This window comes from Niabella sp. CPT15-335-S11, assembly GCF_058792415.1.
Genome location: NZ_JBYTEI010000002.1, coordinates 812,379 through 870,049 on the forward strand (window position 1 = coordinate 812,379; position 57,671 = coordinate 870,049).

General features: G+C 45.7%; 47 protein-coding genes (2 of these 47 cut by a window edge). 25 read left to right on the top strand and 22 right to left on the bottom strand.

From position 1 onward, the window contains the following. From AC3WS5_RS09850 to AC3WS5_RS09875, 6 genes are all read right to left on the bottom strand, one after another. A protein-coding gene (locus tag AC3WS5_RS09850) for a peptidase domain-containing ABC transporter (RefSeq protein ID WP_492467148.1) crosses the window boundary here: on the bottom strand, positions 1-314 show its beginning. Its footprint begins 1,849 nt before the window's first position; the window shows 314 of its 2,163 coding nt (coding positions 1-314); its start codon is at positions 312-314; its stop codon lies off the left edge, out of view. 86 nt (positions 315-400) lie between these two features. Further along, positions 401-1,543 carry an HlyD family secretion protein gene (locus AC3WS5_RS09855; protein ID WP_492467149.1) on the bottom strand — a complete coding sequence of 381 codons (1,143 nt, stop codon included), beginning with the start codon at positions 1,541-1,543 and terminating at the stop codon, positions 401-403. A gap of 11 nt (positions 1,544-1,554) precedes the next feature. Next, the gene (locus AC3WS5_RS09860) at positions 1,555-2,007 is read right to left on the bottom strand and encodes a CPBP family glutamic-type intramembrane protease (protein WP_492467150.1); all 453 of its coding nucleotides are present in this window, start codon (positions 2,005-2,007) and stop codon (positions 1,555-1,557) included. 81 nt (positions 2,008-2,088) lie between these two features. Continuing rightward, on the bottom strand, positions 2,089-2,268 hold the full coding sequence (locus tag AC3WS5_RS09865) for a hypothetical protein (RefSeq protein ID WP_492467151.1): 180 nt from the start codon (positions 2,266-2,268) through the stop codon (positions 2,089-2,091). A gap of 172 nt (positions 2,269-2,440) precedes the next feature. Continuing rightward, positions 2,441-2,632, bottom strand: coding sequence for a hypothetical protein (locus AC3WS5_RS09870; protein ID WP_492467152.1), 192 nt, complete (start codon positions 2,630-2,632; stop codon positions 2,441-2,443). A 785-nt stretch (positions 2,633-3,417) separates the two neighbouring features. Further along, on the bottom strand, positions 3,418-4,410 hold the full coding sequence (locus tag AC3WS5_RS09875; RefSeq protein ID WP_492467153.1) for a LuxE/PaaK family acyltransferase: 993 nt from the start codon (positions 4,408-4,410) through the stop codon (positions 3,418-3,420). Between the two features lie 67 nt (positions 4,411-4,477). Between AC3WS5_RS09875 and AC3WS5_RS09880 the strand changes: the two genes are divergently transcribed. Both AC3WS5_RS09880 and AC3WS5_RS09885 read left to right on the top strand, forming a co-directional pair. Next, positions 4,478-5,362, top strand: a complete 885-nt coding sequence (locus AC3WS5_RS09880; protein WP_492467154.1) for a UbiA prenyltransferase family protein — start codon at positions 4,478-4,480, stop codon at positions 5,360-5,362. A 51-nt stretch (positions 5,363-5,413) separates the two neighbouring features. Beyond that, positions 5,414-5,686 (top strand): hypothetical protein, encoded by a 273-nt coding sequence (locus tag AC3WS5_RS09885; protein ID WP_492467155.1) that lies wholly within the window; start codon positions 5,414-5,416, stop codon positions 5,684-5,686. A gap of 117 nt (positions 5,687-5,803) precedes the next feature. Here AC3WS5_RS09885 and AC3WS5_RS09890 read toward each other — a convergent pair whose 3' ends face one another. From AC3WS5_RS09890 to AC3WS5_RS09920, 7 genes are all read right to left on the bottom strand, one after another. Continuing rightward, entirely contained in the window at positions 5,804-8,194 is a 2,391-nt protein-coding gene (locus tag AC3WS5_RS09890; RefSeq protein ID WP_492467156.1) for a hypothetical protein, read from the bottom strand. Between the two features lie 69 nt (positions 8,195-8,263). Beyond that, positions 8,264-9,274, bottom strand: coding sequence for a vWA domain-containing protein (locus AC3WS5_RS09895; RefSeq protein WP_492467157.1), 1,011 nt, complete (start codon positions 9,272-9,274; stop codon positions 8,264-8,266). Further along, entirely contained in the window at positions 9,271-10,230 is a 960-nt protein-coding gene (locus AC3WS5_RS09900; RefSeq protein ID WP_492467159.1) for a hypothetical protein, read from the bottom strand. The genes AC3WS5_RS09895 and AC3WS5_RS09900 overlap by 4 nt, the downstream gene beginning before the upstream one ends. A gap of 31 nt (positions 10,231-10,261) precedes the next feature. Then, entirely contained in the window at positions 10,262-11,134 is an 873-nt protein-coding gene (locus tag AC3WS5_RS09905; protein WP_492467160.1) for a DUF58 domain-containing protein, read from the bottom strand. A 95-nt stretch (positions 11,135-11,229) separates the two neighbouring features. Next, positions 11,230-12,231, bottom strand: coding sequence for an AAA family ATPase (locus AC3WS5_RS09910; RefSeq protein WP_492467161.1), 1,002 nt, complete (start codon positions 12,229-12,231; stop codon positions 11,230-11,232). A gap of 145 nt (positions 12,232-12,376) precedes the next feature. Continuing rightward, on the bottom strand, positions 12,377-14,086 hold the full coding sequence (locus AC3WS5_RS09915) for an NAD+ synthase (RefSeq protein ID WP_492467162.1): 1,710 nt from the start codon (positions 14,084-14,086) through the stop codon (positions 12,377-12,379). Positions 14,087-14,380: 294 nt separating this feature from the next. Then, positions 14,381-14,869 carry a ribonuclease H-like YkuK family protein gene (locus AC3WS5_RS09920; RefSeq protein WP_492467163.1) on the bottom strand — a complete coding sequence of 163 codons (489 nt, stop codon included), beginning with the start codon at positions 14,867-14,869 and terminating at the stop codon, positions 14,381-14,383. A 142-nt stretch (positions 14,870-15,011) separates the two neighbouring features. Here AC3WS5_RS09920 and recN point away from each other — a divergent pair, with 142 nt between their 5' ends. The 13 genes from recN to fmt all read left to right on the top strand — a co-directional run bounded on the left by recN (position 15,012) and on the right by fmt (position 32,141). Then, positions 15,012-16,667, top strand: a complete 1,656-nt coding sequence (recN, locus tag AC3WS5_RS09925; RefSeq protein ID WP_492467165.1) for a DNA repair protein RecN — start codon at positions 15,012-15,014, stop codon at positions 16,665-16,667. A gap of 103 nt (positions 16,668-16,770) precedes the next feature. Continuing rightward, positions 16,771-17,586 (top strand): enoyl-ACP reductase FabI, encoded by an 816-nt coding sequence (locus tag AC3WS5_RS09930; RefSeq protein ID WP_492467166.1) that lies wholly within the window; start codon positions 16,771-16,773, stop codon positions 17,584-17,586. Between the two features lie 188 nt (positions 17,587-17,774). Continuing rightward, a complete protein-coding gene (locus AC3WS5_RS09935) occupies positions 17,775-18,647 on the top strand; it encodes an electron transfer flavoprotein subunit beta/FixA family protein (RefSeq protein WP_492467167.1) in 873 nt (290 codons plus the stop codon). A gap of 69 nt (positions 18,648-18,716) precedes the next feature. Then, positions 18,717-19,736, top strand: a complete 1,020-nt coding sequence (locus AC3WS5_RS09940; protein ID WP_492467168.1) for an electron transfer flavoprotein subunit alpha/FixB family protein — start codon at positions 18,717-18,719, stop codon at positions 19,734-19,736. A gap of 81 nt (positions 19,737-19,817) precedes the next feature. Continuing rightward, a complete protein-coding gene (locus AC3WS5_RS09945; RefSeq protein WP_492467170.1) occupies positions 19,818-21,521 on the top strand; it encodes an acyl-CoA dehydrogenase family protein in 1,704 nt (567 codons plus the stop codon). A 494-nt stretch (positions 21,522-22,015) separates the two neighbouring features. Beyond that, entirely contained in the window at positions 22,016-23,809 is a 1,794-nt protein-coding gene (locus AC3WS5_RS09950) for a chloride channel protein (protein ID WP_492467171.1), read from the top strand. A gap of 341 nt (positions 23,810-24,150) precedes the next feature. Further along, positions 24,151-25,920, top strand: coding sequence for a S41 family peptidase (locus AC3WS5_RS09955; protein ID WP_492467172.1), 1,770 nt, complete (start codon positions 24,151-24,153; stop codon positions 25,918-25,920). Positions 25,921-26,228: 308 nt separating this feature from the next. Continuing rightward, entirely contained in the window at positions 26,229-26,900 is a 672-nt protein-coding gene (locus AC3WS5_RS09960) for a DUF3800 domain-containing protein (RefSeq protein WP_492467173.1), read from the top strand. Positions 26,901-26,903: 3 nt separating this feature from the next. Next, positions 26,904-27,410 (top strand): hypothetical protein, encoded by a 507-nt coding sequence (locus tag AC3WS5_RS09965; RefSeq protein ID WP_492467175.1) that lies wholly within the window; start codon positions 26,904-26,906, stop codon positions 27,408-27,410. Positions 27,411-27,898: 488 nt separating this feature from the next. Further along, a complete protein-coding gene (locus tag AC3WS5_RS09970; RefSeq protein ID WP_492467177.1) occupies positions 27,899-28,690 on the top strand; it encodes a methyltransferase family protein in 792 nt (263 codons plus the stop codon). 71 nt (positions 28,691-28,761) lie between these two features. Next, positions 28,762-29,430, top strand: coding sequence for a phosphatase PAP2 family protein (locus AC3WS5_RS09975; protein WP_492467178.1), 669 nt, complete (start codon positions 28,762-28,764; stop codon positions 29,428-29,430). 175 nt (positions 29,431-29,605) lie between these two features. Further along, on the top strand, positions 29,606-31,159 hold the full coding sequence (locus AC3WS5_RS09980; protein ID WP_492467180.1) for an ArnT family glycosyltransferase: 1,554 nt from the start codon (positions 29,606-29,608) through the stop codon (positions 31,157-31,159). Positions 31,160-31,196: 37 nt separating this feature from the next. Next, positions 31,197-32,141, top strand: a complete 945-nt coding sequence (fmt, locus tag AC3WS5_RS09985; RefSeq protein WP_492467182.1) for a methionyl-tRNA formyltransferase — start codon at positions 31,197-31,199, stop codon at positions 32,139-32,141. Between the two features lies 1 nt (position 32,142). Here the strand turns inward: fmt and AC3WS5_RS09990 are convergent, their stop codons facing one another. Next, positions 32,143-33,189: a LysM peptidoglycan-binding domain-containing protein gene (locus AC3WS5_RS09990; protein WP_492467184.1), complete on the bottom strand. Its 1,047-nt coding sequence runs from the start codon at positions 33,187-33,189 to the stop codon at positions 32,143-32,145. Positions 33,190-33,381: 192 nt separating this feature from the next. Here AC3WS5_RS09990 and panD point away from each other — a divergent pair, with 192 nt between their 5' ends. After that, the gene (gene panD, locus AC3WS5_RS09995) at positions 33,382-33,726 is read left to right on the top strand and encodes an aspartate 1-decarboxylase (RefSeq protein ID WP_492467186.1); all 345 of its coding nucleotides are present in this window, start codon (positions 33,382-33,384) and stop codon (positions 33,724-33,726) included. A gap of 12 nt (positions 33,727-33,738) precedes the next feature. Next, positions 33,739-34,767 carry a lysylphosphatidylglycerol synthase transmembrane domain-containing protein gene (locus AC3WS5_RS10000; protein ID WP_492467188.1) on the top strand — a complete coding sequence of 343 codons (1,029 nt, stop codon included), beginning with the start codon at positions 33,739-33,741 and terminating at the stop codon, positions 34,765-34,767. Here AC3WS5_RS10000 and AC3WS5_RS10005 read toward each other — a convergent pair. From AC3WS5_RS10005 to AC3WS5_RS10035, 7 genes are all read right to left on the bottom strand, one after another. Continuing rightward, a complete protein-coding gene (locus tag AC3WS5_RS10005; RefSeq protein WP_492467190.1) occupies positions 34,755-36,128 on the bottom strand; it encodes a protein kinase domain-containing protein in 1,374 nt (457 codons plus the stop codon). The genes AC3WS5_RS10000 and AC3WS5_RS10005 overlap by 13 nt on opposite strands. A gap of 53 nt (positions 36,129-36,181) precedes the next feature. After that, on the bottom strand, positions 36,182-37,063 hold the full coding sequence (locus tag AC3WS5_RS10010; RefSeq protein ID WP_492467192.1) for an FHA domain-containing protein: 882 nt from the start codon (positions 37,061-37,063) through the stop codon (positions 36,182-36,184). An 80-nt stretch (positions 37,064-37,143) separates the two neighbouring features. Then, on the bottom strand, positions 37,144-41,184 hold the full coding sequence (locus tag AC3WS5_RS10015) for an FtsW/RodA/SpoVE family cell cycle protein (protein WP_492467194.1): 4,041 nt from the start codon (positions 41,182-41,184) through the stop codon (positions 37,144-37,146). Positions 41,185-41,196: 12 nt separating this feature from the next. After that, positions 41,197-42,300, bottom strand: coding sequence for a PP2C family protein-serine/threonine phosphatase (locus tag AC3WS5_RS10020; protein ID WP_492467196.1), 1,104 nt, complete (start codon positions 42,298-42,300; stop codon positions 41,197-41,199). 68 nt (positions 42,301-42,368) lie between these two features. After that, positions 42,369-43,313 (bottom strand): hypothetical protein, encoded by a 945-nt coding sequence (locus AC3WS5_RS10025; protein WP_492467198.1) that lies wholly within the window; start codon positions 43,311-43,313, stop codon positions 42,369-42,371. Positions 43,314-43,380: 67 nt separating this feature from the next. Further along, entirely contained in the window at positions 43,381-44,886 is a 1,506-nt protein-coding gene (locus AC3WS5_RS10030) for a serine/threonine protein kinase (protein WP_492467200.1), read from the bottom strand. Positions 44,887-45,212: 326 nt separating this feature from the next. Continuing rightward, positions 45,213-48,143, bottom strand: a complete 2,931-nt coding sequence (locus AC3WS5_RS10035; protein ID WP_492467202.1) for a M16 family metallopeptidase — start codon at positions 48,141-48,143, stop codon at positions 45,213-45,215. Between the two features lie 58 nt (positions 48,144-48,201). Between AC3WS5_RS10035 and AC3WS5_RS10040 the strand changes: the two genes are divergently transcribed. The 8 genes from AC3WS5_RS10040 (at position 48,202) to AC3WS5_RS10075 (ending at position 56,324) form a co-directional block, all read left to right on the top strand. Then, positions 48,202-49,074, top strand: coding sequence for a fructosamine kinase family protein (locus AC3WS5_RS10040; protein WP_492467204.1), 873 nt, complete (start codon positions 48,202-48,204; stop codon positions 49,072-49,074). A 92-nt stretch (positions 49,075-49,166) separates the two neighbouring features. Next, positions 49,167-49,781: a TetR/AcrR family transcriptional regulator gene (locus AC3WS5_RS10045; protein WP_492467206.1), complete on the top strand. Its 615-nt coding sequence runs from the start codon at positions 49,167-49,169 to the stop codon at positions 49,779-49,781. Between the two features lie 45 nt (positions 49,782-49,826). Further along, positions 49,827-51,074 carry a TolC family protein gene (locus AC3WS5_RS10050; protein ID WP_492467208.1) on the top strand — a complete coding sequence of 416 codons (1,248 nt, stop codon included), beginning with the start codon at positions 49,827-49,829 and terminating at the stop codon, positions 51,072-51,074. A gap of 61 nt (positions 51,075-51,135) precedes the next feature. Further along, a complete protein-coding gene (locus AC3WS5_RS10055; protein ID WP_492467210.1) occupies positions 51,136-52,092 on the top strand; it encodes an HlyD family secretion protein in 957 nt (318 codons plus the stop codon). 18 nt (positions 52,093-52,110) lie between these two features. Further along, positions 52,111-53,076 carry an ABC transporter ATP-binding protein gene (locus AC3WS5_RS10060; protein WP_492467212.1) on the top strand — a complete coding sequence of 322 codons (966 nt, stop codon included), beginning with the start codon at positions 52,111-52,113 and terminating at the stop codon, positions 53,074-53,076. A gap of 9 nt (positions 53,077-53,085) precedes the next feature. Further along, the gene (locus AC3WS5_RS10065; protein WP_492467214.1) at positions 53,086-53,886 is read left to right on the top strand and encodes an ABC transporter ATP-binding protein; all 801 of its coding nucleotides are present in this window, start codon (positions 53,086-53,088) and stop codon (positions 53,884-53,886) included. 185 nt (positions 53,887-54,071) lie between these two features. Then, a complete protein-coding gene (locus AC3WS5_RS10070; RefSeq protein WP_492467216.1) occupies positions 54,072-55,178 on the top strand; it encodes an ABC transporter permease in 1,107 nt (368 codons plus the stop codon). A 33-nt stretch (positions 55,179-55,211) separates the two neighbouring features. Continuing rightward, the gene (locus AC3WS5_RS10075) at positions 55,212-56,324 is read left to right on the top strand and encodes an ABC transporter permease (protein ID WP_492467218.1); all 1,113 of its coding nucleotides are present in this window, start codon (positions 55,212-55,214) and stop codon (positions 56,322-56,324) included. 164 nt (positions 56,325-56,488) lie between these two features. On the opposite strand, the gene AC3WS5_RS10080 is transcribed toward AC3WS5_RS10075, so the two are convergent. After that, a protein-coding gene (locus tag AC3WS5_RS10080) for a methylmalonyl-CoA mutase family protein (protein ID WP_492467220.1) crosses the window boundary here: on the bottom strand, positions 56,489-57,671 show its end. 2,174 nt of this gene lie beyond the right edge of the window; the window shows 1,183 of its 3,357 coding nt (coding positions 2,175-3,357); its start codon lies off the right edge, out of view; it ends in the stop codon at positions 56,489-56,491.

Genomic DNA, 57,671 nt, shown 5'->3' on the forward strand with positions numbered 1-57,671 from the left:
ATTACATTCCGCGGCGTAAGCCTGTAAAGTACCACAAAATGATGAAGCTGGTTTTCCAGTACCAGGTGTGCTATTGCGGGCAGAGGAATTTTAGAGAGACTTTCAAATGGCCCTTTGGCGCCCCTGGCTTCAAACCCAAGCTTTTCGGCAGCTTCAACCAGCCCCAGTACATTGGTTCCCCGCTTGTCTGTTCCCGCATATTGCCTTACCCGACTAATGGCTATTCGCAGTTTATAAAAAGCTGCTACCGATGCCAGACAGGCCGCACCGCAATCAGTAATATCCCTTTGCCTGACTTTAATTCCTTTTCGCATATTAGTCGGATGAAATCGGAAAAAGATTCTTGATTAATATGATTGGGCATTTTGAAAAACCGGACCTGTAGTCCCGGGAAGATTTCTTACCTGTGCTTTGTACCTGGCACAACCCACCCGGGTGCCGCCGGGTTCAGCCAATCGTCCAATTTGTCAAATAATAGTTGCCACAGCGTCCGCTCGGCCACAATAAAACGAGCCTGCAGGGTCAGTCCCTTTTTTAGCTCTCCGGTAAATCCATTTCTGAGAATAAGCCGGGAACTATCAAAACTGCAACGGACCTTAAATACAGGCTGGTTGTCGACCAAGTTGTAATCGTCTTCGATACTCAGAATTGCTCCTTTCAGTGTCCCGAAATAATTGTAATCAAATGCATCGATCTGAAACCGGACCTCCTGGCCCCGTTTAAGCAGACCGACATCCCGCGGAGGCACAAAGCACTCAGCAATCATCGTACTTTCCGGGGAGATTACCCCGATTGTCTCACCTTGTTGCAATATACTACCCTGGTAAATATGATTCAAGCCCTGAATAACTCCGTCAACCGGAGCAATCACGCTATAATTCATCTTATCTGTATCAATCTGCATGCGTTGTAACAATAAACTACCAAGTTCAGTCCTGTACCTCGCGAGCTCCTGCAGCCATTGGCTGTACTGCTCGCTTTTGAATGCCTCATATGTCGCCTCTAACCTCAAATATTCTATTTCTATATCATTCATTTCTTTCCTGGCAATGACCCTTTCCTTTAGAAGCAACCGGCTGAGCTCCAGTTCACGTCCCACTTTTTTCAAAGCTGCTTCGTTCGCGACCTGATCGAACCGAAATCGGCTTAACTGTTGGCGATACACCGGGCTCAATAGAACAGCCTCGGAAACTGCGTTAAGATCCCCCAAGGTTATTCGTTCCAGATCATGAATGAAGTCGCGCGTCTTTTTGATTTCTAACGCGGTAGCATTCGCTTGCGGTCGGGTATTTTTGTCCCTGAGTTTTAACACAATAGCGCCTGCTGTTACCATATCCCCGTCACGAAAATTAATTTCCTGAACTATTCCAGCCACCGGGACTCTCAATTCCGATCGCTCGGTAAGGGGTCTGATAATACCTCGGGCCCTGGTCGAGATCGTTGTTCGCACAAACGCCATCGAGACGATCAGCGCAACTACCACCGCGAGCAGCAGCATATATATTGCTGAAACCTTCTTAAAAACCGGGTAATCATTCCGCATGAAGAACCATCCTAATTGACGACAAACAAAAGACCGTATAAATTATAACAACTATGGAGCGTCACCACCTGGGCAAATGCGAAGCGGGCTTTTGCATAAATCAGGCTTATGTAATATCCATTTAAGATCAGTCCGCCGCAGAATGCCATCAGAAAATAAACGGGATGGTACCAATGTGCTAGTCCAAACAAGACAGCGGGCAAAACAATCAGCAAGAATCGATTCGTTACGTTTAGTTTTCGCAACAGGTAAAAGGGAAAATAGTTAGCTAAGAATGATTCGGCCACCGGAGCAACAACTATCACCATAAGGACTTTTTCAGTTGGAGACCACCTAAACACCTCTTCCATATCAACTTCATACCCAAAGACCTCCGCGTTGATCATATTAAACAAGTATCCGTTTCCAACCGCCAACGTTAAAAAAATAACAAACCGGAACAGGTCTTTCTGCGTAAATGCCATTACAGTGTATTAAAAAAATTTCAAAGTTACTCCGGGTCATTGCTGACCCGGAGTAAAAGCTCAAAAAGGATGATACCAACTTTAACGGTACTCGCTCGGCCGTATCGGATTATTGTGTGCGTCTTGGAGCATCTCTTTCACAAAGTGGGACGTTGCACCCACCGCGTAAGAGATCCAATACCAAAGCGTCTCGCCACCGTTTACTGCTGACATTTCGTCGGCAGTCATCACTGTTAAGTTTGAGGCAAAATATTCTTTCATGTGTTAATTTTTTAGATACTCATTAAAAAAATTTAGCAAAGAAGCGAATAATATCCGGGAGGTTATCAAAGATCAGAGTCATCAGTAAAACAGCAACCCAGAAACGAATTGAGAAAAGAAACCTATAGGAGACTTTCTTCATAACATCAACATTAGTTATTCCAGGGAATTTTTAGTCATGTCTCGGCGCTCGTCCATTCCACCCGTCTGACAGGCCATTACGAATATCACCAAAATTGTTTATTGCCGAAATAATGATCGTAGCAATAATTGCCGGGGTCAACCACCCGCCATTGACAAGTTTCGCCTCTTCCTTTGATAAGGAAATGAGACCTGTAGTTTGCAATTTTTTTAAATTTTCCATCTTTAAATTGTTTTAAAAGTTAATTGAAATAATGATTCGCTATTACAGGTTAACTAAATTCTGCCCTCGTTTCAAGTTCAAAAGTATTGCAGCCAGGGGTTTACAAAGACCAACCATACACTGTAACTTGGTAAGTCGATGATATATCTATGCAGCCAAAACAGAAAAGGATACCAGAAACCAATAAGTCCTTTTGAAATCCTGGCTATTAATACTCGAAGTCAATTGGACCCACCAATTTAAAGTTTGCCCTACCCCTCGCATGCAGGGCAAACTAATGAGAACCTTGGTCTCATTTTGCCTTTGCTGTATCCCGAAAAAAATATAAAGTGCCTGTGTTACAATTTATTACTCTATTGTAGCACCCCCTCTTTCGTATCTGTCCTTTCAACCGGGGGCAAGACGGAATGATTCCTTTTTTTGTAAATCCATAACCTGTAACATAAAATAACAGTTTAGAAGATTAAGCAATACTCGTCTTTCGCGAATGGCGCCAATCGCAGGGCATACAGCGTTTACTCCCATGACAAGCCAAATCAATAAAGGTCTAAGTCTCGTTGGTCCAAGGCCTTAAAACGACAAACAGAATACCGGGTTATTCCAATACAATATTAAGACATATTTTTGAAACTTTTTATGCAAATACTGCATAACCTTTATGGCGGCACCAAGCTGTCCAACAAAAAGGAAAGCAGCCAAATGATGACAACAATCTTAAAACTTACAGACTTCCACAACCGCGGCGGAATGGTAACCAGGCAGTGACCTTTTTAGTTCCACTACCCCTAAGCCGTCAACATGCTGCAACCACGCCACTCACTGGCATCCAGCCGGCCCTGCACACGAAAGCTGCCATCGCCGTATACAATACCCAGGTCCTCGGTTGCCAAAAAACTACAGGACCAAATATTAGCTAAATCAATAATATTTAGCGCACCTCTTGCCGAGCTGCCGGGCGGAACCCTGATCAGTCCAAGAGGATCGCTTTCATCCCTGACCAAAACACGCATCCAGGGCGGCGTCCGGAAAATTCCCCCGCCGGGAGAGTAGGCCTGCGACAGCAACTCAGACATCCCGTATTCCGAATGCACTGCATCCAGCCCAAAGGCAACCTTGAGCCGCTCATGCACCTCCTCCCGGATGATCTCCTCCCGCCTGCCTTTCATGCCGCCGGTTTCCATCACCACCGTATGTCGGAGCGGCATCGGAAAAGCCTCCGCAAAATCCAGCAAAGCAAACGTCACACCAATCAATAGCGTTTTCTGTCCCTCCGCCTCCAAACGCTGCAGCGTGCCGGCCAGTTTCTCAAACTCATTCAGATAAAACCCGCTTTTTTCATGGCCACTCTCTTCAATCAAGTGATCCACCATCCAAACCAGCGATGAATGTTGCCGCTCAAGATAGGATGGCAGCAAGCCGATAATACAATAATCACGGGGCGACCCGTAAAAACGCTCAAACCCTTTCGTAAAACTCTTTTGGTACAGATCCAGGCTCCTGACCAGGTGCCTGCTTGGGATATTGCCAGTTGTGCCGCTGCTTTCAAAGATCATCTGCGGCTCAAAATCTGTAGTCACCACCCTATGCGTCTTAAAAAATCCGATGGGCAAAAAGGGAATATCGTAAACCGACTTCACGGTTTCGGGGTCAATTCCAATGGCGTCAACATAATCTCTGTAAATTTTGTTATGCTCGTATTGAAAGCGAAAAACGTTAAGGACCAGGACGCCAAAATCCGCTTTCGCATCAAAAATTTTGTTTTCCAGGTCATTAATCATTTTACTTTCTTAATTTTCGGGGCAAAATAAATGATAAGTTCCAAATTCTGTTAAAACGCGGCGAATTTTGATAACCGGATACCAAAGATCGAGAGTGGGCACGGTCGCCCGGGAAATATATTACTTTATAATTTTCAGCAACCTGTTTATCGCCACCTGCGCCGTGCTGATGGTGAGAAGCCCACTGCATCTTTTCCATATCACCAAACCTTTCGATAATTTCGGATGGTTCGTGTTTTTTTCCATTCTTGCCAGTTATAACTTTCACTGGTACCTGACAGATCCGGCAGAGGAAAGGACCCTACTCCGGTCACAATGGCTTGCCAGGTTCAAGCCCCTGCACTTATTGATCGCTATCCCTACCAGCATCGTTTCACTGGTCTTCCTGCTGCAATTCGCAGAACATTGGAAGATGATATTGCCGGTCATTTTTTTCACACTTTTGTACACGGCTCCCAAGCTGCCTTTGGCTATATTTGATCCGTTCAGAAAAATGATCATCGGAAAAACTATTCTGCTCACGGCCGTCTGGACCTATGTTACCTCAGTGCTGCCGCTATGGATGTACGCGGGAGAATGGAGACCGGGGTTCACTGCCTTCACCTGCTACCGTTTCACCCTGATCTTTGCCATTTGCATACTGTTTGACATTCGCGATAAGGACTTTGACAAAAGGACCGGAATAAAGAGCCTTGTCACTCTTCTTAGCAGTCACAAAATCAGGCTGGTATTCAACCTAACCCTCATACTGAACCTGGCTTCAGCAATCGCATTGATCCCAGTAGGCTTCCGGCCCTGGCAAATTATTATTTTACTGATTCCCAGCATAATAACCTATTTGCTCTATCCAAAGGCAATAAAATCCGCCGATGCTATCCTGTTTTATCTTACCTTAGACGGCTTAATGACCCTGGCACCGTTACTATTTTTGATAATAGAAATTTTTTGTTAAAAATCGCGGATTTAGCACAGAAATTGTAGTAAAAGAAATACAGAAAAAATTATGGACACGACTTTCAATAGGATTATACATTTTTCAAAGTTGATCAAGATCAGCGGCAGAGTGCGCGAATTCAATTTCCGGAAAAACAACAATGCCGGTCCTCAGGTTTTTGATGTGGATACGGCAGACGGACGCGGAAGCAGGCTCTATTTTCGGTTGATCAAGGAAAATGAAGAATGGTCCATGACGACAAAAATGGACCTGCCTACATGGATCACCGAAAACCAGGAACAAATTATTGAATCACTCGAGGAAGGTTTGAAAGAATACTAAACGCTGTTCAGGATATTTGATGCCCCATTTGAATAGAATTCTCCCTGCAAGAAAAAGACGGTTTTTCTGCTGATAGTAGCAATATGGGCATCCTGAGACTAACTTCTACACAGACCCTCATTCCATCGTAGTCGTATAATGAATGAGGCGGCCATCCTGGGTCATCCCTTCGATCACTACCCTGAATGCATCGGTCACGTCATTATTATTGAATGACAGAATGATCTCTTTTTTTGCAGGATCGATAGCTACGTTGGGATTCCAATACAACGTCGTGCGCAGATCCCTGTCGGATCCAGGTTTGACCTCCGGACTATAATATTTGGGAGAATAAAATTGACGAATCGCAGAATACCCCGCGATATTTGCTGAGGCAAGCCCTTTCCCTGGCTCCTGAACCTGGTCGCCTCCCCTGCGTGTATAAATGGCAATGGCACCATTACTTCCGTTAAAGCCGCCCATAAACGGAGGTCTGAATACTTTAATATAAGCCACGTCCCGCACGTTCAGCGCAGATACGAAACTCACATCAGCAGGCATTTCATCAATATAGAGTTGTGGTGCACCCCCGCGCCAGTTCAGAGAAGCCCCGCTGCCGTAACCCGAGATCTGCAACCCGGCTACACGCCCCTGCAGGAACGAGAAAATGTCGATGGCGCTCTGCGCCGACGGATCGTTCACCAGATCAAACTGGATACCATCACCTGAAAACATGCCAGATGCATATTTTTCATCCATCTTTTGTACCGATGATTTGGCACGGGCTGCAACAGTCACAGTCTCCAATTCTTTGTATTTTGAGCGTTCCAGGTTTCCGAGAACTTCCTCTGCCCTACCCAAATGATAGGCACTCCCCGTCGTGTCCGGAAAAATGCGGTTCGCCCATCCTTTCTTATTGATCTCGGGAACACGCAGCCGATCCGTCATAAAATCAATCTGGGATTCTTTCAATTTCTTGTCCTGCAACTGGTAAAAGACCCTGGCCGTATCAAATATGACCACCCCCGGATCTATAAACGTCCCATCCTGCTTTAATGATTCCAACAGCACTTTTCCTTCGGTATCTTTTTGTTTCATCAGGATCACTACGCCCGAACCGGGACCTATTACACCTGGCCTCACTCCAAGCACTTTGCCAGACAAGGCGAGATAGGCGGAATCTCTATGATATACCGGGTTAGAAAATTTTCCTGCCAGAATCTGATCCCACTTAAACCTTCGCCAGCCATTGGTCAGCATCACCAGGTCCAGGCGCTGCTGTACCTTATCACTCGTATCTGAAAAATAATACGCAGGATTATGGATTTTGCCTTTTATTTCACTGCTGAGCATGAGCCCCGAAAGTATATTCGAGCTGCTGTCTGCCCCGATAGCCATATCCGTTACAGCTACCGATAAATTTGACGCCACCGAATCAGGAACCCTGATCCTGATCTCATCCCGGGCTCTGTAACTGAGTCCCCACCGCTCTACTTCCATATCGGCCTTCACCAGATAGGGTGCCAGGTTGTTGATATACGTTATCCGTTCTGCCAGCGGCTTCCAGCTTTTGTCGAACACCGTGATCGTCAGGATGCCATATGGCAACTCCCTGATCGGGACCCCCGATCCCCAACGGGGAGAGGTCATCGCTTTTCCAATGCTAAACACCAGGTGCTGATACATAGTGCCGATGATATATAAGCTGTCGATCTTGCCTGCCAGGCCGGGTGAAAGTTCTACGTTGAAGTTCCTCCTGCCGGGACTTACTGTTACCTGCAGCGATACGCCATCATCTTTTATCCTGGGAAGTTCGGTCAACTGATCGGCTTTGTTGGCATCCTTCCATTTTGCCTGATAGACTGCCCCTCGTTTAGGAACCAGATTAATGTAACCCATGCCATCATGTACCGTCTTGAAACTGTCTACCACTTTGCCATTACTTTCGATAATTACACCCCTTACCGCAACCGGCCGCTCCCACTGATCGGTAGCTTTAAATGCAATCTTATTGTTGATGCCGGCGATGGCGTCTCCGCCTTCGGGAAAAAACGTAAGCGTGGTCCGAATCACGGGTTTTTTAGTAAGCCGCAGCGAATCTTTATTTAAAACGGGAATTGTTTTGCTAAACAGAAAAGCACTGTCAAAGTTTAGCATCCAGCGGGTGTAGGCGCGCACCGAAATATACTTTCCTTTGAAATTGGCTGGAATTTCAAACTGGCCGTTGGTCACGCCATCCACCAACGGACTGACCGAGTGGTTAACCAGCCGGCCGGCTTCATCGATCCAATCTACGTAATATGTCTTGCTGCTCACAGCAGGAGTCAGCTCGTTCAGCAGGTAGGCTTTAAACCAAATGGTCTCTCCCGGAGCATAAGCCGGTTTGTCGAAATGAATATAAGCCCTCTCAGGGCTGAACCGTGCAGCGTATTGTTCAATGTTCCTGATGATTTCCTGACTGTTGCCTTCCAGAAAACCGGCCATTCCCACTAGCAATAGATACAATCTGACATTAAAAAGTATTTTCATTTCGATCCCATGAAGTTGTTAGGGACTGTAATATTATAAAAAAGACGGCAGAAAACCCGATTTTCCCTCTCAGGGGAATTTTCGGAACACCGAATATTTCAAAAGCACCTCCAATAAAAGCCACCCAAGTGCTGCAAGGACAAGCGTTATGAACATTTCCCTGGTATCGGTATAATGAATGATCTCCACCTTTGATTTTTCGAGCGAGTTGATCTGGCTGTAGATCATCTGAAGTGTCGCCTGATCTGTAGCCCGGTAATATTTTCCTCCAGTCTCCCCGGCTATTCTTTTCAACAGCCCCTCATCTATAAAATCCCTAACAAGCCCCCCTCCGGGAGCCAGTTGCTCACCATCTACTTCTGCGCCGCCCCCCATACCGATCGCATAAATTTTTACGTGATTTGCTTTTGCGATATCCAATGCCGTCAGGGGATCAATAATTCTGGTGTCTGGCGCTTCTTCTTTTCCATCGGTAAGCAAAATGACCACTTTCGATCTGGCTGTTCCTTTGGACACCCGGTTAATCGATGTCGCGAGTCCCTCTCCAATAAGGGTTCCCTGCGCCAGGTAGCCGCCATCTCTGATATCCAGTGAGCGGATCATATTGATCACCGTGGTCTTATCCGGAGTAATGGGACATTTTGTAAACGCCTCGCCTGAGAAAATAACGAGACCAATCCGGTCAACCGGCCGGTTCTTGACAAACTCGATAGCTACGTTTTTAGCGGCAGCCAACCGGGAAGGGCTAATATCCCTGGCAGCCATGCTCCCGCTTACATCCATACAAAGCACAATATCGATTCCTTCGCCTTCCGTTCGCGTCATTTGTGTTTGATGCTGTGGTCGGGCCAATGCCATGATCAGACAAACAACAGCAATCATTCTAAGAATGAATGGCAGGTGCCTCATTCTGGTCCTGATGGTTGATGGTAAGGTTTGCCCCAGGCCCGAAATCAGCACAGCCCCCTGGTTTTTTCTCTGATTTTTCAGATAGGATCTTACCAAAAACGGAATCAGCCCGAGCAGAAGCAGGTTCTGGGGCCAGACAAACCGGATATGCTGCAACCATTCGTAGATCATGCTTCTGTCCTCCTCAAATCATTTGAAACCAACTCTTCTGTGAATGTTTGTCCAGCCTGGTAAATAAGATCCGGTTTGAGCCTGAGCAGGTCTTCAATGTGTTGTATAGATTGCACCACGACTTCGCGCCCCGATCGGACTTCATGGATCGCGGGCTGGTACCGGGCAAATTTTACAAAGTCGCTCAGATAGAGCATCTGGCTAACGGCGGCATATTTTGTTCCCATTGGTTCCTCTTCATAGAGAAACCTCAGTTGTTTTGCCAGATGTACAGAAGTCTGCTGAAGGGAGTCGATCCCCGTCCTTTCCAGTAAATACTTTCTATATATGTTTACCATCTCCTCATAATAAATACCAGGAGGAGGATTTTCTTTTTCAAGTTCCTGTAAAAGCCTTGTTGCATGCTGATAGGGTGTTTCCGTTGGTTTCGCTGCCGATCTCCTCCTTTTTCTGATGGCGGTGAGCCAGTGAATGATCAGTACCAGAAAAATCAGCAACACAGCAACGGGATACCACCATTTTTCCCAGTCGCTATCCAGCGTAAACGGAACGGAGCGCACATCCTGGATGTCGTGATAAGGCTGACTGGGATCAAAAGGATCCGTGAATACCACGTCAATCAACACGCTTTCCGTCTGGAGACGTGGCTGAAGTCTGAACGGCGGGATCACCCATCTTCCGGAATCAAAACTGGTGAGCTGAAAATAATAGCGAGTAATATTCAGGCCACCCTCATTTGACCTGGTCAGGCTGTCTTTCTTCAGGAATTCGAAATGCGGGATTGAGTCGGGCTTGAACCTGAACAAGCTGGTGTCCTGCGTCCTGATTTCCAGCGTGAGCCAGAACGGCTCTCCCAACAGGATTTTTTCTTTGTCGGTGGTTACACTTGCCTGTACAATTTGTGCATCCACCCGAAGCGTTGCAAAAAAGCAACACAGAAAAACTAAATATTTCATCACACCACTCATAACCCTTCTTTCGTTTTCTCTACCTGATACGGCTTTTGAAAAACCGTTGCAGTACGTAAACGTAATCGTCGCCCGTTCTTACATGCAGCAGGTCGCAGCCAGATTTTTTAAATATCTCCGCGGTGACTGATGTAGCGCCAAAAAAAGCATCCTCATACTTTCTGCGAACGAAGTTATCACCGGTATCCACCCACTGAATGCGGCCCGACTCGGCATCCTCCACAGGAATAATCCCGGCTTTTGGGAGCTGCATATCCATTTTGTCGTAAATTTTGATGCCAATGAGGTCGTGTTTGCGTCCTGCGATCCGCAGTGCATCCTCGTATTTTTCGTCGATAAAATCACTGAGGACAAAAGCGATAGCCGCTCTTTTGATGGCATTATCAAAATATCTCAGGGCAACATTCAATTGAGTACCTTTTCCAACAGGATTCAGGCTAAGCATTTGCCTCACCATGTATAACGCGTGCTGTCTGCCTTTTTTGGGTGGGATATAAAGCTCCACACGGTCGCTGTAAAAAATGGCTCCCACCTTATCGCCATTGGACACCGCAGAAAAAGCCAGAACTGCAGCTATTTCAGCCGCCACATCACGCTTCCTGCCGTACACGGTGCCAAAAAGTGAACTGTTGCTGATATCGACCAGCAGCATTACCGTAAGCTCGCGTTCCTCTTCAAAGATTTTTGAGAATGGATGGCCGAACCTTGCGGATACATTCCAGTCCATAAACCGCACATCATCGCCGGGGGAATATTCACGAACTTCTTTAAAAGACATTCCCTTGCCTTTGAAAGCGCTGTGGTACTCTCCTGAAAACATGTCCGTAGCCAGTTTTTTACTCCTGATCTCGAGTTCTCGGACTTTCTTTAAAATTTCTTCACGGGTGCGCAAAACCTAAAAATTAATTTTTATTATCATTTGTTGATCTCCGCGCCGAAACCAACACTCCGATCCTGGTGCTGACGGGCAGTAATTACCCCCGATGCTCACGGTACATTTACCTGTTTTAAAATCTCGTCGATAATATTTTCTGAATTCACATTCTCCGCTTCAGCCTCGTACGTGAGACCGATCCGGTGCCTCAGCACATCATGCGCAATTTGCCTGATATCTTCCGGGATTACGAAGCCGCGTTTGTTCAGAAATGCCTGCGCTTTACCGGCCAGGGCGAGATTGATACTCCCTCGTGGTGAAGCTCCATAGGATATCAACGGATTCAGTTTTTCCAATTGATACCGGTCGGGATAACGGCTCGCAAATACGATGTCCAGGATATACCGCTCCACTTTTTCATCGAGATAGATATGACGAACCAGTTGACGGGCCTCCATCACCTCACGAATTGAAACGACCGGATTGATCGGCGGAAGCGCCATGGCTTGCACGTTTGATCTTAAAATAATTTGCTCCTCGTTCATCTGCGGGTATTTGACAATAACCTTCATGATAAAACGGTCCACCTGTGCTTCGGGCAGCGGATAGGTTCCTTCCTGTTCCAACGGGTTTTGAGTGGCCAAAACCAGAAAAGGTTCATCCAGGAGGAAAGTATGTTCCCCAATGGTAACCTGCCGTTCCTGCATCGCCTCCAGCAAGGCAGACTGCACCTTGGCAGGGGCCCTGTTTATTTCATCCGCTAAAACGAAATTCGCAAATACCGGCCCTTTCCTGACCACAAACTCATTCTTTTGCTGGTTATAGATCAGGGTGCCAATGACATCGGCGGGCAGTAGATCCGGGGTGAACTGAATCCGGCTGAAATGTGCGTCAATGGCAGTGGCCAGCGATTTAATAGTGAGCGTTTTAGCTAGCCCCGGCACACCTTCCAGCAACACATGACCGTTGCTGAGCAAACCAATCAGCAACCTGTCAAGCATATGCTGCTGCCCCACGATAACGTGACCAATTTCCCTACGAAGCTTATCCACAAACGTGCTCAATTGCCCGATCTGATCATTTAGTGCCCTGATATCTTCTGCTGTTTTTGCCATATGTTATTTAAATAAAAACGAATAATACGCTTTGTATTATCAAAAAATCTGCCGAAAAAAATTGGCAATCTATTAATTACGTTGTATTTAAATACAAAATACCCTCAAATCAAATGCTAGCGCGGATTCTGACCTGCTACCCCCATCATTCAGAAAGGTATTTCCCCACAATCGGCATTCTCCGGCCAATTCCAAACGCTTTGTAACTAACCCGGATGATGGGACAAAACTGGTTCCGCTTGTATTCATTGGTATTGACCAGTTTTAAAATACGGGCCACCAGCTTTTCATCAAATCCCTGCGCCACAATTTCGCTTGGGCCGCGTTGATCCTCAATATATTGGAATAAAATATTGTCCAGCTCGTCATATTCCGGCAGACTATCAATATCCTTTTGACCCGGCCTTAGTTCGGCTGACGGTGGTTTCAACAGAATATTGGACGGAATAATCTCCTTTTCCCTGTTCAGAAATTTTGCCAGTGCATAAACCTGTGTTTTATAAACGTCTCCCAATATACCGAGTCCGCCCGCCATATCGCCATACAAAGTACCGTATCCGGTGGCCAACTCACTCTTGTTGGACGTGTTTAGTAATATATAGCCAAACTTGTTGGCGATGGCCATCAGTAAATTTCCCCGGCTTCGACTTTGAACATTCTCTTCTGCCAGTCCAAACGGAAGATCTCCAAATACAGGCTGCAGTTCCTTTAGAAACGCATCATAAATCTTTTCTATAGCGATGATATCATAAGGGTTTCGCAGGTTGATGCAAAGTTGTCGTGCATCGTCCACGGAATGTCCTGTGGAAAACTGGGAAGGCATCAATATCGCCCGCACGTTCTCGCGTCCCAGTGCTTCTACAGCCAATGCTTGCGTCAGCGCACTGTCTATTCCCCCTGAAGCCCCCAGAATAGCCTTTGAAAATCCCATTTTCGAAAAATAATTCCGGATACCGAGGATTAGCGCCTGATGAATTTCCTCAATATTTTTTTCATCGGTAAGATACTCCAGCGTATCTCTGCCTGCTCTGACTTCCGCGGCTGAGAAAAACACATCTCCGGGTTTTTCTTCCAGACCTGATTTTTCAGGCAAAACCAGTTCATCCCATTCAACCACTTTGAAATCCTCCGAAAAATAGGCGGCTTCATACACCTTCCGGCCGGCATTATCGTAGATCAGACTCCCCCCATCAAAAACAATCTCCGTCTGTGCACCCACCGTGTTACAGTACACCACCGGTAAACGGTATTTCAGGCTGTGCGCCTTCATGATGCTGTTCCGGACGACATCCTGGGTATAGTTGAAGGGGGATGCAGAAAGATTGATAATAATATCCGGACCCAGGGGCGCGAGCTTTTCCATGGGCGTGATCCTGTATTGGGGATTACTCCCCATATTCCACATATCCTCACAAAGCATTACTGCCATTTTTTTCCCCTTGAATTGCAGCAACGCCCATTCGGATGCGGGTTCGAAGTAGCGGTATTCGTCGAACACGTCGTAATTCGGCAAAAGGGTTTTATCTACCCTTCCCTGAATTTCTTTATTGTAAAGCAGATAAGCCGAATTAAACAGATCTTTCCCTCCGGACTTTTCATTCCTACTGGGAGCACCGATCAGGACGCCAATACCATCCGCAAATTCCATAATCTCTTCCACCACGGCTTCACATCTACCTATAAAGTCATCAAACTCCAGGAAATCCCTCGGAGGGTAACCGCAAACGCACAGCTCGGAAAAAATCACCAGGTCCGCGCCACTCTCCCTGGCTTTTTGTATGCCTTCTATTATTTTCTCAGTATTCGCGTCAAAATTACCTATATGATAATTTTGCTGTGCTATCGCAATTTTCATCCGTATATTTTTTATTTCACCGCCTCTGGCAGTTAACAATTTGGTCGAATCCCTGCTTGTCGGTTTACCCTCCTTCGGCGGGCAGGCCCTCCGTCGGCGGACGGTACGGGAAGGGGACCTCGCAAATTCATTCCAGGCTTAACCGGCCCTGAATTTTTTGTTCATGGGCAGCCCATTCTCCGCGTTATGTACCTGCAAATGTAGTCTTCACAGAGCAAAGATTAAAAAGCAGCCTGCGTGAGAGGCTGTATAATCTGCGTGGCGGAACCAGGTAATCTGAGATACCCCGGGTGTTTACTGAACCACCCGATTTGCGCAGCAGGAGCTGGCAAACGCGTCAGGCTTGGCCTTGAAAACGAATCCCATTCCGGTGATGTAACCAATGGCCTCCTTCAGTGCATCATGACTTTTGAAACAGGGCTGGGTGTTGATGTCAACATGAACTTCCATATCCACAGACAGGGTCGTGAAGACGTTGCTCAGCAGGTAGGCAACTTCCACGCTCTTTGACACTTCAGTCATCATTCGCTGCCGGATGGTCATTTTCTCGCGGGTGATCTCGTTATTCAGGTACATAAATCCCCCGTTACCTTTTCTCAAAAAAACGATCACTGTAGCAAATTCGGTTTCCGGCCCTTTGACCTGGCTGTCGGTCCCGATACAAACCCGGATCTGGTGTCCCATTTCTTTTTCGCGGAGAATAACACCTTTCACCTCTTCTTCGAGGTACTCACTAATGTATTCTCCGGTTAGCTTCCTCCATTGTTTTGTTTGATATTGCATTGCGTTTAGCGTTTCACAAGGTTATTAATAATTAAAATGAAAATTATTCTTTTTTTATGCACAGGTGTGAATGGAAAATCAGCTACAAAATTTGCATCGATCTGTTTTACGGCCACTGCAAAATTTGGGTTAGATTTGCTTCATGCTGCAGAGGCTTTATATCAATAATTACGCCATCATCAACGAGCTGGACATTGCCTTTTCGGACGGCATGAATGTTATTACCGGAGAAACGGGTGCGGGGAAGTCGATCATCATTGGTGCCCTGAACCTGATCCTGGGTGAGCGGGCAGACAGCAGCGCCCTGGTTAACAAAGAGAAAAAATGCGTGGTAGAGGGGACCTTCATAGCGATCAATAAAAAACAGGTGTCCGCGTTCCTGTCACGGAACGACCTGGATATGCTGGATGAAATCAGCATCCGGCGCGAGATTGCCGTAAACGGAAAAAGCAGATCCTTCATCAATGACACCCCGGTAAACCTTAACCAGTTACAGGAACTGGGAGCGTTGTTGGTAGATCTGCACCGGCAGTTTGATGTGCTGTCGGTTGGTGATGACCAGTTTCAGATCAGCGTGCTGGACGCACTGGCGGGCAACCAGCCACTGCTCGCCGGTTACCAGGAAACGTATGCTCAATGGCAGCAAACGCTCAGGAAGCTGGATGCCTTACAAACGCGGCAAACACAGTTCGAGAAAGAACGGGATTACCTGCAATTTCAGTTTGATGAACTGGAAGAAGCCGGCTTCCATGAAAATGAATTGGAAGAAGCAGAAGAAAGCCTGAAGACACTTGCACACGCCGAAGGTATCAAATCGGCACTTGAGAAAGCTTGTGCGGAGTTAAATGACAACGAACAACCCATTGTTCAACAACTCAAGGCACTCATCCACCTGTTGCACAACATCGGCGATTATAACAAGCAAATTCCGCCATTGATAGAAAGGCTGGAGAGTGCACAACTGGAGCTTAAAGATATCGCAGGTGATCTCGAGTCGATCAACAGCCATATCCGGTACGATCCGCAGAAGGCAGAAGAGCTCCAGGAAAGACTTTCGCTGGGTTACCGCCTGCAGAAAAAACACGGTGTAAACTCAGGTGCGGAACTACTTTCCATCCGGAACGATCTGGAAAAAAAACTGCAGGATGTTCTGCACCTGGGTGAGGATATTGAAAAAACGGGGATGCTGACGGCCCGCCTCAAAGACGAAACGATCGCTTCAGGGAAAAAAATATCACTCGCAAGAAAAAAAATACTGAAACCGTTTGAAAAGCAGGTCAATATGCTTCTAGCACGGGTAGGGATGCCGAATGCCAGCATCAGGGTCACTTTGCAGGACGCAGCGCCGGGTCCCGCGGGACTGGATGAAATAGAATTTTTATTTGATGCGAACCGTAGCGAACAGTTCAAACCGGTCCGTAAGGTGGCGAGCGGCGGTGAACTTAGCCGGCTTATGCTTTGCATCAAAAGCCTGGTGGCTAAAAGTCTGGATATGCCCACGCTGATCTATGATGAAATTGATACCGGCATTTCGGGGGAGGCGGCCAGGCAGGTAGGGATTATCATGAGAGACTTGTCGGCCGGCAGGCAGGTGATCTGCATTACCCATCAGCCTCAGATTGCCGGACGGGCAGATACTCATTTTTTTGTATACAAAGAGGCTGAAGGGACCACCATTCGCACGGGAATCCGCGTTCTCGACCAGGAAGAACGCATTACGGCGATCGCCAGAATGCTGGGCGGAGCTAAACCAACGGCAGCGGCGCTACAGAACGCTAAAGAAATGGTGTATCGATGAACAAAGGGATTGGAAACAGCCGGATGGCTACCAAAAATCAGAGTCGGAAGAGTCCGAACACTGAACTTTTTCTTATTTTTGCCGCCTAACAAAACAAAAGGGTATGGCACACAACTTATTGCAAGGTAAGAAAGGAATTATATTTGGCGCACTGGACGAACGGTCCATTGCATGGAAAGTAGCCAAGAGATGTTACGAAGAGGGCGCTCAGATAGTTCTAACCAATGCACCGGTTGCCATCCGTATGGGTGATATTCAAAAGCTGTCGGAAGAATGCGGGAACGCCCCCATCATTGGCGCCGATGTTACCCACCTTGATGAGCTGAAGAGCCTTTTCCAGCAGTCGCTGGATTATTTTGGATCCGGTATTGACTTCATCCTTCACTCCATTGGGATGAGCCTGAATATGCGAAAAGGATACGATTATTACAATATCAGTTATATCCATAACCACAAGACACTGGACATTTCGTCCCTTAGCCTGCACAAGATTCTGAGAACGGCATGGGATATGGATGCGTTGAATGAATGGGGTAGTGTTGTGTCACTTACTTATATTGCCTCGCAACGGGTTTTCCCCGATTATAATGAAATGGCCGATGCAAAGGCGTTGCTGGAAAGTATAACCAGAAACTTTGGTTATTACTACGGCACCCGCAAAAATGTACGGGTTAATACGGTATCCCAATCGCCCGTTAAAACTACCGCAGGCGGCGGTGTGAAAGGATTTGACGGATTCCAAACGTATGCTGACAGGATGAGTCCGCTTGGCAATGCCCCTGCAGATGCCTGCGCCAATTATTGCGTGACACTTTTTAGTGACCTCACGCGCTACGTGACTATGCAAAATCTTTTCCATGATGGCGGATTCAGTTTCACGGGTGTAACACCCGAAGTCATCAGGGATATCAAAATCTGACCCCTACCCCGGCGACTTCCCGGGCAAATTTTCCCGACATAAACCGGAGAGTTCGGGCTTAGTATCCAACAGTCTTACTTCATAATAAGACAACGGAACGCCTATTATCTCTCATTTCCAAATATGATTTTTGTCATCCTTGCCGATGGCAATCTTTATTAGGTTTGTACATTGTAAATCTGATTGCTATGTATAAACTTATTGTTCTGGCCAAACAGGTACCGGATACCAGGAATGTGGGAAAAGATGCGATGAAGGCAGATGGCACGGTCAACCGCGCAGCATTGCCCGCGGTGTTCAACCCCGAGGACCTGAACGCACTGGAAATGGCGCTCAGCATCAAAGATAGATTTCCGGGCACTACGATTACATTATTGACGATGGGACCGGTGAGGGCTGCGGAAATTTTACGCGAAGGGTTGTACCGCGGTGCTGATGCAGGGATCCTGCTGACCGATAAGGCTTTCGCGGGATCAGATACGCTGGCCACTTCCTATGCCCTTTCCTGTGCGATTAAGAAAACGGGTGATGCAGATCTGATTCTCGCCGGAAGGCAGGCCATTGACGGCGATACGGCACAGGTTGGACCACAGGTAGCCGACAAACTGGGTATTCCCCAGATCACCTATGCCGAGGAAATCCTGGCATTGCAGGACCGGACAATTAGGATCAAACGCAGGCTGGAAAGGGGTTTTGAAATAGTAGAAGCACCCCTACCCGCTTTGATCACCGTCCACGGAACCGCACCGGCATGCAGGCCCAGAAATGCGAGAAGCCTCATGAAATACAAACAGGCAACAACGATCTCTGAACTTCAGAAAGCATCCGACGATTATTTTCTCAACCTCCACAACGAGCGCCCATATTTAAAAATTACAGAATGGAGCGCCAAAGATGTAGATACAGATCCAGTTCAGCTTGGACTTGGCGGCTCGCCAACTAAAGTGAGACAAGTTGAGAACATTGTATTTCAGGCCAAAGAATCCAAAATACTTTCAGGGCAGGATGAGGATATTGAATCACTGATGCTTGACCTGATCACAAACCATACCATCGGATAAATCCGGGATCAACCGGCAGGAGCCGTCAAACAGGCGCCTGACCGCTGATTCAACCAAAAATAATCATTCATGAACAACGTTTGCGTCTATTGCGAATTTGAAGAGGGCAAAATCCAGGAGGTCAGTTTTGAACTGCTTACCAAAGGGCGGGCACTTGCCAACCAGTTAAACTGCCAGTTGGAAGCCCTGGTCATTGGCGAAAATCTGGACGGAATAGAATCGGAAGTATCCGGTTACGGCGTGGATACTTTATTTGTAGCCGATGGAAAAGGTTTATATCCATACACTACTCTACCCCACACGGCCATTGCCGTCGGGTTATTTAAAGAAACACAACCTCAGATCGTACTGATGGGCGCAACTTCCATTGGCCGTGACCTTGGACCGCGGATCTCATCATCGTTGGGGAGTGGCCTGACGGCCGATTGTACCAATCTGGAGATTGGAAATTATGAAGATAAGAAAGCCGGGAAAAAATATGAGAACCTTCTGTACCAGATCAGACCTGCGTTTGGCGGAAACATCGTAGCTACGATTGTCAACCCCGACCATAAACCACAGATGGCGACTGTCCGGGAAGGGGTTATGAAAAAAGAATCTATTTCCGACAATTACAAAACATCCAGGGTTCAGTTGGATGTTTCAAAATACCTGGATGAAACTGATTACGCCGTGAAAATCATCGACCGGCAAATTGAAGCGTCTAAAATAAATCTGAAGAATTCCCCAATCATCATTGCAGGAGGCTATGGGGTTGGATCACGCGAAAACTTCGGTCTGCTCTTTGATCTGGCACATACCATTGGCGCTGAAGTAGGCGCTTCCAGAGCGGCTGTGGATGCAGGTTTCGCAGAGAAGGGTCGGCAGATCGGCCAGACCGGTATTACGGTCAGACCAAAACTATATATCGCCTGTGGTATTTCCGGGCAGATTCAGCATATCGCGGGTATGCAGGATTCTGCGATGGTCATTTCTATCAACAACGACCCCAACGCGCCGATCAACAGGCTTGCAGATTATGTGATCCATGGCGATGTGAGCCAGATCATACCAAAAATGATCAAATATTACAAAAAAAATATTAAATAAATACTCATTATAATCAGACCGGCAGTCTGAACTGAATCGAACCTTTCAATAACTGCATCATATTTCAAAACCTTCCGTTGTATGGCCAATTTTTATACCGACACACCCGAATTGAAATTTCATCTTACCCATCCGTTGATGCAAAAGATCGTAACGCTGAAAGAGAGAAATTTCACCGAGAGAGAAAAATTTGATTATGCCCCGCTGGATTTCGAAGACGCGATGGACAGTTATGACAAAGTACTCGAAATAGTGGGAGATATCTGTGCCAATACCGTTGCGCCGAATGCTGAAGGGGTGGATGCAGAGGGGCCCAAACTGACAGACGGGCACGTGACCTATGCAACAGGCACGCAGAAAAACCTGGATGCCATCATACAGGCAGGACTGATGGGCATTACACTGCCCAGGAAGTTTGACGGACTGAACTTTCCAATAGTTCCCTATATTATGGCCGCCGACATAGTATCACGCGCCGATGCAGGTTTTGTGAATATCTGGGGGCTGCAGGACTGCGCTGAAACCATTCACGAATTTGCGGATGAAGACCAGCAATCAAGGTTCCTGCCCAGGATATCAAAAGGCGAGACAGCAGCAATGGACCTTACCGAGCCGGACGCGGGCAGCGACCTGCAGGCCGTTCAGTTAAAAGCTTCGTTAGTCGATGGCAAATGGTATCTGAATGGTGTAAAAAGATTTATTACTAACGGAGACGGACATATTTCACTGGTTTTGGCCCGATCAGAAGAAGGAACATCAGACGCGCGTGGCCTGTCCATGTTTATTTATGATCGCAACAGCAACGCGGTGACAGTTCGCAGGATAGAACATAAGCTAGGCATCATCGGGTCACCTACCTGTGAACTGGTTTTCAGGAACGCACCCGCAGAATTGGTGGGACAGCGCAAACTGGGTCTGATCAAATATGTAATGGCGCTCATGAACGGGGCACGTCTGGGTATAGTCGCCCAGTCTGTGGGCATTGCGGACGCCGCTTACCGCGAGGCGTTAGCTTACGCGAACGAAAGAAAACAATTTGGGAGCACTATCAGCAGGTTTCCTGCCGTATATGAAATGATCTCAAAAATGAAAGCCCGGGTGGACGCTATTCGCTCGCTTCTTTATGAAACCGCCAGGTTCGTGGACATTTATAAGAATTACGACCACGTCAGTCGCGAACGCAGCCTGCAGCCTGAAGAAAGGGTCGAGATGAAAACCTACCAGAAACTGGCCGATATATTTACACCGCTGGCGAAAGGTATATCATCCGAAATCTGTAACCAGGTAGCTTATGATTCCCTGCAGATTCACGGTGGCAGCGGGTTTATGAAAGATTATCCGATTGAAAGAATCTATCGGGATGCCCGCATCACCAGTATTTACGAAGGAACCACCCAGTTGCAGGTGGTGGCCGCGATCCGCGGTGTAACTACAGGTGGATATCTGAACAGGATGCTGGAATATGAACAAACTGAAATCCGCCCCGAACTGTTGGCTTACAGGAATCACACCATCACAATGCGCGAGGATTACCAGGCTGCTGTTGAAAAAGTCATCTCCCAGAACAATATGGAATACACCGATTTCCATGCCCGCCGGCTGGTGGAAATGGCTGCGAATATTATCATGTCGCACTTGCTGATCCTGGATGCAAACCGGGATCACGCGTATTGGAAATCACTGGACATTTTCCTGAAAATAGCGCAGGGGGAAAATAAGGGAAAACTTGAATTTATAAATATAACGAATTTGGGTGACCTGGGCAAATATAAGATCCAGGAATAAATGTGCACTACCGGTCAATACCAACCTACCGGTTTCCAGTATTTCTGTTATTAAGAGCGTTTCATTCCGTGAACGTCAGTAACTCAATCTATCCCTGAAAAAGTCATATTTGTATCCGGTAAGACGAGAAAGTGTGGCCTTGTCCGTTTCGCTATGGCATATTTGAGCGTACCTGTGCATACTTTGTGGCGTCTCTACCAAACCTGAAGATCTCGTTACGTCAATGCGCCTGCCAATTATCATTAATAGCCTTAAACACTATTTTGCTACATCTGCTATTCGCCATTTTCTTAATTTTGAAACGTGTCCAGGCCTTCTCGCAAAACCTGCATAATGGATTTGGGGAATTCTTGGCCGGGTTAAAAAATTAAAACGGACTTCCGGTTAGGAATATATTACCGGCAGCGTTACGAACTTTACCACAGCTCAACGGATAATCAGTGAATATCGGCGACAAAAAAAAGCATCTCAGCTATTTAAAGTTTAAGCGGCGAGTGAAACAATACAGCCTCGGGAAGGTACGTGGATATGAACTGGTTTTACTTTGGTTACAAGCCCGGTTGAACCGCAACCAGTTCCTAGTCCTTTCGGGCATCCTCGTGGGTTGTACGGCAGGTCTGGCAGGGGTCCTGTTAAAGACCCTGGTGCACCATATAAACCATCTGATTACAACCAAGGTTCATTTCGAATACCAGGTCTTTTTCTATGTTGTTTTCCCTTTTTTAGGGATCGTTTTGACTACGGTGATCGTGCTCACGGTATTTAAAGGTCAGGACCGAAAAGGCCTTGGGGCGATATTATATGAAATCGCTCAAAATTCGAGTATTGTCTCGAGCGTAAAAATGTACTCGCAGATTATTCAGAGTGCAATAACCGTTGGATTGGGCGGTTCCGCCGGATTGGAAAGTCCGATCGCAGTTACGGGGGCGGCCATTGGCTCAAACTATGCCCAGACCTACAAATTAGGCTATAAAGAACGCACATTGCTCCTGGCAGCGGGAGCTTCGGCCGGAATTGCGTCAGCTTTTAACGCACCCATAGCGGGTATCATGTTTGCCTTTGAAATATTGCTTACCGGGGTTGTCTTTTCCGATTTTATACCATTAGTGGTGGCAGCCGTGTGTGGTAGTTTGCTTTCCCGGATCCTGCTCCAGGAAGGGGTTCTCTTCCGGTTTTACTCAAGGGAAGCTTTTGATTACCATAATATTCCATATTACCTGATATTGGGACTGGTAGCGGGCCTGTATGCCCGATACTTTGTAGTTATTTCGCAGAAAGTTGATCACTATATAAAGCGGTTAAAAATGTCCCGGCTGAGAATCGCGATGCTGGGTGGCGCTGCACTTTCCCTGCTTTGTGTTTTCTTACCGCCTTTATTCGGCGAAGGATACTGGGTGGTGAAAGCATTTGCAAATGGCAACGCCCAGACTATTCTTCATAATAGCTATTTCAGGTATCTCGATCTGGGTGACTGGACCATTATTGTTTTCCTGGCACTGATTTGCCTGCTGAAAGCGTTTGCCACGTCGATCACCATTTATAGCGGCGGTAATGGCGGAAATTTTGCGCCTTCATTATTTGCGGGTGGCACACTGGGCTTCTTATTTGCTCTTATTTGCCGGCAGATTGGTTTGGAGCAGGTGCCTGTCTCCAACCTGGTTTTGGTAGGTATGGCGGGTGTTATGAGCGGTGTTTTATACGCGCCGTTAACCGCTATCTTTCTAATAGCGGAATCCAGTCTGGGCTACGATTTGTTCATTCCATTAATGATTGTGACAGTCATGTCTTACCTGATCGCACGTTGGTTCTCTCCTGTTCCACCAGACTACCGGGCGCTCGCTGAAGAAGGGAAGATATTCACCCATGAAACTGACAGAAACCTGTTATCAACGCTGCGCACCCGCGATCTGATTGATCCGGATTCTGAGGCGCTTAATGTTCATAAATCGATAACAGATTTACAGAACATTATCAGGCATGGAAAGAAAAATATTTTTGCTGTTGTTGACGGTAACAGGCATCTGAAAGGCATATTCACACTGGACGATATTCGCCCCATGCTTTTTAATAAAGACCTGAACACTGCTGCATCGGTTCAACAACTCATGAAAGCACCGGTTGCTACAATCCATCCTGATGAGAAATTGCCGGACGTCATCAAAATTTTTGACGAGACCGGTGTGTGGCACTTACCTGTGATTGATGAAAATGATGTCTTTATCGGATTCATTTCGAAATCTACCATCCTGAACAGATACCGGCAGCTTTTGAAAGAATATTCTATTTAGCCCTAGCCAAGCTTCTTGATTTCTTTTCGAATCGTTCGAAAGCTTTAAGAAGACTGGAATCGAATTAATCAGAATTACCAAAGAAAGCAAGGATTATTATTTCTCGCCTGCCTTTATTCTGCTTGAAATCAGATATAACGGCATCCCTACCAGGCGTACGAAGAGTGTTAGCACGGGCTCTCCGATAAATACTTAATAGCTATCAATCAGGATTCTCTTTCTGTATCCAAATACAAGCCCGGCAGGCTATAGTAGTTCGCCGGTTTAATTCCATTATTGCAACGGATTTTTCGTAAGTTTAGGCGTAGAATATCGCTTCAAATACCATATGCCAAAATAAGTTGAAAAAGATACTTTTTATTTATATTATCTTCTTTTCATGTAATAATGACTTTAAACGAGTGCCCGATTATGAATTGTTAATTAATCTGGACACTTCGTCAGTTTTTCAGAAGTTTGAAAGCCAGTTAAAATCGAATTTAGTAAACACAAATACGACAGAAGATTTAAAATTCATCTGCAAACTGTGGGGCTTCTTAAAATATCATCACCCATCTATTAGATACTATTCAATTCCATGGGACAATCAATTATTCTATATACTCGATAAATACCTCAGCGAACCCAATAGCGAAAAACGCTTGCTACTAGTTGAATCCTGGGTTGAATCTCTAGGTATTCCACCAAAAAGAAACAAAAAAGTTTATGCAGAACTAAATCTAAAAATGCCTCCCGACTATAGTGGGTTATTCGGTTCGGACAGAGTTAACAAAAACCTACTAAAAAAGCTGGAGTATGTCAGAGACAACGAATTTGCGTCATCCACCTCGGATTCTTATTCTTATGTTCACTTGGGAAATAGAGGCAATCCTGAATTTAAGAACGAGGTGGATTACCCTGGCGTCCCTAACGCCATGATACGGTTACTTTCACTGTTCCGATATTGGAATATGATACAATATTATTATCCATACAGATATTTACTTGATAACTGGGATAACATGCTGGATAAATACATCCCAATTTTTCTTCAAGCGAGGGATAATATAGAATATAAACTTGCAGTTCTGAAATTGATAACAAATATCAATGATTCTCACGCTGGCTTTTTTTTTGAGGACGAGCTATATGATTCATATTTTGGCAAGTACCTGATCCCATTTGAAGTTAACTTTATAGAAAACCACCTGATAGTAACCGAAAATCTCAGTAAAGTCAGTGTAAAACGGGGCGATATTGTGCGAAAAATCAATGGTATTCCAATTGATAGTTTGATCCATAAGAATGATTCGTTAACGCCAGCTTCTAATTATAACCGTAAGCTATTTAACATGACTCATCCAGTATGGGGTAGCTTATATAGAAGTAAATCCCAAAAGTTCGCTTTGGAGATCGAACGGAACAAGAAAATAAGAACGCTAACATTTGAACGGGCACTATGCGACTCCACATACAAAAAGAAGCATCAAAGCAGGAAAAGAATAGCATTCAGGAGCTATGAAATCTTTAAAAATAATATCGGCTATATTTTGTGCTCAAAATTGACAACGAACGATTTTGAAAAAATAAGATCTGCATTCAAAAATACGAAAGGATTAATCATAGATCTGAGAGAATATCCTTCAGTTTTTATGCCTTATGAATATGCAAAATGGTTGAAACAAAACAGGTCGCCATTTGCAAAAATCAGCATCTTTGATACGTTATTTCCTGGTAAATTCAATTTTAAAAGGCCTTTAAATAATGGACCTGATACATATACCTCAAAATTTCCACAAGAACATCCAATTCGCAAGTATTCGCCCAAAATTGTCATATTGGTTAACTCCCAGACCATCAGTCAGGGGGAGTTTACATGTATGGCCTTTGATTCAGAAAATGCTACCATTATTGGGAGTACGACTGCTGGTGCTGATGGCGACGTAAGCGAAATCAGCTTACCTGGTGGAATTCACACCTTTATTTCGGGAACTGGTATTTATTATCCTGATGGTCAGGAGACTCAAAGAGTCGGTGTCCGTATAGATGTATATTTAGCCCCAACAATCAAAGCCGTAAAGGAAGGGAAGGATGAACTTGTGCAGTATGCGATCAAATTATTATCAAGATAGATATGCATATATTGCATATCATAGTCGTCCTAGTCATGCCGAAAAAACCGGCATGAAACCGACTTTGGCATAATCCAGATGAGGGTTTCATAGCGAGATAACATCATCTTTCCGGTAGAACTTTCATCGCAACCAATCATCGCCAAGCTTTTGCATGTTAACATAACCCGCAAGAATTCGGTTGAGTTTTCCTGGTTACTCAATTTTGTGCTACTTTAGCCGGAAAATAGTGATAAACGACCGCCTCCTGATGAAAAATTTTGGGCTGTTCATTTTGATTGTCATTAAGAATAGGATTTTTTCATAAAATGAATAAAACTTACAACATCTATTGCGACGAAAGCTGCCATCTAGAGCACGATCATAAGACTTTTCTGTTTCTGGGCTCAGTATCCGTAGCATACAACCAACTAAAGGGTATTACTCAACGCATAAACGACCTCAAAGTAAGACATAATTTTTATGGCGAAATAAAGTGGGGCAATGTATCCAAATCACAGTACCGTTTTTATGAAGAACTGGTAAAATATTTTTTTGAAACTGAAATGACGTTTCGAAGTGTGGGTGTAGAAAAAAACAAAATAGATTATGAGGCGTTCAATAAATCGTATGACGATTTTTATTACACTATGTACTATTACCTACTCAATTATAAATTAGATACAGTATCAGGCAACTATAATGTGTATCTTGACATTAAAGACACGCTAAGTGCAACAAAGGTTAATCGCTTAAAAAAAATTCTCAATACTAAATTTGGTGTATTCCGCAATGTACAAAATATTCATTCTAAAGAAAGTTTGATCATGCAGCTTACCGATTTGTTGATGGGTGCTATTTCTTATCTGCATAACAACGCGGCAAAAGCCAACGAAGCCAAAATGCAGCTTATTGATAAAATAAAAAGCTATAGCGGCGAGAAGCTTGATAAAACTAATTACAATAAGAAGCTAAACCTCTTTTTTATAGAACTGCAATAAACGATGCCCCTAAACCTGCTTAAAAAATACAATCAGCTTTTAGAGCTTGCTGCGTACAGTGAGCAACAACGCAAAACATCTCTTATAGGTATATTTAACCGTGATATTGCTGAAAATACAAAATTCCATTTCAGAAGTAAGAAATTAAATCCTACACCTGCAGATGGTGTTACAAAAATGGAAACATTGTTTATCCACCTTACCACGGTCATAGTCGACAAATCCATTCGAAGAAGAGAATATGAACTGGGCAGAAGTGTAAGGCTGCACTGGGTAAAATACCATCTTGAGGAGCAAAAGGTAGACGAGATGCTCTGCTTCACAGTAAAAGAACCGGAAGGCCTTAGAACGTACATTTATGATAAAATGGAGAAATATGTAATAGTGCTGGAGCCGCTGCGAAATAAAAACGAGTATTATCTGCTCACTGCTTACCACTTAAATGGAAAAGATGAAAAGAGGGATAAAATCTTAAAAAAATATAAACGTAAATTGGATGAGGTGCTTTAAACGCAAAAAACGCAGAGCATCTGGGCTTGCGTTTTTCGATTTCCTTTCTTCAAACGAAGAATGAACTAAGTGCAAAGTAAGGAATTTTCGTACAAAATCCACAATATTTTTATAAAAATATTATAAACAAATAAAAGGCATGATAATTAATTGAATACTAACGAAATACAGATCATCCTAAATGGGCGGGGAAAACGAAAAATCAGATGACCCTGTTTATGCTCTAGATAAGCTCTTAGCGATTCTTTAGATATTTACGCTGCAGGACTATGCCAAATTTAATACAAGTAATATACATCGAAATAGAGTAAAAAATTCCAGTTTTGTCTGCCCCCCGTGTAATAGCAGGGGCATTTCATTTTAATTCCATTTTAGCGGGTCGCGCAAATATTTAGGAAAAACTCCCTATCGCCCCATTGTTCACAATTCGATTACAATAATTTAATAATACCTTTACCCCTTTCAAAAATCTCAAACAGCATGGTATTATGGCGTTAAAGGAAACATTTGAAAGGCAGGGCTTTTGGTTGTTCAGATACCGCGGAGTATTACCGGTGATTTTCCTGGCGGCGGGAGTCCTTGTTTTTATCGATTCAAAATTCGATCCCAGATTTTTCGCACCGGAAGAACCTATATTCGAATCTCTTTATTTTTACGCCTGTCTGGGTTTAAGTATCCTGGGACTCCTGATCCGGATTTACACGGTGGGACATACCGCGCCGAATACATCGGGGCGAAATACGCAGGAGCTGATCGCTGAAAGTCTCAATACTGACGGCTCCTATTCGCTGGTGAGACATCCATTGTACCTGGGTAATTTCCTTATTTGGCTGGGCCCCGCCATGCTGTCGGAGAATTTCTGGTTCATCGTGGCCTTTGTTTTTCTTTTCATTCTGTATTATGAAAGGATCATGTTTGCCGAAGAACAACACCTGAAACGTAAATTCGGAGCAGCGTACAGCCGGTGGCCTGATGAAGTTCCCGCTATTATTCCGAAATTCAAAGGCTTCAAAAGACCTGCACTCCCATTTGACAGGGCGAAAGCACTCACCAATGAAAAGACAGGAATTCTTCTGACTTTCCTGATCTTTGCCCTGTTGCGCTTAGCGGGTCAATTCATTCAGCAAAGGGCAGCCTATGACCTTTTTCTTCCACTCTGCACGGTGTTAGCCATAGTTTATTATATTACCTTCAAGTCACCGGTGCTCAGGCAAAAGCTATTGGTGGTGCGGAAAGTTCGTGTACCATCTGAGAGGGAACTTATCATTGACAATGATTAATTAACACGACGCAAAATCTTAATTGGCTCCGATTCTATACATTTAACGCCAAAGAAGACGCAACAAGTAAAATGACGCAACAATTTAAGACCCTGATCGGCAGAGACAGATTTTTTTCGCTCCTGCTGCTTGTTATTTTTATATTGGCCGTTATCGGCCTCGCCGTTCCCAAGATTGAAAGTTTTTTCTGGCTCAACAGCTATCATTCAACGCCGATGGAAAACGCGTTCAGAGTGTATACTTATTTTGGGGATGGGCTATTTTCGATCTTGCTGGCGGTCTTACTCTTCCTGTTCAAAAAGCGACTGCTTGGCTTTCAGATCCTGGTGTCTTTTCTCGCCTCAGGTATTTTGGCCCAGGTAGTTAAAAGAATCGCGAAAATGCCCAGGCCCCAGGAAATCCTGGCGGGCAGCTATATGCATTTTATTGAGGGTCATTCAAGTTTCGGCTGGGACAGCTTTCCATCGGGCCATACCATCTCTGCTTTTGCACTGGCCACTTTACTTGGCTTGCATACACGGAATCACTTCCTGCAAGTCGTCTATTTTTTGCTCGCCCTGCTGGTGGCATTTTCAAGGATCTACCTTGGAAATCATTTCTTGAACGATTGTTCGGCCGGCGCACTGATCGGCATGATCACTTCTCTGGCCGTTTACGCCTTTATACCACTTCCCCGTTTTATGCGTATCAAAAAGGAAGTCGATAATCAATCCCAAAACACTGATCTTCGCCATGCCTGAAGCCGAAAAGCTTAACAACAGCTTTCAGACAAATATTACGACACTAGCTCAGATGTTACGAATTATTACGTTCGTGACTCAATAAACATTGTTTTCAACCAGACTTCGAACCTGCTGAAAACCTTTCAACGGGCAGAGAATAGGAATTAACTTCGCGAAAATCCCCCGTTCCGCCATGACTTATAAAAAGCAGGTTCTTTGGCTGATATTTATTGTGGCGATCATTAAACTGATCGTCTCAGGCTTACTGCAATTGAGCAACGATGAGGTTTATTACATTGTTTACGCGCGGGAATTCCATTTCAATTATTTTGATCACCCTCCGCTGGTTGGCCTGATCCTCCGGTTCTTCAGCGCCGATCTTCACCTTCGAAATGAAATATTTCTGCGGTTAGGCTTCATCCTTTGCGGCGCCATCAGCACCTGGCTGATTTACCAGACGGGGAGGAAACTGTACAACGATTTCGCCGGGTGGATGGCAGCATTATTATTTACGGCATCCATCTATGGAAGCCTGATAAGCGGAATGATGGTCATGCCCGATGCCCCGATGTTGCTTTTCTGGCTTTTGGCTTTTTCCAAAAGCGTGGATGTGACACAACAAACCGGCCGAAAGAAAAACGCGGCACTGCTTTGGTTTGGCGTAGCAGCCGGCCTGGCCATCATGAGTAAAGTAAGTGCAGCTATGCTGTGGGTGGGGATGGGCGCCTGGATTCTGCTGATGGACCGGAAGCTGCTCAAATCAGTGTACCTGTACCTGTCGGTGCTGATTTCGCTGGCCATCGCTTCTCCTCTTTTCATTGCTATGCTCACCAGGCACGCTGAAGGTGCCGCTTATCATGCGCAACGCGTAGCGATCCATTCGCTGTTGCAACTCAGGCCCGATTCATTTCTAAGGCAGGTGCTGGGAGAGTTTGGTTATAACAATCCGATATGTTATGTGCTGACTATCCTGGGGATCATTTTGTTCTTCAGGCTCCGCAAAAGCGTTCCGCGGGCGAGCTGGCTGCCGCTGTTCTTTTCGCTGCCGCTGATTTTGGTGGTTTGGTTTTCGGCCTGGTTCAATGATACCCTGCCGCACTGGACAGGTCCGTCATTCGTATTGCTGCTGAATTACGCTGCAATATTTCTGGCAGTTAAGAAATCCAAAAAGCAGGCCCGTACTTTCCCCCGATCGGTAAAATGGGCAAATGGCCTCACGTTTTTCGCCTTAGTCGCCATTATCCTATCCGTTCATTATTTAGCCCTGCCGTTCAATTCCCGCGAAAAAGAAAAACTCGGCAAGGGCGATTTGTTGCTGGACTTCTCCGGATGGAAACAATTTCGTACTGATTTTGACAAGATATATCAGCAAGACCTATCAAACGGTCAAATGAAACCCGGTGCTTTCCTCCTCTGCGACTACTGGTTCCCTGGAGCTCACATCGATTGGTACGTAGCAGATCCGGGTAAATATCCCTTGCTGGTGCTTGGTAGTCTATATGATATTCACCAGTACGCCTGGCTAAACCGCAACCGGCCCCAACTACAACCCGGTGATGATGCTTATTACATCAGCATTTCAAACTATTACCGGCCTCAGGACCCCGTCATTACCGGCTTTTTTGAAAAAGCGGATACGATTCAATCAATACCCCAGTACCGCGCCGGTGCCCACGTAAGGGATTTCCGGATCCTCCGACTGCACCATTACAAAGGAGGCATTCAACCTGATGGAATCATCAAGTAGCAACACATTTCGCTTTATATATATAAAATTATTTCACATGACCAATCGCTCGTTTAAGGATCTCCGCATCGTGTTTATGGGAACTCCTGAGTTTGCGGTAGCCAGTCTTGACCGGCTATTTGGTGCAGGCTGCAATATTACCGGTGTGATCACAGCGCCGGACAAACCCGCGGGGCGGGGTATGAACCTCAGGCAAAGCCCGGTTAAGATTTACGCGATTGAGAAAGGCCTTCCCGTATTACAACCCGAAAAACTGAAAAACCCTGCATTTCTGGAAGAATTGAATGGGCTCCAGGCCGATTTGCAGATTTGTGTGGCTTTCAGAATGTTGCCTGAACAGGTCTGGAACATGCCGCCCATGGGTACGATCAACCTGCACGGCTCGCTCTTGCCCCAATACCGGGGAGCCGCCCCGATCAACTGGGCAGTGATGAACGGTGAAAAAGAAACCGGCGTGACCACTTTCCAACTAAATCACGACATTGACACCGGAAATATCTTACTTCAAAAAAGCTTTCCGATTCTGGAAGAAGATACCGCCGGGATGGTACACGATAAAATGAAGGAGATCGGCGCTGATCTTTTGCTGGAAACGGTAAAGGGACTGGCATCCGGTACTATTATAGAAAAACCGCAACCCGCGACAGGTAATGAAAAGCTGAAGCCGGCACCAAAAATTTTTACGGAAACCTGTCAGATCGATTTTTCAAAAGATGTGGAAACGGTCTATGACCAAGTACGGGGACTTTCACCCTACCCTACTGCATATACCTTTCTGGATGAAAAACAACTGAAAATTTATCGGGCATCAAAAAAACTTGAATTGCCTGTTTCCGCTCCGGGAGAATTTGAAACCGATAGCCGGACCTACCTCCGGGTTGCCTGCAGGAACGGTTACCTGCAATTGCTGGAACTGCAAATGGAGGGCAAGAAAAAAATGACTGTAGAAGATTTTCTCCGGGGTTACCGGTTTACGCGTTAGATCACTCAGATACGGACAGGTCAAATCTGTCTTTGTTGGAAATCTTCAAAGCTACAGCGGTCGCATCACTGATCCGCATCTTCAGGTCGCCCGATTGCTTTAGTTCTTTGATACTTCCCAATACGCGTGCGTATACCAGGGTTCCGGTTTCAGGATTCTGAATCTTCACAACTTTCCCCGGCTCAACGTCATCAATCAGCGCGTAGTACTTCTTATCGCTCCACCCCTTATTGGTCTTAAAAATACCGGCTGTGAACTTCCTTTCAGCATCCGGAGTTGCGTGCGTTCCGGCATTCCAGGCTTTTTTGAAAAAACCGGTTTCGTCCAGCGGCTCTTCTTTGGCAGCCTCGGCTTCCTGGTGTGCTGCTATCTTTTCTGATACGATTTGTTCCACTTTCTGATCTGAAACCGTTGCCTTCTCGGCTCCGGCTTCCGGCACCGGTGTGGGTTCCGGTGTTTTCACCTTGGCAGTTTTACCCGTTTTTTTCTGGGTATCCGTACTTTTTTTTGCAACCTCTGTTTTTTCTGTTTTGCCTGTTTTCTCTGGCTTCGCGCTAACAGGCGCAGGTTTTTCTTCTTTTACGGTAGCAGTCTCTGTTTTGGCTTCGCCTTCCGGCGGAACCAAATAACCCACTATCAGGGTTTGTCCTTTGTTTAGCTGATCCTTCTTCAGACCGTTCCACTCCCTAAGGTTCTTCAGTGCTACTTTTCTAAACTTGTTACTCACTGTCATCAGGCCTTCTTTTTCACCGACTGTATAATGAACAGGGATTCCCTTTTTGGATTTCTGGTTGAAATTTTCCGCCGATAAAGGAATCTTAATCTTTTGATTCAGAATCAGGTTCTTATCCTTATCGTAGCCATTTGCAGACGCCAGTTCGCTTACATTTACATGGTATTTACGGCTCAACGAGTATAATCCCTCTCCCGCGACCACGGTATGCTCAAAAGCCGGGCCCGCCGGCGAAGAAATAGCCGTTATTTTTTGTTGCGCCATGCTCAGGCCAATCCAGATAACCAGTCCGCCTGTTAATAAGAATTTCTTCATTCGGAACATCTTTAAGATTTCACATTGCTGAAACCACGAAATTACAACTTAAATTCATCTCGCCTCCTATCAGAGAATTTAACACATTTTTAATATTTGAGCTTTAACCGCGGCTCGTCTACCCGGTTGATATAAGTGTCGTTTGAGCAATAATCCCTATGTTGAATTCAGAATAACTAACTTTGCAGGTTCATGGACATTGAAGTTTTAAAATCCAAGATTCACCGGGTCGTCATCACAGAGGCCAACCTGGACTATATCGGTAGTATCACTATCGATGAAGACCTCATGGATGCCGCCAATATTATTGAGTATGAAAAAGTGCAGGTGGTCAATGTAAATAATGGCGAGAGACTGGAAACTTATGTGATAAAAGGCAAGCGGGGTACCGGAACGATTTGCCTGAACGGACCCGCGGCGCGCAAGGGCATGGCCGGTGATGTGATTGTGATCATCTCTTACGCAAGGATGGATTTTGAACTGGCGAAAAAACATCAGCCCAAAACTATTTTCCCTGGAAAAGGGAATAAGCTTTAATGTATCCCTTCTATGGTATTGAAAGGCATGTCGGGCAAAATAAAGAGTGCAGCCAGACTCATATTCTTCCTCTCTATTGGCCTTGCGCTAATTGTGTGGTCGGTCAGGGATTTGTCGGCCTCAGACAGAGAGCATATCCAGTCTGCCTTAACGCAAGCCCGCTACTGGCTTGCCATTCCTGGTTTTCTGATTTTAATTGTTAGTCATTATGCCCGTGCGCTTCGCTGGAAATTATTGATTGAACCAATGGGCTATAAACCCACCACGCCGAATGTTTTTTTTGCGGTGATGACGGGATACCTGGCCAACCAGGCAGTTCCCCGTTTGGGCGAAGTGGTCAGGTGCACCGTTCTCACGCGCTATGAACATATCCCTTTCGATAAACTTTTTGGAACGGTCATTCTTGAGCGGCTATTTGACACGCTTTGCCTGCTGATTATTTTTCTGGTAACCCTGGCTATTCAGCCAGATCTGTATGTAAGGATCATGTCAACCTTTTTCCCGGCCTCCGCAAAAAGCGGGTCGATGATCCCAAACCTGCTGATACTGGGTGCAATTGGTGTAGGATTAATCCTGATAGCAGTGCTGATCTGGATGGTGATTAAGAAAAAGAAAGTTAGCGATGTGATTGAGCTCATTAAAAAAATTGCGATCCGGATCTGGGAAGGGTTAACGACCATTCGTCACCTGAAAAAAAGAGGGTCTTTTATTTTTCTTACGTTCGTGATTTGGTTTCTGTATGCCCTCAGTGTTTACGTAGCGTTCATTGCACTTTCGGAGACTCAGCACCTTGGCGTAGATGCCGTGCTGACGGTGTTGTGCGCCGGTAGTGTGGGAATGATCTCCACGCCAGGCGGAATTGGCGCTTACCCGTTCCTGTTGCAGAAAACGCTTTTAGTATATAGCATCAATAGCGGAACGGCCCTCGCGCTGGGCTGGTTCTTATGGCTGATACAAATCACCGTCGTGCTGCTCGCAGGACTCTTCAGCCTCGTTGCATTTCCAATTTATAACAGAAGGCGGAACCCTCAGGTTCCGTGAAAAACGATCCGGGTATTCCCTATCCAGAAGTAATCTCCGTCCTTCAACAATATTTCACTACCTGGTGATATTCGATCAATTTTATTATCTGTATTGTAGAAAGTTCCGTTCTTGCTGGGTACCGCATCCTGGAGACTGTATTGGTAGCCGCCCTGGGGCTTTTGCCGCCTGATGATCTGACAATGGTTTTTGGAGATAAACTGATCGGAAGTTTTAATGGCAATATCCGGCCTGAAGGAGCCGGGGGCATCATTGCGCCTGCCAACAGTAGTCCTGTCGCGAACGATAAAAAAATGCTGTGCTTCGGTAAGGATATTCGGGATCACTTCCAGGAAAGCTTCACTAATCCCGTGCTTTAGAGCGAAGGCCGGATCGATGTTTATCGCCGTAGGCACCATTTCAGGCCCATCCCTTTTTATACGGCCATCCAGGCCATCAAAATAAAACCGGTTCAGTTCTCCGCCCGTCCTAAACCTTTCAGACGGGTCCTTGCCCAGGCACTTCAGCACAAGCATTTCTAACCAATCCGGAATATCACAGTGAGTCATGTCAACACCTTCTTTCTCTCGAACCGCATTCATCCTCAGGGGACATAATTCAGGAACAGGCGCAGATTTATGTTTTTCTTCCAGTTCCAGCATAACGGCTGCCTGTTTATAATCTTTTACCGGAAACGGCACGCGACCGGTTAATAACTCATACAAAACAATACCAAAGCTGTAAATATCCGAAGGCGTATCAACGGTCTCACCCCGCCATTTTTCAGGCGCCTTATATTCTGCCATGCCGTCCTCCTTCTTGCTGAGTCCGACCGCCTGCGGATCAGTAAATGAAAGGCCAAAATCGATCAGCACATATCGGTAACTGCCATCTTCATTTTTTGTGCGAATAATATTTTTAGCATTAATATCATTATGAATGATGGCATTTTTTTTTAATATTACTGAAGCTGAATGTTCAGATAATTCCCCCGGAACAGGATAATGGTGACAATAACGCAACGCCGATGATATCTGGTCAATCACATCTAAAACTTCATCTATCGAGAAATATTTTTCTCTTTTCAGAATAGCCTCCAGCGTTTCACCATCCAGGAACTCCATTTCGAGCGATGGCTTATGATCCAGCACATATTCATTATAAACCCTCACAATATTTGGATGATCCAGCTTTTTAAGTATCTCCACTTCATCTTTAAAATCCTGGTACACCTTCGCGTTCTCGCCCTCAACAGAAAGATCGAGTTGCTTTAAGGCATAAATCTGTTCCGGATCGGATTTACTGCGAGCTTTGTAAACCGATGAGAAACCACCATGTCCCATCACCCTCAAAATATCATACCTGTTCCTTAACTCTTCCATGCAGATCAATTTATTATATTATTCCGGCAATTAGACCAATTCCCCACAATTCTTTAAGACAGAACCCGAAACTCCAAAACAACCTTGTCGTTGAAAGTGATTGAATCCCCATCTTTCAACACATGGGGTACGGTCGCCTGGTTGAGACTCACCCCACTAAAATCATTGAGCGTTGCATTGTAGATTTTTATTTTATGTGAAGGGTTATTTAGGAATTTCGACCGGAAAATTTTATACGCGCCAATGGTGTTGTCAAATACTATGGCTGCGTGTGATCGACTGATATAGTTATTGATCGCGTAGGCCTCTTCATTTTTTTCTTCGATGCCAATAAAGGCGATATCATTGTGAATTTTAGGACCATTTTCAATCTTGGGGTCTTTACATCGACCGATGTAATAATACTTCCCGGTGGGCTCCAGAAAATATTCAGGCTCCCAGGTAATCCCTTCTGTCGCCACCAGCTTTGCCCTGACTTTCTTAAGGGTCTCGCGGGGTGTTAACACTTCAACGCCAATGCCCGGAATTATTTGTGTAACCTTGCCGGACTTATCAGATTCTGTAAAAAGCTCAACGCTGAAATCCTCCTGATACCGGATACCCTTCGATTTAAAATCTCTTTTGATTCGGCTAATGAATTCGTCATCCCGAATAAGAGATATAAGTCCAATATTTTCAACAGAGCGTTCAGCAAATGCGGAATGGAAATTTATTCCCGAGACGACCGTATTTCCATAACCCAGCATTCTGACACTTTGGGAGATAGCACCAATAATAATTTCCTTCAGCTCTTCAATATTATCAGGGCCTTTTTCTCTGCTGGTACCAACTTTAGGTCCGGATTCTGTTGTAACATCGCCAGCCTCAACCTGTTCATCGTCGGCATTCAGGGAAGCTGACAATTGTTTTAATTTCTTTGTAAACCAATTCATCATAGTTTATCCAATTTATGACCCCATGGTCAGATCATTTTAATATTTTCGGCGATAGCCATCCATCCTGCATTTACTCCGTTTTAAAAATATCCGGAAGCCTTCAACTGCTGCAATATTTCTTTGGCCAACTGCTTTGCAAAATCGGAATTCCCGATCTCTTCAATCCTAATGGCGAAAGCTACCGGCGCTTTCAATTTAGGTGATGGTACATAAAATGTGTACCAGGCGTCCGTTACTCTTTTTAAAACGGTCTTGTTTCCAACCCGGGTGACTTTGTCACGCTCCGGGCTTCCCGTCTTGCCCGACACGGCCAGTCCGGTGGCCGCCGCAACCGAAGATGACTGCTCCTTCATAAACGAAGCCAGCAGGCTATTCATTCCCGGATTCCTGGCGGCTTTGATGGCTTCTTCATTTGTCGCTACCGGCTGATTCCAGGATTTTTTCAAAAATACCGAAGGTTGCAATAAGCCATTATTTGAAACAATGCCGCTCATCTTCGCGAGCTGCAAAGGTGTGGCCATCAGTTCACCCTGCCCCCAGGCGAGGTCGGAGTACCGCGAAGCGAAACGTCTTTTACTGCCAGCCAGGCGCTTGCTGTTATAGATATTCTTACCCACTTTCACAAAATTATTCCATTCCTTCAGAAAGTAATCCTGGTTGTAGCGTTCCGGTCTTCTGAAATGAAAACCTCCCCGGTTAAGGATATTCATACCCAGCAGGTCGTACATGTTAAACAATGAAGCCTGCAGGTTCTTTTCATTAGCCAGTTTGATGAAATACACATTACTTGAACGAACGATCGCTTTGTGCATGTCCACGGTCTCATTAACCGGTTCACCGTGACGGATCACTTCTCCCGGCGATATGAAAAAACTGAAATTAGCGGCTTTGGTTCCATATTGATTCATAGCTGCATAAGCGTCCACGATCTTGATGGTGGATCCCGGTCGCGAATTGAAAGTAATGCCGAGGTCGCGGGGGACCACTATCCGATCCTGGAACAGCCTTTTGAATATTTCATTATAGTCAAGGGGCTCAATATTGCTGATTAGTTTCAGATCCCTGGGGGAAGGCTGCGGGTTCATACAGGAAGCCAACACCTCGCCGGACTTTGCGTTGAGTGCTACGACAGAGATCCGGTAATTTTTAAATGGATCTTTCGTTTGGAGGATATGATTGATCTTTTGACTGAAAATGGCATCCACACTGACTTGCAGATCTTTTGGCTTCAGGTTTTGTGAATCCTTCAGCCTGCTTTCATTCCCCGCCCTGATCAAAGGGGCCAGGGCACTGTAGTCATAGCGCACCAGTTCAGATTCTTTTTCTGTTTCCGGTAGGAACCGGGCTTCCTTATAGCGATCAGTAGTTTTCTGCAAAACTGTAAAGGGCACGTCAAAGCCCCTAAGCATGGTATAATGCCTGAACTCGGCTGCGTAACCGGTATTTTCTTCGCGTGCGATCTCGGTGTTGTAGTCGCCCAGCCAGAAAATCATATCCCGTGAAAAAGGATAATATCGTTTTTGTTCTCTTCCCAGTTGCTTCGAATACATTTCTGCATCTGCTCCCAGGGGAATCAACCTGCTACGGAATCGGTCAAAAGTGTGCTTGTCAGACGTTGCAAGCAACACGCCATTTCCGTCATAGATGTTACCGGGCTTTATATCGCGCAGCATCAGCCCGATGCGTGGGTTGTAACTGTATTGCCATTCTCCCTTCCGGTTCAATACCAGCGCGGGTTTTACCACGTAACGGTCAGCATGAAACTGGTACCAAAGCAGGGCGCCGGTAAATACCAGCACGATCCCAAAGAAACTTAGAATGGCATACGTATTAACGTCGTCAAAATGTTCCCGCACATATTTCATTTCCAATACATCGCCTTTTTCATTGGACATGATGATGATCAGGGCAAAGGCAGCCATCGTCAAAATAATTCCCGCGTTCCCTTTACTCAAAAACGGAACCGACACTCCTGTCAAAGGAATTAGCCCCAGCGTGCCGGCTACGATCAGCGCAAACTGAAGCATGGTGGCAATGGCTATCCCGGCCATCAGGTAAAACATAAAGGGCTTTCCGGTTCTGCGGGCCGACAAAACGCAACGATACACCAGCAATCCAAAGGCAATAAACAATGCAGTAAGTGCCAGCAACCCCAATTCCTCTCCTATGCTTTCCACAATCATATCGGTATGATGCGCCGGCATTACATTTGAAAATCCTTTCCCCAGGCCCTGGCCCAGGAATCCGCCGGCATTCAGCGACCAAACACCGTGCGCTATCTGATCACCACCCGACAGTTTGTTTTCCCAGATGTTCACAAACATCCCGTTTCTGTCTGCCAGCCGCTGTGTAAACTCAAAGGGTAGTCCGGCTAACAGAATGAATGAAGAAATGATCAGGATGATTAAAAAAACAGATTCGTACTTCTTTTTTATCAGGGCATATAACAGCGTTCCAAAGCAGGCAAGACCGGCAAGCAGGGGCAGATAATTTCTTTCCGGGCTATTGAGGTATCTGCTTGTGATGAATAATAAAACGGCGAAAATCACGGCCGCCAGCACCATCTGAAAGAACTCATTTTTGGCAAAAGAATAAAAGAATAGAAAGGTCAGACAAAGCACGATGGCCGGACCGAGGTCTCCCAGCATAGCATATACTCCCAGCAATAACAGAAAAAGAATCAGCATCAGTAAATTGTTCTGCACCAGCCACCGGTTGTTGGGAATGTTCCGGAAATACCCGGCGTTTACTGTAAAATATACAGCAAAAAACACGATCATCAGGTACTTCGATAATTCGCTGACCTGGAATCCAAATAGGTTAACCCTCACCCCACTTCCTTCTGGTCCGGTACCGAATACAGTTAGCATCAGCATGATCAAGATCGACAAAATCAGCCATGAATAACCCCGGGGCGCCTTGAGTCGATTCGTCATTGGAAGTAAATAATGTAAAGGATCAAACCATTTTGAATGATAGAAGCGATTGACAGGGTTGTTTTTGAGGATGAATACGAATACCGCACTCGCCACCAGCACCCAGGCTCCATACTGGGCCATGCCGGCGCTGTAGATCTCATCGCGAAGCGGATCCTGAATACTGAAGAGTACCATCACGCCGGTTCCCGAAATAAACATGACCAGAGGCAAAATAAGAGGATCGCTCCGGTAATTGCGGATCGAAAGCGCCAGGTGAAACAACCAGAACCCGGCCACAAAAAAGATCAGGCTGTAAGTTAAGTCCCTGATAAAATCATCCGGTGTGCGAATCGTAAAGATCCGATCATTTTTAATTTGCCGGTATTCAACCCGATCAAGTATCCTGAGCTTATGAACTTGCCCCGTGAAATCCAACGTTTTGCTTTTATCAACCTGGATGACCCCTTTGGACGCACCAAATTCAAATCCGGGCCGGATAGGTTGAATGCTGTAATTGCTGCCTGGTTTCAGGTGTGTAAAAGCATAATAACCTTCGGGATCCGTCCTGGCATAAAATTCTGTTTGCAGCGCTTGTTCCCCTTCACGCAGGCTGTCATAGAAAGACTGGGGTAACACTTCTGTCAGCCGAACCAGAGCACCGATCTTTGGCCCTTTGTCCGCAGATGACTCAAGCTTCACCCTGCCACGAATACTGATTCCGGTCTCACGGTCCTGAATCGGTACTTTGGAAGAGTAAGCAACCGGTGCTTTCAGCTCCTGTTGATAAAGCCCGGAATCCATACCCAGGTGGGCCAGTCCGTTTAGAAAGCGAAGGTACCCGGCATCGCTTCCCGACTGCAGAAAATCTGTCGCCGGAATCATCAGATCCTTTTTATTCAATGCCCCCAGATTGGGCAAACGCCGCCCGTGCTCCACAGCTTTAGCCAGGGCTTGAGCAACAAATCGCGGATATTTATCATCCGTAAAATATCCTCCCTTGGTGATAATTTTTTGCAGAACCGGGGTATTGATCGGGGGAGACAGATTGATCACTTTCTCCTGCTGGTATCCTGTGTCTGCTTCCTTGAGGCCCTCCTTAATATTTGCATAATACCGCAGTGCCATCAGGGCTATTAAAAGGGTCACTGCGCCCAGAAGTATCCGTTCCGTTTTTCTTGAATATCTTGGTTGCTTTGCTTTCATACCCAGCTTTGCTTAATGAACGGGGGTTTGATGTCTCACACTATCTTTCCGGACGGTGTCGGTTGCCTGCCTGAGCGAGTCATACAAGATCGACAGGCTGTCGGTCACCGGGATGCTGTCTCTTTTAATAGCCAGACTGTCTCCACCATTGGAAACCGCCGGCGCAATCAGGCTTTTAGTGCCCCACCAGTTTGCCACGAATCCCGCCACCAGCGCGATCGCGATCCAAATCAAACTTATTTTTTTTTTAACCAACCGGTTTTTTTTTCGCCCGGAACCTGCCGCTTTTTCTTCGCCCTGAATCGGTACTTCAATAGCCCGCTTATAGATCTTTTTTCGATCAGATTTCCTGGCAGTATAGCTGGCCAGTGCCACGGTAATATTATCTTTTCCACCTGCTTCATTAGCACGGTCGATCAGCAATTGCAGCTTCTCCTTAAGTGGCAGATCCTGTCCGAGCACTTCCGCCATACCGGCCCGGTTCACCAGATCGGTCAGGCCATCGCTGCAAAACAGAGCGATGTCGCCCGGCAGGAAACTGTGCTCACTCATCTCAATATAGCCTCCTGTATCTGCCGGGTCTAGTAACACGTCACCCAACATTTTATTGATCTCATTGCGTCTCGGATGGTGCATAGCCTCCTCCTCTGTCAAATAACCTTTGTCCTCCAACTGGCCCACGGTGGAATGATCTTTGGTAAGCTTCAGCATCTCACCATCTCTGTACACATAACCACGGCTGTCACCGATATGCCCGATATACATCATTTCCCTATCCGCATCCAGGATCGCGGTTGTAAGCACACAGCTCATACGGTTCAGGTCGGGCTGAGAAGTCCTCTTCCCGTGAATCTGATTATTAGCGGCGATCACGGCTTCCCGAAGCAATTGAAGAGGGGGACCGAAACTAAAATGATTGAAATAATTTTCAATGGTTGTACGTGCAATCTGTGCGGCTTCCGCACCACCCTCATAACCACCTACTCCGTCAATGGCGCCAACCAGGGCCATGCCGGGCTTACTCCATAATTCGGGGATCCAGACAAAATTATCTTCATTTTCCTCGCGTTTCCGGCCGATGTCGGTTTGTACGGCCGACTGAATTTTTCTGTTCATGCTTTAGTTTTTGTCTGCATGTAAAAAACGAGCAGGATAAACAGTATCATGAGTATCGCTATCATCCGCTACGCCGCTTTAAAATCTATCTGAAATATTCCACATACGATCGTCGAGTCGTTTTTCAGCGGATGCCAGATGGGGTTCTCACCGGCCCGGCTCAACTGGAGAGACTGTTCATTGACGAAAGCATCGGCAAAAAGCGCTATATAGAAAGCCCTGGCAGGCTCCTCATATTTTATCATAATATGTTCTTTCTGCAGACTGCCACTGGGTTCGTCAATACACAATAAGGTGGACGTGCTGGCCATCCCCGGAATAGCTTTCGTGATCTTTAACTGCCGCTCGCGCATCGGGAAACTATACCGCTGCTTCTGGAGGACGAATTGTATGGTCGCCAGCCTGTCCTTCTGGCCGGAGGGTTCAGACGCTGCTGTATTCGCACCTGGCGCAGGCGCTACATTACCCAGCAATTCACGATTGAACTTTACCCTGAAATGCCCTTTGGATAGAATATCAATATTGGAAAATGTATCCGGATTCAGATCATAACGCGAATACTTGGAATGCTTGCTGCTGATGGATACTTTGATCTGCTCAGACGACAATTCGGCCCAGGATTTTTCCGACGTGGGCGCACTGATGACCTGCACGAATCCAGGTTCGATGTCTTCATTGTTAATGCCTTGCTCAGCAGGACTATACTGAAAATCCCAAAAATTACCAATCGGCTCAAAACGCGGATACTGGTTTTTCATTAGCTGGATGTACTCATAAAATTCATCTAAGATTCCCTGGGTAATACCGGCCAGCCTCAATTCAGCATGACGATAGTCTTCCGGGCGCATCAATATCAGATAGCTGCAATCGTACATCATTCTTCGATTAAACGACTCCCTGGCGATGGTCTCTTTAAAAGAAGACACTACCTGATCTACCAGTGCCTGATTGGTCAGTCTTTTTTCTTCCTCTTCTTCGTAGGGAAGAAGCCATTTTTTTATTTTCTCAAACATTGTTGAATGCTAATTTGCTAATTATTTTTTTTTGTTCATCCCCAATGCTTCCTTTTCTGGCTACACATCATAACTTTTCAATTTTCCGCTCGACAATCCGCGTAATCTTCATTTGTCCGTCCACAACTGCCGACACATCTATATTATAGGGGATCCAGTCATCGGCTTCATTTTGTTTTATTTTATAGAGCATATTAAAATCCACAAGTACATTGCCATCCTGGCTATGCGTAAATGAATAGGTCGCATCATTGATGTTCGCTTCTGTAAATTTCCATTTATTGTGGTATCGCTCACACTCTTTTACAATCTGTTCCAATGGTTTGTCGGCCTGGCTGTAATACTGTTTTACGGTATCTCCAAAGAAACGACTTAGCGTGCTGCAATCACTTCTACTGTGATAATAATCATTCAGAAATTCTTTGATCATGTTTTCTTTCGCATCAAGATCAACGCTGGTGACTACCTGATCTCTGGTCCCATCTGCACCCGTTGAAACAGTGGTGTCGGGTTTCAGCTCAGGGGGCGGAGTCTTTGCGGGCGCGGGTTTTCTGGTGGAAACGGTCTTTTCAATCTTCTTTGGCGTACTCCGGTTTCCAAAAAGGTCTGATACCATTTTCTTATTCAACGCCAACGCCAGCAATCCTGCCACCGCCAACACGGCTATAATGCCAATCACAACGCTTCCTGTCCGGCTTTTCGGTCTGTCACGGACCATCGGATAGGGCTGAACGGCAGTGTGTCCTGATATAGGTGGGGCGACCTGGATTAACGTTTGATCAGCCTCACTAACACTGTTCCCGATCTTTTGAAGTTCGCGCCTCTCCAAGGCGTTCTTAGCCAGGTACCCCGGAAGCAGGCTCCGCCAGGGTTCAGGCAACCTGGAAGTGTCTAGATCCTTGCGTACAATGCGCTCCTGCACTTCGAAATCAGAGAACCGGGTCGTATCGTACGGAGCCTGCCCGGTAACCAGGTGAAAAAAAGTCACCGCAAGTGAATAGATATCAGTTTTGTAGGTGAGATTTTTAATATCATACACTTGCTCAGGACTCATGTACATCAGCGTTCCCATCCGCGAACCCGTTTGGGTGACTGAAATATTATCCCTTAGCTTGGCGATGCCAAAATCAAGTACTTTGATCTGACCATCTTCCGTGACAAAAAGATTCGATGGTTTGATATCGCGGTGAATAATATTCTTACGATGTGTGTACTGAAGCGCATCCACCAGGTCGTTCCACCAGGTAACCAATTGTTGAGAACTAAATCTCTCGCCGTCTTTCAGCCTGTGTGAGAGGTCCTTCCCCTCCAGGTATTCCATGATCATACAGGGACGATCGTCCAGGGTTGCAAAATCATACACATTCCGGATGTGAGGGTGATTTAGCTGCACCATCAGCCGGGCTTCGTTTTCAAACCGGGAGACTACCTCGGGAACATGAAACAGTCTTTTCTGAAGAAGCTTAACCGCAGCAGGTTTGTGTAAACTATTTTCCGCGTACCAAACCTCTGCCATTCCCCCCTCTCCAAGCTTGTACCTTAAGGTATATCCGTTTACTGTTGAATTTTCCATGCCGCTTAAAGCCTGTTAATCTTGTGGACGTTCCGCGTTAAAAATAATAGTGCCTGTCAGGATCATTATTCCTTAAATTTCTCAAAGTAACCCTCAAATTACCACAAAGAGTTGACTATGGGTACCTAAATAACTGAAAAAACGGCAAAACCGGCAAAACTGCCGGTGAAATTATGGAAAAAGGAGGTTTTTGCGTCTTATACTGATAGCGTGGTTACATTTCTTGCAAGATGCCTCGGACGAAATGTAGGCAAAAACCGGACGAAAGGATTGCGCCCGGTTCACATGTTTTTCGTCGGGATGGATTATTTCAGGAACCGTTCACATTAATATCCAAAAACCTCATTCAGTTCAATTTTCTTAACCGTACCCAATTTCTCCAGTTCACTTTTATCCAGTTTCTTTTCAGATGCAACGATGCAATAAGTGAATGGCTTCGATGCCAGGTTGCGATTGTGAAAATCTTTTAATTCTTTATATCCGATCTGGTCGATCGACCCATAAATCTTTTTCCGTATATCATCTTGGAGACCTTTTTGTTGTGCGCCCAGGTAATTAAAAATGATGTCATCCTGCACGATGCGCTGTGTTTCCAGATCTTTCTTTGCGCTGGTCCTGGCGAGCGTTAGGTTCTCGGGCAATTCGGGCAGGTTATTGAGCAACTCGTTCATGGCTGTCGTTGCTTCCTTAAACTTGTCTGCCTGGCTTCCCACATAGGCTGTAACAAAATAGGGATCCTCTTTTTTTGATGGCGTCACGTAGTAGGCCGATGTGGAATAGGCGAGCGCCTTACTTTCCCTGATGGTCTGAAACACCAGGCTGCCCATACCGCCACCAAAATAATTGTTGAACACCGTCACCACCGTTTCCTCTTCAGGGTCATACAGATTATTGTTTCTAACCCATCTGATCTCGGATTGTACCATGTCGTAATCTGTGAAATAAACCTGGTTGGTCTGCTGTTGCGCCGGTTTGTATTCCTTTTTTGCCGGAACCGTGGTGAAGCTTACTGGCAGGTTATGAAGTGACTTCAAACTTGCCGTAAACGCCGGCAGTGACTGGGGACCATAGTACAGAATTTTGTGTGGATATTTGTTGAGGTTGTACAATAAGCTTACCAATTCCGCCGAACTGATTTGTTCCAGATCTGCATTGGAGATGACATCGTTAAACGGATTCTTCTCGCCGTAGCGCGCATAATTAAGTAATCCGCTGAGAATCGCAGATTTGTTCAACTTCGCGTCGGCCCTGCTTTTCAGAATCCTTGCTTTGAGAGACTGCAGCGCCTGGTCGTCCGGTTTACAATTCGCCAGCAGGTCTTCAAACAGACGAACTGCTTTAGGCATATTCTCCTGGATACCTTCCAGGGTCACGGTTGTATATTCATTACCGGCGGAAACGCTAAAACTGCATGCAATTTTATAGAATTCTTTAGAGATGAACTCAGCACTCAGTTTATCGGTACCCAGGAATTGCAGGTATTGTGCGGCTAGTCCGAGTTGTTGATCGTTCCAGGTCCCCAGTTCATAGCGGTAACGCAACCTGAAAATGCTGTTGTCTTTATTTTGAACGTAGAGGATCTCCGCCGGCCCGGCTGTCGATTTCTGCAGATCTTTGTTATAATCCAGCCACACAGGCCTGATCGGGGATTCAGGCATTTTGTTGATCGCTTTTACGAAATCGGATTGCGCCTTTGGATTTGTTTCTACCGGATGGATGGGCGGCTTATCTATCTTGACCACATTTTTATCCTCACCCTGCTTTTTAAATACCACCACATAATCACCCACTAAATATTTGTTGGCAAATGCCGTAATATCTTTTTTGGTGATTTTTGAGAGATCATCCGCCGAAGCAACCCTGTCTTTCCAATCGAGTTCATTGGTAAAAGCATTCATCAGGTAGCCGGCCCGGGCGCCGTAACTTTCGGTGACCAGAATCTGTCTTTTCTTCTCATTGTTAATGATGGACAGCAACAGGTCGTCGTCAAAATTCCCTTGTTTCAAATTTGCTATCTCTCCTAAAAGCAAATTTTTAACTTCTTCGAGTGACTGACCTTTCGTGGCATTTCCTCTGAGGTATAATACGCCATGATCGATCAGTGTAAACGTGGATGCTGATGCATACAGTAGTTTTTGTTTCTTCACCAGGTTCAGGTCCATCAGACCAGCTCTGCCGTTGGTCAATATGGAGCCGATCAGATTCATGACCGGCAGGTCGCGGCTTTGGTTACCAGGAAGCCGGTAGCCGATCGTTACACTTTCCGCATCGGGCCCCATGACCGTGTAAACTTCGGGATTACTGAAGTGTACTTCGCCTGCGGCCTTGTACGGCGTAACCGGTCTTTCTTTCATGAAGGCAAATGACTGGTCGATCTGCCTGATCAGGAGGTCCGGATTAAAATCCCCGCTCATAATGATGCCCATGTTATTAGGAACATAGTACGTATTGAAATAATTTCTGATAGCTTCCAGCGATGGATTCTTCAAGTGTTCGATGGTACCGATGGTGGTCTGTTTACCGTAGTTGTGATTTTTGAACAGCGCCGCAAATAAAGTCTCGAAGATCTTGCGGCTGTCATTATCCAGGCTGCGGTTTTTCTCTTCGTACACGGCTTCCAGTTCAGTGTGGAAAATACGAAAAACCGGGTTGCGGAATCGCTCAGACTGCACGGCCAGGTATTTATTGATCGCCGAGGCCGGAACATCGTCGGTATAGACCGTCTGTTCGAAAGACGTAAATGCGTTTGTACCCTGTGCTCCCATGGCGCTCATCATTTTATCGTATTCATTAGCGATCGCAAACCTGCTGGCCACGCCACTTACGCTGTCGATTTGCCTGTAGATATCTCTGCGCAGGGTTTCATCAGTCGTTGTGTTATATTTTTTGTACAACGCATTGATCAGTTCCAGTTGAGGTTTTTCGCGGCTCCAATCGAGTGAGCCGTATTTATCGGTACCTTTAAATAACATGTGTTCCAGGTAATGAGCGAGTCCTGTGTGATCGGCCGGGTCTGTTTTACTGCCGGCTTTCACCGCCACATAACATTGAATCCGGGGTTCTTTGGCAGTTGGGCTCAGTATCACAGTGAGTCCGTTCTTGAGCGTATAGAACCTGGCCTTCATCGGATCGTTGGTCACGTATTTGTAGGTGTAACCGCCTGAAGTGGCTTGTTTCCAGGCAAATTTCGACTGGGCGAATACGGCACCGGTAAAAAAGATAAAAGCTACAATGACAAAAAATCGTTTATTTCCCATAAAAAAAGAGTTTAATCTATAAAGATATCTTTTTTTTCTTTAGAAATAAAAAACAAATATGAATGGACAAAAAATGCAGGATTCACGGGAGGAGCTGATACAAACGGTGGTTCCCGGCACGGTGAGTTCACGACCGGTTTACGGCGGCGATATCAATTCGGCGTTTCAGATAGAAGATGCAGGCGGTGAAAAATATTTTTTGAAATTGAATGACGCTGGTCGTTTTCCGGGGATGTTTGAAAAGGAGGCCCATGGGCTAAATGTACTGAATGACGGGTCTTCGTTGTTTGTTCCCGAGGTTATCCGTCATGGTATTTCCGGGGACCAACAGTTTCTATTGTTGCAATGGATCGCAAAAGGTCGACAGTCGGTGAATTTTTGGGAATCATTTGGAGCCCGACTGGCTGAAATGCATAAGGTTCAGCAACCTTTTTTTGGTTTTACGGAGGACAATTATATTGGCAGTATGGTGCAGGTCAATTCGCGTGCGGAGAGCTGGTCCGTTTTCTATGCGCAAAGCAGGATCCTCCCGGCTGCCAAACAACTTTTTGAACGGAGAGATTTTTCAAAATCGGATCTTCTCTCTGCAGAAAATTTCTGTAAGCATATTGCAGAAATATTTCCCGAGGAGCCCCCCGCCCTGCTGCACGGGGATCTATGGTCGGGCAATTATATGGTTGCTGCCAATGGGCACGCGGCGATATTTGATCCTGCTGTTCATTACGGTCACCGGGAAATGGATCTGGGCATGACGCGGCTCTTTGGCGGTTTTGATTTGGATTTTTATAGGTCATACCAGGCTTCTTATCCTCTGGAAAAGGACTGGCAGGGTCGTCTGCCATATACACAATTATACCCTTTACTGGTTCATTCACTACTTTTTGGTGGTCAATATATCCAATCCGTCAAAAACGTTTTAAGACAATTTTAACATTTGAAATTCAAAACCCGTATCTGAATTGTTATACATTTGCTTTAAACAATTGATTAAATCATATTTTTAAATCAATTTTTTGATTGAAAATGAAAAATGAATTAAAAAGACAGGAGGAGCTTTCCACAGAGGAAAAGATAAAAGAAGCAGCCCGGAAAGTATTTATGAAAAGGGGGTTTGCCGCAACCCGTACCCGCGACATTGCCGAGGAAGCCGGTATCAACCTGGCGCTTTTGAATTATTATTTTAGGAGCAAAAAAAACTTATTTGAAATAATCATGCTTGAGAAGCTTGGGCATTTTTTCATGACCGTAGTCCCGGACATCGTGGATGAGAACACCTCCCTGCAGGAAAAAGTGCAAATTATTTCAGAAAAGTACATCAACCTGCTCAACGAAAATCCCGATCTGCCGCTTTTTGTGTTGAATGCCCTGCAGACCGAAACACAGCAAGTCTCCAAAATAATCAGAGGAGCCAATATCATTCAAAACTCAGCGCTGCTAAGACAATTTAACGAAAGGTTTCCGGAAGTCAGGTTCGAGCACTTTTTCATGAACGTGCTCGGCTTGTGCATATATCCATTCGTTATGCGGCCTGCGCTGGAAATGATCTTCAAACCAGTTAGCGAAAATTTCCCTGAACTGATGGAGGAGCGAAAAGCGCTGATACCAATATGGATTGAAGCTATGTACCAAAAACATTAATATTTTTATATACCCGATTAATCAAACGATTAAACTTAAAACGCTATGAAGAGGTTTGCTTCCTTTCTAATTTTTTTGGCCGCCGCCCATACAGCCTTCGCACAGGATTTTTCCCTGGAGGAGGCCTGGCGATCGGCGAGGACCAATTACCCGTTGATCAAAAAGTACGACCTGATCAAAAAAAGTACGGATTACTCACTTCAAAACGCCAACAAAGCTTATCTGCCCCAATTCTCTATTGGCGGACAGGCCACCTATCAAAGTGATGTAACCCGTATCCCCGCCAACATTCCCGGGGTGAAGGAAATCAGTAAGGACCAGTACAAACTGCAAGGTGAATTAAGTCAGTTACTGTATGACGGCGGCACTTCGCACGCCCAAAAAGAAATCGTGAAAGCGGGTGAACTTGCCCAGTTACAAAATATTGAAGTCAATATGCTGTCAGTAAAAGAACGGGTTACAGACATCTATTTTGGAATTTTGCTTTTAGAAGAACAACTGGCTCAGAACAAAATCCGCAGAGAGACCCTGTCGGCTTCCCTCAAAAAAGCAGAAGCAGCATACGCCAACGGGACCAGCTACAAGAGCAACGTCAATGAACTGCAGGCAGAGCTATTGAATGTGGATATGAACGCCAAAGAATTAAGCTCGGACAATAAAGCATTCCGGGATATGCTGGGGCTGCTGACCGGCAAAACAATCGATGAAAACACCAGGCTCTCCAAACCTGTCTCATTCCGGCCGGACGAAAACATCAACCGCCCCGAACTGAAGTTATTCGACCTGCAGAAAAGCGTTTATGATGCGCAGAAAAAGAAACTGCAGGCAGACTGGATGCCAAGGTTATCAGCCTTTGTACAGGGAGGTTATGGAAGGCCCGGTCTGAACATGCTGGACAATAACTTCAACCTGTTTGCGATGGGCGGCCTCCGCTTAGCTTTCCCGATCAACAACCTGTACAACTGGAAGAATAATGTGAAAATGACAGAATTGAACAAGCGGCAACTGGACACGGACAAGGAGATCTTTATGATAAATACAAAAACCACGCTCCAGAAACAGCTCAGGGATCAGGAGAAGTTTACCGCCCTGCTCGGGGAAGATGACAAGATCATCGCGCTCCGGCAGGAAGTGATGAAAGCCGCAGAAGCGCAATTGGATAATCAGGTAATCACGGTCAGTGAGTTTATCAATAAACTGAACGCAGCAAATCTCGCTTCCCAGACTAAATTTTTACACGAATTACAATTGTTGAAATCCATTTATACCTATCAAAATGCAGCAGGCAACTAACTCATTATCCCCGATCAGCTATGTAGCGGTCAGCACCATTCAAAATGATAAATCGAAAATCATGAACAAACTTTATCTATCCTTAATCATCTCCGTTCTCTCATTCGCAGCGTGCAATCCAAACAGGATAAACTTCGATGCTGCCGGCAACTTCGAAGCCGACGAAGTTATCGTTTCAGCCCGGCAAAACGGCGAAATACTAAGCCTGAATCTGGAGGAAGGTCAGCGCCTGGCGCTCAATGAAGTCGTTGGTCAGATCGATGTGGAAGCGCAAAAACTTCAAAAAGCCCAAACCCTCGCTTCCATGAATGCACTGAACCAGAAAACCGGTACTTCCGCTTACCAGGTTGAAGTGGTGAAAAAGCAACTGGCCACCCAGCAGGCTCAGATGCAACAACTGAATACAGAAAAACGCAGGATCCAAAACCTGGTAAAAGCTGATGCAGCCCCCGGTAAACAACTGGATGACATAGATGCGCAAATTACGCAACTCAATGCGCAGATGGCTGCAACCCGCGCGCAGATCGATCTGTATAATTCAAATGTGGCTACGCAGAACCGAAGTATCCTCAGCGAGCGAAACCCGCTGGAAAAAGCAACCGACGCGATCCAGTATCAGATCAGCCGCGGAGAAATCGTCAATCCCATCGCCGGAATTGTTCTTAGCAAATATGCGCTTAAAGGAGAAATGGCAACGGTCGGCCGCTCACTTTATAAAATTGCAAACATCGATACATTGAACCTTAAAGCCTATGTGACCGGCGATCAGCTCCCACAAATTAAATTAAACCAAGCTGTACAAGTGAGAATTGATGATGGCAAAGGTGGATACAAGTCATACCCCGGTACTATTTTCTGGATCTCAGATAAATCTGAATTCACGCCGAAAACTATTCAGACAAAAAAAGAAAGAGAGAACCTGGTATACGCTATTAAGGTCCGGGTAAAGAATGACGGCTTTCTGAAAATAGGTATGTACGGGGAGGTATTGTTTAATTCCCCTAAAAAAAGTTCCTGATATTCTAAACCGTTCGACGTGGAAAATAACATTATTTTAAATAATATAATCAAGACCTATAATAAGGGCAGTGTGACGGCAGTGGACCAGATAAGTCTCCAGGTAAATAGCGGGGAGTTGTTTGGACTGATCGGGCCGGATGGTGCAGGAAAGACAACGCTTTTCAGGATACTAACCACCTTACTGCTCGCAGATTCGGGCCAGGCAACAGTCGGGGGTTACGACGTTGTAAAGGACTACCGGCAGATCAGAAATTCCATCGGGTATATGCCGGGCAGATTCTCCTTGTACCAGGACCTGACGGTAAAAGAAAACCTCAGTTTTTTTGCCACGCTGTTCGGTACCACGATTGAAGAGAACTATGATCTGATCAAAGATATCTATGATCAGATCAAACCTTTTAACGACCGGCGCGCAGGCAACCTTTCCGGCGGTATGAAACAAAAGCTGGCATTGAGTTGCGCGCTGGTACATAAACCGAGGATCCTGTTCCTGGATGAGCCGACAACCGGGGTAGACGCAGTATCGCGCAGGGAATTTTGGGAAATGCTCAGGAATCTCAAAAAACAGGGGATCACCATCCTGGTTTCCACACCGTACATGGATGAGGCTATGCTTTGCGAAAGAATCGCCCTGATTCAAAAGGGCAGGATCATGGGAGTGGATACACCCGGAAATATTCTGAAAGGTTACCCGGTAAAACTTTATGCTGCCCGTTCCGAAAATATCTATCACCTGCTGAAGGATTTAAGAGATTTCCCCGAAGTAGAGTCCTGCTTTCCTTTTGGCGGGTGGCTCCATGTAACAATGAGAGACCGGGAGGCGGATGGTATTTCAGTCCTCACGGAGTACGCAAAATCAAAGGGTCACTCATTGGTGGAAATAGAAATTATTCAGCCGACCATTGAAGACAGCTTCATTCGGCTAATGACCGAACAGCCTTCCGCGCCCGATATCGCTCAGGAATCGGTTACAAATATTTAAACCTGTACCATGAATATACCTGAATCAAAAGGCACACACGAAAACCCTTCAGCCCTCCTGGCCGGCGAAATTGAGCCTGCTATTGTTTGCAGGGATCTGACAAAAAAATTCGGAAATTTCGTAGCCGTTGACCACATCAGCTTCGAGGTAAACCCAGGTGAAATTTTTGGTTTCCTGGGAGCAAACGGAGCCGGCAAGACAACAGCTATGCGGATGCTGAGCGGGCTGTCTTTTCCCACTTCCGGCATGGCAAGGGTCGGTGGATTTGATGTTTATCACCAACAGGAGAAAATAAAGAAAAATATCGGCTATATGAGTCAGAAGTTTTCCCTGTACGAGAACCTGACGCCATTAGAGAACATCCGGTTCTTTGCCGGGATTTATGGCGTATCGCGGAAGGAGATCAGGGAACGAAGCCGGGATCTCATCAATACGCTCGGATTAAGCGACAACGCCAACACGCTGGTAGCGTCTCTGCCACTTGGCTGGAAACAAAAGCTGGCTTTTTCAGTAGCCATTTTTCACGAACCCAAAATTGTATTTCTGGATGAACCAACAGGCGGTGTGGACCCGGTGACTAGGCGTCAGTTCTGGGATATGATTTATGAGGCTGCCGAAAGAGGCATCACGATTTTCGTAACCACGCACTATATGGATGAAGCTGAGTACTGCGACCGTGTAACCATTATGGTAGATGGGAAAATAGAGGCTCTGGACACACCGCAGGCACTGAAACAAAGATTTGATGTCAGCTCCATTGACGAAGTTTTTTATCAACTCGCCAGGGGCGCAAAGAGAACAGACAATTAACACCGCGACAGAATCAATCGGAGAACTCCGAAAAGATCCTGTCTCGCAAAAGAACGAACGACGATGAAATGTCCATAAAAATTTTTGAGCAAATTCACGTGAACAGCGAAAAAAATTTTTATGGTAAATTCCCTGCCTTAGCCGGCAGGCAGGCATGTGGCCATTAAAAACATGAAAATAAGCACATGAAAGAGTTACTGGTATTTATCCGGAAAGAATTTTATCACGTATTCCGTGACAGGCGGACCCTGCTGATCATGTACGGAATACCTATCATGCAGATCCTGCTATTTGGCTTCGCCCTGACCACCGAAGTAAAGAACGCAGATATTCTGGTGGTGGACAACGCTCACGACGAACACTCTGTCAGGTTAATTCATAAATACGAGGCTTCGTCGTATTTCACGATGTATGAAAAGCAAATGCCCTACAGCAGTATAGAACAGGAATTTAAGAAAGGTGATATTAAAGCGGCAGTTATTTTCCCGCAACAGTTTGGCCAGGACCTGGGCGGAACGCACAATGCGCAGGTACAGATACTCGCTGACGGCTCAGAACCGAATGTAGCCAAAATGATTATCCAATATATTACGGCGATAACCAGTGATTACCAACGGGAACTCAACGCCGCCAACCCGCAAAGCGCCAAAATCATTCCGGAGACGAGGATGCTATACAATGAAGAAGAAAATGGATCCGTCAATTTTGTACCGGGTGTAATGGCGCTGATCCTGATGATCGTGTGTACCGCACTGACATCGGTTGCCATTGTACGTGAAAAAGAACTGGGTACGATGGAAATATTGCTGGTCTCTCCTTTTAGCCCGGTCAAGGTGCTGATCGCCAAAGCAATTCCCTACCTGGTATTATCTCTCGTCAACCTGGTTATTATCCTGTTGATGTCCATTTACGTGATGCGGGTCCCCATGCTGGGCAGCCATTTGCTTTTCCTGTTTGTCAGTATGTTGTTCATCGCTACCTGCCTGGCTTTCGGGCTGGTGATCTCCAACTCCACCAACTCGCAGCAGATTGCGTTGCTGATATCCATGATCGGCATGATGCTGCCAACCATCATCTTCACAGGTTTTTTGTTCCCCTTGGAAAATATGCCAAACTTTTTTCAGTGGTTTGCTAACCTGGTGCCTGCAAAATGGTATTACACTGCGGTAAAATCCATTATGTTGAAGGGTTTGGGTATCCGGTATATCTGGAAGGAGGTGACGGTACTGACCGTAATGACCATCGTATTTCTCACTATTGCGTTTAAGAAATTTAAAATCAGATTAGCCTGAACGGTGACCGGCTGAGAAAATAAATATACCTATATGAAAGTTCTAGGATTCATATTACAGAAAGAGTTCCTCCAGATCTTCAGGGATAAAAGTATTATTGGGATGATGTTTGTACTGCCACTGGTACAACTGGGCGTCCTACCACTGGCTATGGACTTTGAGGTCAAGAATGTGAACCTCGTCATTGTGGACAATGATCACAGCCCAATGTCGGGCAAACTGATCAACAAGATCGGATCTTCGGGTTACTTCAGACTGGTTGCAGACGAACCCACCTACAAGAAAGCTCTTGAGCACATAGAAACCGGTGAAGCCGATATTGTCCTGGAAATCCCTTCGTCTTTTGAAAGGGATTTCGTCCGGGAAAACAGGGCCAAACTGAATATGTCGGTGGATGCCATCAATGGAACGAAATCCTCGCTGGGCAGCGCTTACCTGACATCCGTTATAAGTGATTTCAATCAACAGATTCAAATTTACCAAAACCAGAAAAGAGTTGTCCCCTACAACATCAGCATAGAATCCTCCAACTGGTTTAATCCATACGCCAATTACTTCTGGTATATTGTCCCCGGTATCCTCGCATTCCTGCTAACGATATTTTCGGGGTCACTTTCTGCGCTCAATATCGTCCGCGAAAAAGAAGTTGGCACTATCGAACAGATCAACGCGACGCCGATTAAAAAATGGCAGTTTATCCTGGGCAAACTAATCCCGTTCTGGGTAATGGGGATGATTGTGCTCACCATTGGTTTGTTGGTTGCCATTGTGTTTTATGGCATCAGACCAGTGGGGAGTATTGCGATACTCTATGCACTGACGGGGGTCTACCTCATTGCCATGCTGGGCTTTGGTTTGCTGGTTTCCACAGTCAGCAACAACCAATTGCAGGCCATGTTCATCTCCTTTTTCTTTATTATGATTTTTGTGCTGATGAGCGGATTGTTTACTTCTGTCGAAAGCATGCCGCTTTGGGCCAGGAATATTTCGCATTCCATACCGATTACTTATTTCATGAAGGCCATCAGGATGGTTGTCCTGAAAGGCAGCAACTTGTATGACGTAAGGAATATTTTCCTGATCCTTGCCGGATTTGGTTTGCTGCTGAACGGTCTGGCCATCTGGAACTACCGGAAAACGAGTTAATCCGCGTTATTTCGCATGTAAATTTTACTAAAGTTCGGGGGAAATTAATAAGCCTCTTGTCGTGTAATGGCTACCACCCTGGAAACGGTACGATAAATTTAAGGAATAATCCGACCAACGCGGCGAATTGAATATGGGATTAATATTATGAATGAGCGCAATATCTACATATTCCTTCTGTACTGTCCCCCGACCTCATAAAGTCCGTGGGTGATCTGGCCAAGAGAGCAATATTTCACCGTTTCCATCAATTCCTCAAAAATATTCTCATTGCGCACGGCAACCTGTTTAAGTCTGTCCAGTGCCTGCGCTGAGCGGTTGCAGTTACGGTGCTGAAAAGCTTTCAGGTTTTCGATCTGCTGATCTTTTTCTTCACGGCTGCTGCGGATGACCTGATCCGGCACATTTGTAGGACTCCCCTGTTTATTCAGGAAAGTATTCACCCCGACCAGCGGCAGCTTGCCACTGTTCTTCAGCGTTTCATATAATAAACTTTCTTCCTGTATCTTATTTCGCTGGTACATCCGCTCCATAGCGCCCAGTACACCGCCTCGCTGACTGATCCGCTCAAACTCAGCCAGGACAGCCTCTTCCACGAGCCCGGTCAGTTCTTCCACAGCAAAACTTCCCTGTATAAAATTTTCTGTTTTCGTACTGCCCAGTTCCCTGTTGATGATCAGTTGAATAGCGATCGCCCGCCTCACACTTTCCTCGGTGGGTGTTGTTATGGCTTCATCATACGCATTGGTGTGAAGTGAATTGCAGTTGTCATAAATAGCATACAGCGCCTGCAGCGTGGTCCTGATATCATTAAAATCGATCTCCTGCGCATGAAGGCTGCGACCCGAGGTCTGAATGTGATATTTTAGTTTTTGCGATCTGTCATTAGCGCCGTATTTGTGTTTCATCGCCTTGGCCCAGATCCGGCGGGCGACCCGTCCGATCACACTATATTCGGGGTCCATTCCATTACTGAAAAAGAAGGAAAGATTGGGTGCAAATTCATCGATATGCATCCCCCGGCTCAGAAAGTATTCCACATAGGTAAATCCATTCGCCAGTGTAAATGCCAGTTGGGTTACTGGATTGGCGCCGGCTTCCGCAATATGATACCCGCTGATGCTGATACTGTAAAAATTACGCACGCCGTTCCGGATGAAGTATTCCTGCACATCACCCATCAGCTTCATCGAAAACTCCGTGGAAAATATACAGGTGTTCTGCGCCTGGTCTTCTTTCAGAATATCTGCCTGTACCGTGCCCCTGACGCTTTCCAAAGCTTGTCTTTTAAGTGCCACATATTTTTTGGCTGTCAGCACCTGGTCACCACTGCGACCCAGCAGTTTC

Bases quoted from the DNA above. Each gene is read 5' to 3' on its own strand.
- AC3WS5_RS09875 (WP_492467153.1), bottom strand. From the start codon at position 4,410: ATGATTAATGACCTGGAAAACAAAATTTTTGATGCGAAAGCGGATTTT.
- AC3WS5_RS09915 (WP_492467162.1), bottom strand. From the start codon at position 14,086: ATGAAAATTGCGATAGCACAGCAAAATTATCATATAGGTAATTTTGAC.
- AC3WS5_RS10000 (WP_492467188.1), top strand. From the start codon at position 33,739: ATGGTATTGAAAGGCATGTCGGGCAAAATAAAGAGTGCAGCCAGACTC.
- AC3WS5_RS09920 (WP_492467163.1), bottom strand. From the start codon at position 14,869: ATGCAATATCAAACAAAACAATGGAGGAAGCTAACCGGAGAATACATT.
- AC3WS5_RS09940 (WP_492467168.1), top strand. From the start codon at position 18,717: ATGAACAACGTTTGCGTCTATTGCGAATTTGAAGAGGGCAAAATCCAG.
- AC3WS5_RS09965 (WP_492467175.1), top strand. From the start codon at position 26,904: ATGCCCCTAAACCTGCTTAAAAAATACAATCAGCTTTTAGAGCTTGCT.
- AC3WS5_RS10070 (WP_492467216.1), top strand. From the start codon at position 54,072: ATGAAAGAGTTACTGGTATTTATCCGGAAAGAATTTTATCACGTATTC.
- AC3WS5_RS09855 (WP_492467149.1), bottom strand. From the start codon at position 1,543: ATGCGGAATGATTACCCGGTTTTTAAGAAGGTTTCAGCAATATATATG.
- AC3WS5_RS10010 (WP_492467192.1), bottom strand. From the start codon at position 37,063: ATGATGAATTGGTTTACAAAGAAATTAAAACAATTGTCAGCTTCCCTG.
- AC3WS5_RS10020 (WP_492467196.1), bottom strand. From the start codon at position 42,300: ATGAACAGAAAAATTCAGTCGGCCGTACAAACCGACATCGGCCGGAAA.
- AC3WS5_RS10075 (WP_492467218.1), top strand. From the start codon at position 55,212: ATGAAAGTTCTAGGATTCATATTACAGAAAGAGTTCCTCCAGATCTTC.
- AC3WS5_RS10005 (WP_492467190.1), bottom strand. From the start codon at position 36,128: ATGGAAGAGTTAAGGAACAGGTATGATATTTTGAGGGTGATGGGACAT.
- AC3WS5_RS09865 (WP_492467151.1), bottom strand. From the start codon at position 2,268: ATGAAAGAATATTTTGCCTCAAACTTAACAGTGATGACTGCCGACGAA.
- AC3WS5_RS09885 (WP_492467155.1), top strand. From the start codon at position 5,414: ATGGACACGACTTTCAATAGGATTATACATTTTTCAAAGTTGATCAAG.
- AC3WS5_RS09910 (WP_492467161.1), bottom strand. From the start codon at position 12,231: ATGGCAAAAACAGCAGAAGATATCAGGGCACTAAATGATCAGATCGGG.
- AC3WS5_RS09930 (WP_492467166.1), top strand. From the start codon at position 16,771: ATGGCACACAACTTATTGCAAGGTAAGAAAGGAATTATATTTGGCGCA.
- AC3WS5_RS10015 (WP_492467194.1), bottom strand. From the start codon at position 41,184: ATGAAAGCAAAGCAACCAAGATATTCAAGAAAAACGGAACGGATACTT.
- AC3WS5_RS09895 (WP_492467157.1), bottom strand. From the start codon at position 9,274: ATGATCTACGAATGGTTGCAGCATATCCGGTTTGTCTGGCCCCAGAAC.
- AC3WS5_RS10035 (WP_492467202.1), bottom strand. From the start codon at position 48,143: ATGGGAAATAAACGATTTTTTGTCATTGTAGCTTTTATCTTTTTTACC.
- AC3WS5_RS09945 (WP_492467170.1), top strand. From the start codon at position 19,818: ATGGCCAATTTTTATACCGACACACCCGAATTGAAATTTCATCTTACC.
- recN (WP_492467165.1), top strand. From the start codon at position 15,012: ATGCTGCAGAGGCTTTATATCAATAATTACGCCATCATCAACGAGCTG.
- AC3WS5_RS10055 (WP_492467210.1), top strand. From the start codon at position 51,136: ATGAACAAACTTTATCTATCCTTAATCATCTCCGTTCTCTCATTCGCA.
- AC3WS5_RS10065 (WP_492467214.1), top strand. From the start codon at position 53,086: ATGAATATACCTGAATCAAAAGGCACACACGAAAACCCTTCAGCCCTC.
- AC3WS5_RS10045 (WP_492467206.1), top strand. From the start codon at position 49,167: ATGAAAAATGAATTAAAAAGACAGGAGGAGCTTTCCACAGAGGAAAAG.
- AC3WS5_RS09960 (WP_492467173.1), top strand. From the start codon at position 26,229: ATGAATAAAACTTACAACATCTATTGCGACGAAAGCTGCCATCTAGAG.
- fmt (WP_492467182.1), top strand. From the start codon at position 31,197: ATGACCAATCGCTCGTTTAAGGATCTCCGCATCGTGTTTATGGGAACT.
- AC3WS5_RS09975 (WP_492467178.1), top strand. From the start codon at position 28,762: ATGACGCAACAATTTAAGACCCTGATCGGCAGAGACAGATTTTTTTCG.
- AC3WS5_RS09935 (WP_492467167.1), top strand. From the start codon at position 17,775: ATGTATAAACTTATTGTTCTGGCCAAACAGGTACCGGATACCAGGAAT.
- AC3WS5_RS09860 (WP_492467150.1), bottom strand. From the start codon at position 2,007: ATGGCATTTACGCAGAAAGACCTGTTCCGGTTTGTTATTTTTTTAACG.
- AC3WS5_RS10025 (WP_492467198.1), bottom strand. From the start codon at position 43,313: ATGTTTGAGAAAATAAAAAAATGGCTTCTTCCCTACGAAGAAGAGGAA.
- AC3WS5_RS09980 (WP_492467180.1), top strand. From the start codon at position 29,606: ATGACTTATAAAAAGCAGGTTCTTTGGCTGATATTTATTGTGGCGATC.
- AC3WS5_RS10040 (WP_492467204.1), top strand. From the start codon at position 48,202: ATGAATGGACAAAAAATGCAGGATTCACGGGAGGAGCTGATACAAACG.
- panD (WP_492467186.1), top strand. From the start codon at position 33,382: ATGGACATTGAAGTTTTAAAATCCAAGATTCACCGGGTCGTCATCACA.
- AC3WS5_RS10050 (WP_492467208.1), top strand. From the start codon at position 49,827: ATGAAGAGGTTTGCTTCCTTTCTAATTTTTTTGGCCGCCGCCCATACA.
- AC3WS5_RS09900 (WP_492467159.1), bottom strand. From the start codon at position 10,230: ATGAAATATTTAGTTTTTCTGTGTTGCTTTTTTGCAACGCTTCGGGTG.
- AC3WS5_RS09870 (WP_492467152.1), bottom strand. From the start codon at position 2,632: ATGGAAAATTTAAAAAAATTGCAAACTACAGGTCTCATTTCCTTATCA.
- AC3WS5_RS09970 (WP_492467177.1), top strand. From the start codon at position 27,899: ATGGCGTTAAAGGAAACATTTGAAAGGCAGGGCTTTTGGTTGTTCAGA.
- AC3WS5_RS10030 (WP_492467200.1), bottom strand. From the start codon at position 44,886: ATGGAAAATTCAACAGTAAACGGATATACCTTAAGGTACAAGCTTGGA.
- AC3WS5_RS09990 (WP_492467184.1), bottom strand. From the start codon at position 33,189: ATGAAGAAATTCTTATTAACAGGCGGACTGGTTATCTGGATTGGCCTG.
- AC3WS5_RS09890 (WP_492467156.1), bottom strand. From the start codon at position 8,194: ATGAAAATACTTTTTAATGTCAGATTGTATCTATTGCTAGTGGGAATG.